The 55,670-nt window shown below is 72.1% G+C and carries 56 protein-coding genes (2 of these 56 cut by a window edge); 22 read left to right on the top strand and 34 right to left on the bottom strand.

Annotation, left to right across the window (positions count from 1 at the left end):
- Window positions 1-531, bottom strand: partial view of an ADP-ribosylglycohydrolase family protein gene (locus ACIP37_RS07570; protein WP_400805414.1) — the beginning only. It extends 729 nt beyond the left edge of the window; the window shows 531 of its 1,260 coding nt (coding positions 1-531); its start codon is at window positions 529-531; the stop codon falls past the left edge of the window.
- Between the two features lie 111 nt (window positions 532-642).
- Here ACIP37_RS07570 and ACIP37_RS07565 point away from each other — a divergent pair, with 111 nt between their 5' ends.
- A complete protein-coding gene (locus tag ACIP37_RS07565) occupies window positions 643-1,638 on the top strand; it encodes a hypothetical protein (RefSeq protein ID WP_400843514.1) in 996 nt (331 codons plus the stop codon).
- Window positions 1,639-1,668: 30 nt separating this feature from the next.
- Here the strand turns inward: ACIP37_RS07565 and ACIP37_RS07560 are convergent, their stop codons facing one another.
- The 6 genes from ACIP37_RS07560 to ACIP37_RS07535 form a co-directional block, all read right to left on the bottom strand.
- Entirely contained in the window at window positions 1,669-2,184 is a 516-nt protein-coding gene (locus ACIP37_RS07560; RefSeq protein WP_363586331.1) for a ribonuclease, read from the bottom strand.
- Window positions 2,185-2,437: 253 nt separating this feature from the next.
- Window positions 2,438-5,146, bottom strand: coding sequence for a pyruvate, phosphate dikinase (gene ppdK / locus ACIP37_RS07555; RefSeq protein ID WP_363586332.1), 2,709 nt, complete (start codon window positions 5,144-5,146; stop codon window positions 2,438-2,440).
- A gap of 563 nt (window positions 5,147-5,709) precedes the next feature.
- On the bottom strand, window positions 5,710-6,879 hold the full coding sequence (gene dusB / locus ACIP37_RS07550) for a tRNA dihydrouridine synthase DusB (RefSeq protein ID WP_363586333.1): 1,170 nt from the start codon (window positions 6,877-6,879) through the stop codon (window positions 5,710-5,712).
- A gap of 107 nt (window positions 6,880-6,986) precedes the next feature.
- Window positions 6,987-7,775: a DUF4097 family beta strand repeat-containing protein gene (locus ACIP37_RS07545; RefSeq protein ID WP_363620328.1), complete on the bottom strand. Its 789-nt coding sequence runs from the start codon at window positions 7,773-7,775 to the stop codon at window positions 6,987-6,989.
- A 2-nt stretch (window positions 7,776-7,777) separates the two neighbouring features.
- Window positions 7,778-8,422 carry a response regulator transcription factor gene (locus ACIP37_RS07540; protein ID WP_363620326.1) on the bottom strand — a complete coding sequence of 215 codons (645 nt, stop codon included), beginning with the start codon at window positions 8,420-8,422 and terminating at the stop codon, window positions 7,778-7,780.
- Window positions 8,410-9,636, bottom strand: a complete 1,227-nt coding sequence (locus ACIP37_RS07535; protein WP_363629240.1) for a sensor histidine kinase — start codon at window positions 9,634-9,636, stop codon at window positions 8,410-8,412. Before ACIP37_RS07535 ends, ACIP37_RS07540 begins: the two co-directional genes overlap by 13 nt.
- Before the next feature lie 135 nt (window positions 9,637-9,771).
- On the opposite strand from ACIP37_RS07535, the gene ACIP37_RS07530 reads away from it, so the two are divergent.
- Together ACIP37_RS07530 and ACIP37_RS07525 are read left to right on the top strand one after the other, a co-directional pair.
- Complete coding sequence (locus ACIP37_RS07530) at window positions 9,772-10,398, top strand: hypothetical protein (RefSeq protein WP_400805408.1); 627 nt, start codon at window positions 9,772-9,774, stop codon at window positions 10,396-10,398.
- Window positions 10,395-10,781, top strand: a complete 387-nt coding sequence (locus ACIP37_RS07525; RefSeq protein ID WP_363586338.1) for a hypothetical protein — start codon at window positions 10,395-10,397, stop codon at window positions 10,779-10,781. The genes ACIP37_RS07530 and ACIP37_RS07525 overlap by 4 nt, the downstream gene beginning before the upstream one ends.
- A gap of 16 nt (window positions 10,782-10,797) precedes the next feature.
- On the opposite strand, the gene ACIP37_RS07520 is transcribed toward ACIP37_RS07525, so the two are convergent.
- Window positions 10,798-11,709, bottom strand: coding sequence for a helix-turn-helix transcriptional regulator (locus ACIP37_RS07520; protein ID WP_363629236.1), 912 nt, complete (start codon window positions 11,707-11,709; stop codon window positions 10,798-10,800).
- A 102-nt stretch (window positions 11,710-11,811) separates the two neighbouring features.
- Between ACIP37_RS07520 and ACIP37_RS07515 the strand changes: the two genes are divergently transcribed.
- A complete protein-coding gene (locus ACIP37_RS07515; protein WP_400332398.1) occupies window positions 11,812-13,281 on the top strand; it encodes an MFS transporter in 1,470 nt (489 codons plus the stop codon).
- A 220-nt stretch (window positions 13,282-13,501) separates the two neighbouring features.
- On the opposite strand, the gene ACIP37_RS07510 is transcribed toward ACIP37_RS07515, so the two are convergent.
- Both ACIP37_RS07510 and ACIP37_RS07505 read right to left on the bottom strand, forming a co-directional pair.
- Window positions 13,502-14,092, bottom strand: coding sequence for an alpha/beta hydrolase (locus tag ACIP37_RS07510; protein ID WP_363586340.1), 591 nt, complete (start codon window positions 14,090-14,092; stop codon window positions 13,502-13,504).
- 38 nt (window positions 14,093-14,130) lie between these two features.
- A complete protein-coding gene (locus ACIP37_RS07505; protein ID WP_400805406.1) occupies window positions 14,131-15,060 on the bottom strand; it encodes a phosphatidylinositol-specific phospholipase C in 930 nt (309 codons plus the stop codon).
- A 206-nt stretch (window positions 15,061-15,266) separates the two neighbouring features.
- On the opposite strand from ACIP37_RS07505, the gene ACIP37_RS07500 reads away from it, so the two are divergent.
- Complete coding sequence (locus ACIP37_RS07500; RefSeq protein ID WP_363629230.1) at window positions 15,267-15,500, top strand: hypothetical protein; 234 nt, start codon at window positions 15,267-15,269, stop codon at window positions 15,498-15,500.
- A gap of 3 nt (window positions 15,501-15,503) precedes the next feature.
- Here ACIP37_RS07500 and ACIP37_RS07495 read toward each other — a convergent pair whose 3' ends face one another.
- Entirely contained in the window at window positions 15,504-15,971 is a 468-nt protein-coding gene (locus ACIP37_RS07495) for an NUDIX domain-containing protein (RefSeq protein WP_363620312.1), read from the bottom strand.
- Window positions 15,958-16,521: a DUF5919 domain-containing protein gene (locus ACIP37_RS07490; protein WP_400805404.1), complete on the bottom strand. Its 564-nt coding sequence runs from the start codon at window positions 16,519-16,521 to the stop codon at window positions 15,958-15,960. The genes ACIP37_RS07495 and ACIP37_RS07490 overlap by 14 nt, the downstream gene beginning before the upstream one ends.
- A gap of 397 nt (window positions 16,522-16,918) precedes the next feature.
- On the opposite strand from ACIP37_RS07490, the gene ACIP37_RS07485 reads away from it, so the two are divergent.
- The 6 genes from ACIP37_RS07485 to ACIP37_RS07460 all read left to right on the top strand — a co-directional run bounded on the left by ACIP37_RS07485 (window position 16,919) and on the right by ACIP37_RS07460 (window position 21,471).
- A complete protein-coding gene (locus ACIP37_RS07485) occupies window positions 16,919-17,296 on the top strand; it encodes a hypothetical protein (protein ID WP_400471018.1) in 378 nt (125 codons plus the stop codon).
- 172 nt (window positions 17,297-17,468) lie between these two features.
- Complete coding sequence (locus ACIP37_RS07480; RefSeq protein ID WP_400805403.1) at window positions 17,469-17,702, top strand: hypothetical protein; 234 nt, start codon at window positions 17,469-17,471, stop codon at window positions 17,700-17,702.
- A complete protein-coding gene (locus ACIP37_RS07475; RefSeq protein ID WP_400805401.1) occupies window positions 17,699-18,772 on the top strand; it encodes a methyltransferase in 1,074 nt (357 codons plus the stop codon). Before ACIP37_RS07480 ends, ACIP37_RS07475 begins: the two co-directional genes overlap by 4 nt.
- A gap of 107 nt (window positions 18,773-18,879) precedes the next feature.
- On the top strand, window positions 18,880-19,581 hold the full coding sequence (locus ACIP37_RS07470) for a hypothetical protein (protein WP_363620303.1): 702 nt from the start codon (window positions 18,880-18,882) through the stop codon (window positions 19,579-19,581).
- A 59-nt stretch (window positions 19,582-19,640) separates the two neighbouring features.
- Entirely contained in the window at window positions 19,641-20,219 is a 579-nt protein-coding gene (locus ACIP37_RS07465) for an NADAR family protein (protein WP_400805400.1), read from the top strand.
- 172 nt (window positions 20,220-20,391) lie between these two features.
- A complete protein-coding gene (locus ACIP37_RS07460; RefSeq protein ID WP_400805398.1) occupies window positions 20,392-21,471 on the top strand; it encodes a hypothetical protein in 1,080 nt (359 codons plus the stop codon).
- 104 nt (window positions 21,472-21,575) lie between these two features.
- On the opposite strand, the gene ACIP37_RS07455 is transcribed toward ACIP37_RS07460, so the two are convergent.
- On the bottom strand, window positions 21,576-22,958 hold the full coding sequence (locus ACIP37_RS07455; RefSeq protein ID WP_030233601.1) for a glycine--tRNA ligase: 1,383 nt from the start codon (window positions 22,956-22,958) through the stop codon (window positions 21,576-21,578).
- A 191-nt stretch (window positions 22,959-23,149) separates the two neighbouring features.
- On the opposite strand from ACIP37_RS07455, the gene ACIP37_RS07450 reads away from it, so the two are divergent.
- From ACIP37_RS07450 to ACIP37_RS07435, 4 genes are read left to right on the top strand one after another with little or no spacing between them, the layout of a single operon-like run.
- On the top strand, window positions 23,150-24,142 hold the full coding sequence (locus ACIP37_RS07450; protein ID WP_363629219.1) for a metal ABC transporter substrate-binding protein: 993 nt from the start codon (window positions 23,150-23,152) through the stop codon (window positions 24,140-24,142).
- 15 nt (window positions 24,143-24,157) lie between these two features.
- Window positions 24,158-24,922, top strand: a complete 765-nt coding sequence (locus ACIP37_RS07445) for a metal ABC transporter ATP-binding protein (RefSeq protein ID WP_350878204.1) — start codon at window positions 24,158-24,160, stop codon at window positions 24,920-24,922.
- Window positions 24,919-25,902, top strand: coding sequence for a metal ABC transporter permease (locus tag ACIP37_RS07440; protein ID WP_400805395.1), 984 nt, complete (start codon window positions 24,919-24,921; stop codon window positions 25,900-25,902). Before ACIP37_RS07445 ends, ACIP37_RS07440 begins: the two co-directional genes overlap by 4 nt.
- 35 nt (window positions 25,903-25,937) lie before the next feature.
- Window positions 25,938-26,348 carry a Fur family transcriptional regulator gene (locus ACIP37_RS07435; RefSeq protein ID WP_350878206.1) on the top strand — a complete coding sequence of 137 codons (411 nt, stop codon included), beginning with the start codon at window positions 25,938-25,940 and terminating at the stop codon, window positions 26,346-26,348.
- A gap of 78 nt (window positions 26,349-26,426) precedes the next feature.
- On the opposite strand, the gene ACIP37_RS07430 is transcribed toward ACIP37_RS07435, so the two are convergent.
- The 4 genes from ACIP37_RS07430 to leuA all read right to left on the bottom strand — a co-directional run bounded on the left by ACIP37_RS07430 (window position 26,427) and on the right by leuA (window position 30,959).
- Complete coding sequence (locus tag ACIP37_RS07430) at window positions 26,427-27,266, bottom strand: isoprenyl transferase (RefSeq protein WP_400805394.1); 840 nt, start codon at window positions 27,264-27,266, stop codon at window positions 26,427-26,429.
- Between the two features lie 4 nt (window positions 27,267-27,270).
- On the bottom strand, window positions 27,271-28,017 hold the full coding sequence (gene recO, locus ACIP37_RS07425) for a DNA repair protein RecO (RefSeq protein WP_063347510.1): 747 nt from the start codon (window positions 28,015-28,017) through the stop codon (window positions 27,271-27,273).
- A gap of 242 nt (window positions 28,018-28,259) precedes the next feature.
- A complete protein-coding gene (locus tag ACIP37_RS07420) occupies window positions 28,260-28,802 on the bottom strand; it encodes a TerB family tellurite resistance protein (RefSeq protein ID WP_350878207.1) in 543 nt (180 codons plus the stop codon).
- A 360-nt stretch (window positions 28,803-29,162) separates the two neighbouring features.
- Window positions 29,163-30,959 carry a 2-isopropylmalate synthase gene (gene leuA / locus ACIP37_RS07415; protein WP_350878208.1) on the bottom strand — a complete coding sequence of 599 codons (1,797 nt, stop codon included), beginning with the start codon at window positions 30,957-30,959 and terminating at the stop codon, window positions 29,163-29,165.
- Window positions 30,960-31,289: 330 nt separating this feature from the next.
- Between leuA and ACIP37_RS07410 the strand changes: the two genes are divergently transcribed.
- Entirely contained in the window at window positions 31,290-32,312 is a 1,023-nt protein-coding gene (locus ACIP37_RS07410) for a M4 family metallopeptidase (protein WP_363588239.1), read from the top strand.
- A 148-nt stretch (window positions 32,313-32,460) separates the two neighbouring features.
- Window positions 32,461-32,727, top strand: a complete 267-nt coding sequence (locus ACIP37_RS07405; RefSeq protein ID WP_063351090.1) for a protealysin inhibitor emfourin — start codon at window positions 32,461-32,463, stop codon at window positions 32,725-32,727.
- Window positions 32,728-32,802: 75 nt separating this feature from the next.
- On the opposite strand, the gene era is transcribed toward ACIP37_RS07405, so the two are convergent.
- The 14 genes from era to hrcA form a co-directional block, all read right to left on the bottom strand.
- A complete protein-coding gene (era, locus tag ACIP37_RS07400) occupies window positions 32,803-33,732 on the bottom strand; it encodes a GTPase Era (RefSeq protein ID WP_363588241.1) in 930 nt (309 codons plus the stop codon).
- Between the two features lie 59 nt (window positions 33,733-33,791).
- Window positions 33,792-33,950: a hypothetical protein gene (locus ACIP37_RS07395; RefSeq protein WP_159398424.1), complete on the bottom strand. Its 159-nt coding sequence runs from the start codon at window positions 33,948-33,950 to the stop codon at window positions 33,792-33,794.
- Between the two features lie 152 nt (window positions 33,951-34,102).
- Entirely contained in the window at window positions 34,103-34,456 is a 354-nt protein-coding gene (locus tag ACIP37_RS07390; RefSeq protein WP_063351091.1) for a hypothetical protein, read from the bottom strand.
- A 31-nt stretch (window positions 34,457-34,487) separates the two neighbouring features.
- Entirely contained in the window at window positions 34,488-35,033 is a 546-nt protein-coding gene (locus ACIP37_RS07385; RefSeq protein WP_400805392.1) for a DUF4383 domain-containing protein, read from the bottom strand.
- Window positions 35,034-35,077: 44 nt separating this feature from the next.
- On the bottom strand, window positions 35,078-35,314 hold the full coding sequence (locus ACIP37_RS07380) for a hypothetical protein (RefSeq protein ID WP_063351092.1): 237 nt from the start codon (window positions 35,312-35,314) through the stop codon (window positions 35,078-35,080).
- Between the two features lie 33 nt (window positions 35,315-35,347).
- Window positions 35,348-36,673 (bottom strand): hemolysin family protein, encoded by a 1,326-nt coding sequence (locus ACIP37_RS07375; protein ID WP_063347516.1) that lies wholly within the window; start codon window positions 36,671-36,673, stop codon window positions 35,348-35,350.
- Between the two features lie 19 nt (window positions 36,674-36,692).
- A complete protein-coding gene (gene ybeY, locus ACIP37_RS07370) occupies window positions 36,693-37,187 on the bottom strand; it encodes an rRNA maturation RNase YbeY (protein ID WP_063347517.1) in 495 nt (164 codons plus the stop codon).
- Window positions 37,188-37,201: 14 nt separating this feature from the next.
- The gene (locus ACIP37_RS07365) at window positions 37,202-38,320 is read right to left on the bottom strand and encodes a PhoH family protein (RefSeq protein ID WP_400805391.1); all 1,119 of its coding nucleotides are present in this window, start codon (window positions 38,318-38,320) and stop codon (window positions 37,202-37,204) included.
- A gap of 176 nt (window positions 38,321-38,496) precedes the next feature.
- Window positions 38,497-39,420 (bottom strand): ribonuclease Z, encoded by a 924-nt coding sequence (locus ACIP37_RS07360; protein ID WP_363588246.1) that lies wholly within the window; start codon window positions 39,418-39,420, stop codon window positions 38,497-38,499.
- A 5-nt stretch (window positions 39,421-39,425) separates the two neighbouring features.
- Window positions 39,426-39,779: a histidine triad nucleotide-binding protein gene (locus ACIP37_RS07355; RefSeq protein WP_363588248.1), complete on the bottom strand. Its 354-nt coding sequence runs from the start codon at window positions 39,777-39,779 to the stop codon at window positions 39,426-39,428.
- 119 nt (window positions 39,780-39,898) lie between these two features.
- A complete protein-coding gene (locus ACIP37_RS07350; protein ID WP_363629211.1) occupies window positions 39,899-43,135 on the bottom strand; it encodes a PDZ domain-containing protein in 3,237 nt (1,078 codons plus the stop codon).
- A gap of 72 nt (window positions 43,136-43,207) precedes the next feature.
- Window positions 43,208-43,957: a 16S rRNA (uracil(1498)-N(3))-methyltransferase gene (locus ACIP37_RS07345; protein ID WP_363588252.1), complete on the bottom strand. Its 750-nt coding sequence runs from the start codon at window positions 43,955-43,957 to the stop codon at window positions 43,208-43,210.
- 110 nt (window positions 43,958-44,067) lie between these two features.
- Window positions 44,068-45,207, bottom strand: coding sequence for a molecular chaperone DnaJ (gene dnaJ / locus ACIP37_RS07340; protein ID WP_350878218.1), 1,140 nt, complete (start codon window positions 45,205-45,207; stop codon window positions 44,068-44,070).
- Between the two features lie 76 nt (window positions 45,208-45,283).
- A complete protein-coding gene (hrcA, locus tag ACIP37_RS07335; RefSeq protein ID WP_063347523.1) occupies window positions 45,284-46,318 on the bottom strand; it encodes a heat-inducible transcriptional repressor HrcA in 1,035 nt (344 codons plus the stop codon).
- Window positions 46,319-46,581: 263 nt separating this feature from the next.
- On the opposite strand from hrcA, the gene htpX reads away from it, so the two are divergent.
- From htpX to ACIP37_RS07320, 3 genes are read left to right on the top strand one after another with little or no spacing between them, the layout of a single operon-like run.
- Entirely contained in the window at window positions 46,582-47,502 is a 921-nt protein-coding gene (gene htpX, locus ACIP37_RS07330; protein ID WP_363588254.1) for a zinc metalloprotease HtpX, read from the top strand.
- Between the two features lie 50 nt (window positions 47,503-47,552).
- On the top strand, window positions 47,553-48,137 hold the full coding sequence (locus ACIP37_RS07325) for a hypothetical protein (protein ID WP_363588256.1): 585 nt from the start codon (window positions 47,553-47,555) through the stop codon (window positions 48,135-48,137).
- A 24-nt stretch (window positions 48,138-48,161) separates the two neighbouring features.
- Complete coding sequence (locus tag ACIP37_RS07320) at window positions 48,162-48,989, top strand: DUF3097 domain-containing protein (RefSeq protein WP_363629209.1); 828 nt, start codon at window positions 48,162-48,164, stop codon at window positions 48,987-48,989.
- A gap of 6 nt (window positions 48,990-48,995) precedes the next feature.
- On the opposite strand, the gene ACIP37_RS07315 is transcribed toward ACIP37_RS07320, so the two are convergent.
- Genes ACIP37_RS07315 through ACIP37_RS07305 form a run of 3 tightly spaced genes read right to left on the bottom strand, consistent with a single transcriptional unit; the run spans window position 48,996 to window position 52,847 of the window.
- Complete coding sequence (locus ACIP37_RS07315) at window positions 48,996-49,553, bottom strand: Uma2 family endonuclease (protein WP_363588260.1); 558 nt, start codon at window positions 49,551-49,553, stop codon at window positions 48,996-48,998.
- 41 nt (window positions 49,554-49,594) lie between these two features.
- Window positions 49,595-50,824, bottom strand: coding sequence for a radical SAM family heme chaperone HemW (gene hemW / locus ACIP37_RS07310; protein WP_400805384.1), 1,230 nt, complete (start codon window positions 50,822-50,824; stop codon window positions 49,595-49,597).
- A 58-nt stretch (window positions 50,825-50,882) separates the two neighbouring features.
- Window positions 50,883-52,847: an AMP-dependent synthetase/ligase gene (locus tag ACIP37_RS07305; protein WP_400805382.1), complete on the bottom strand. Its 1,965-nt coding sequence runs from the start codon at window positions 52,845-52,847 to the stop codon at window positions 50,883-50,885.
- Window positions 52,848-53,205: 358 nt separating this feature from the next.
- Between ACIP37_RS07305 and ACIP37_RS07300 the strand changes: the two genes are divergently transcribed.
- Together ACIP37_RS07300 and ACIP37_RS07295 are read left to right on the top strand one after the other, a co-directional pair.
- Window positions 53,206-54,939 (top strand): ABC transporter ATP-binding protein, encoded by a 1,734-nt coding sequence (locus ACIP37_RS07300; RefSeq protein WP_363588266.1) that lies wholly within the window; start codon window positions 53,206-53,208, stop codon window positions 54,937-54,939.
- Window positions 54,940-55,133: 194 nt separating this feature from the next.
- A protein-coding gene (locus ACIP37_RS07295; protein ID WP_363588280.1) for an ABC transporter ATP-binding protein crosses the window boundary here: on the top strand, window positions 55,134-55,670 show its 5' end (the start). It continues 1,362 nt past the right edge of the window; 537 of the gene's 1,899 nt are visible here — the first part of the coding sequence; its start codon is at window positions 55,134-55,136; its stop codon lies beyond the right edge, outside the window.

The raw sequence follows: 55,670 nt of genomic DNA, 5'->3' as shown, positions 1-55,670 counted from the left end.
CCCGGTGCGCGCCCGCACCGCGTACGCGGTGGCCACCGCGACCGCGATGGCGCCGTCCACCGCCTGCGGGTGGGTGTGGGTGATCACGGCGGTGTCGGCGGCGGGCCGGACCGCGGCGGCCGGGTCCTCGGCGTACGCCGCCCCCAGCGGGGCGACCCGCATCGCGGCGCCGTTGCCGTACGAGCCCTGGCCGTCGAAGAGTTCGGCCGCCAGGGCCTTCGCGTCACCGCCCTCCCGGACCAGCCGCAGCATCCGGTTGGCGGCCGGACCGTACCCGCGGTCGAAGTCGTGGCGCCGGGCGAAGGCGTGGGTGAGGTCGAAGGTGTCGATCGTGCCGCGTTCGGTGTGCGCGGCGTACACCGAGCACGCCATCTCGGTGTCGTCGGTCCACGGCCAGGGGCCGGGCGGGTCGGTGCGGGCGGCGAAATGGGCGGCGGCGGTGGCCGGGACGAAGAGCTGTGCACCGTAGGCATCGCCTACCGAAAGGCCGTTGAGCGCGTCGAGCGCGGGGCCGGTGGGTGGAGTCGTCATATGGCCCTCAGCTCAGTGGTTCGACCGGCGCTCCGTCAACCTCATTCTCGTAGGCTCCCCCGACGAGCGATGTTTCGCATACATCCGATCATGGTGGGCAGCACCCGGGGCATGACCCGCGTGAACCCGCTCGACCCCGTCGTGCTGCTCGGCGCCGACCAGCAGCACATCGTCACCCGGGCGCAACTGCGCCGGCTCGGAGTGCCGTCCGGCACCATCGCCCACCGGCTGCGCCCCGACGGGCCCTGGCAACAGGTGCTGCCCCGGGTGATCTGCCTGCAGTCCGGCCGATTGACGGCGCATCAACGGCTGCGCGCCGCGCTGGCGTACGCGAGCCCCAAGGGGCGGGCGCCGCAGGCCGGGGAGGTGCTGCTGACCGGGGACGCGGTGCTGGCCGACGTGGGGCTGCCGAGCGCCGGACACCCGACCGACCTGGCCCGGATCGACGTCCTGATTCCCGCCCAACGCCGGGTCCGCGACCGCGAGTTCGTCCGGATCCACCGGTCGGTCGGGCCACTGCCGGGCGGCTTCGAGCGGGACGACGGGCTGTGGAGCACCACCGTCGCCCGGGCGCTGGCCGACCTCGCGCCGGGCGAGACCGGGCAGCACCGGTTCCGGGCGCTGTGCGCGGAGGCCGTCCAGCGGCGGCACTGCGAACTCGGCGAGCTGCTGGACCACTTGCTGGCCCGGCCGGGCGCGCTCGGACTGCCGCAGGTGGCCCGGGTGGTGGAGGACCTCACCGCCGGAGTGCGATCGGTGGTGGAGGGCGAGGCCCGCGAACTCCTCGCGCACGCGGGCCTGCCCGAGCCGCTGTGGAACCCGGTGCTCTTCCTGGACGGCCGCTTCCTCGCCGTCCCGGACGCCTACTGGCCGCACGCCTGCGTGGCGTTGGAGATCGACTCCCGCGCCTGGCACCTGCGCCCCGCCGACCACGAACGCGGCCTGGCCCGCGCCAACCGGCTGACCGCCGTCGGGCTCCCCGTGGTCCGCACCACCCCGGTCCAGCTCCGGCGCGACCCCGTCCCGGTGTTCCACGAGCTGACCGCCCTCCTCACCACCGGCCCGCACGGCCCCCACCGCCGGATCAGCTGGCGCCGGGCCCGGTGAGGGGTGCGGGGTGTCACGCGACTCGAGGTGTCAGCAGCGCGGGTCGATCTCCTGGAAGGTCCCGTAGTGGTCCGGCGACCAGTACTGCTCGCCGGAGCCGCCGGTGACCACGCGGCGGGTGCCGCGGTCGTTGGATCCCGGGGTGACCACGGTGAACTCGTGGTAGTAGCCGCCGGACTTCTTCGGCAGACGGCTCTCGCGGTTCTCGAAGACGATGCCGTCGCGGTTGTACGGGTACGGGCCGTTCTTGGCGATCAGGCCGAGGGTGTCCTGGGCCTGGCTGGGGAGCTTGCTGCGGCAGACGTCGGCGAGCGCCGGGTCGGCGGGCACCCAGGTGCCGCTCGGGGCGGGGGTGCCGCCGGCGGGCGGGGACGGCTTGGGGGCCGAGGACTTGGGGGCCGAGGCGCCCGCCGAGGTGGCGGTGGAGCTCGCGGCGGCCTTGGGGTGGCTGCTGCCGCCCTTGCCGGCGAGCAGGTACCCGATGCCGGCGACGAGGGCCAGGATCAGGACGGCCACGACGACGAGCGGGCTTTTACGTCTGGTCATGCGCCCCAGCTTGGCAGGCCCGCGGGCACCGCCCGGCCAGCTACACACGTGGCCGCCGCCACATCCGGCCGGCCGGGGACGGGCGGCCGGGCACAGACGGACGGCCGGGCGGGGACGGACGCCATTGTCCGTTCCCGCCCGGCCGTTGTTACGTACGCCGGTTCTCCTGCGCCGAGCTCCGGTGTACGCCCTCCCGACGGGGAGGGAAGCGGTCAGTCCGGCCCGCGGCCGAGGAGGGGATGCCTACCCTCTCTCAGCGCGGGTCGCTGCCCGCCGTCTCGATGGCGGCGCGGCCTGCCTCCAGGCGCGCCACCGGGATCCGGAAGGGGGAGCAGGAGACGTAGTCCAGCCCCACCTCGTGGAAGAAGTGGACCGAGTCCGGGTCGCCGCCGTGCTCGCCGCAGACGCCGAGCTTGAGGTCGGGGCGGGTGGCCCGGCCGGCCTCGACGGCGTGCTTGACGAGCGCGCCGACGCCGTCGCGGTCGATGGTCTCGAACGGGGAGACCCCGAAGATGCCCTTCTCCAGGTACGCGGTGAAGAACGAGGCCTCCACGTCGTCCCGGGAGAAGCCCCACACGGTCTGGGTGAGGTCGTTGGTGCCGAAGGAGAAGAACTCGGCGGCCTCGGCGATCTGACCGGCGGTGACCGCGGCGCGCGGCAGCTCGATCATGGTGCCGAGCTTGATGTCCAGCTGCACGCCGGTGGACTGGGCGACCTCGGCGAGCACGCGCTCGCACTCGTCGCGGACCAGCTCCAGCTCCTGGACGGTGCCGACCAGCGGGATCATCACCTCGGGGCGCGGGTCCCCGCCGGCCAGCCGGCGCTCGGCGGCGGCCTCGGCGATGGCGCGGACCTGCATGCCGAACAGGCCGGGGATGACCAGGCCGAGGCGGACGCCGCGCAGGCCCAGCATCGGGTTCTGCTCGTGCAGCTTGTGCACCGCCTGGAGCAGGCGCAGATCGTTCTCGTTCGGGTCCTTGCGGGCCTCGGCGAGGGCGACGCGCACCGACAGTTCGGTGATGTCCGGCAGGAACTCGTGCAGCGGCGGGTCGAGCAGCCGGACGGTGACGGGCAGGCCGTCCATGGCCTGGAAGAGCTCCAGGAAGTCGCCCTTCTGCAGCGGCAGCAGGGTGGAGAGGGCGAGTTCGCGGTCCTTGTCGTTGTCCGCCAGGATCAGGTGCTCGACCTCCTTGCGGCGCTCCTCGCCGAGGAACATGTGCTCGGTGCGGCACAGGCCGATGCCCTGGGCGCCGTAGCGGCGGGCGCGCCCGCCGTCCTCGGCGTTGTCGGCGTTGGCGCGCACGGCGAGCCGGCGGCGGACGTCGGCGTGCGCCATCAGCCGGTGGACGGCCTGGACGAGCCCGCCCTGGACGTCGGCGCCGGCGTGCAGGGTGCCCTCGAAGTACTCGACGACGGGGGACGGCAGGACGGGGACCTCGCCGAGGTAGACCTTGCCGGTGGCGCCGTCGATGGAGACGACGTCGCCCTCCTCCAGCACCAGGCCGCCGGCGGTGGTCATCCGGCGGCGCTTGGTGTCGACCTCCAGCTCCTCGGCGCCGCAGACGCAGGTCTTGCCCATGCCGCGGGCGACGACGGCGGCGTGCGAGGTCTTGCCGCCGCGTGAGGTGAGGATGCCCTCGGCGGCGATCATGCCGTCCAGGTCGTCCGGGTTGGTCTCGCGGCGGACCAGGATGACCTTCTCGCCGGAACGGGACCACTTGACGGCGGTGTAGGAGTCGAACACGATCTTGCCGATGGCGGCGCCGGGCGAGGCGGCGAGGCCCCAGGCGATCTGCTGGGACTCGGCGTTCGGGGCGAAGCGCGGGAACATCAGCTGCGAGAGCTGGCCGCCGGTGACCCGCATGAGGGCCTCGTCCAGGTCGATCAGGCCCTGGTCGACCAGCTGGACGGCGATCCGGAAGGCCGCGGCGGCGGTGCGCTTGCCGACGCGGGTCTGCAGCATCCAGAGCTTGCCGCGCTCGATGGTGAACTCGATGTCGCAGAGGTCGCGGTAGTGGTTCTCGAGCGTCTGCATGATCGTCATCAGCTCGTCGTACGACTTCTTGTCGAGCTTCTCCAGCTCGGCCAGCGGCAGGGTGTTGCGGATGCCGGCGACGACGTCCTCGCCCTGGGCGTTGGACAGGTAGTCGCCGTAGACGCCCTGGGCACCGGTGGAGGGGTCGCGGGTGAAGGCGACACCGGTGCCGGAGTCCTCGCCGAGGTTGCCGAAGACCATGCTGCAGACGTTGACCGCGGTGCCGAGGTCGTTCGGGATGCGCTCCTGCCGGCGGTACAGGCGGGCGCGGTCGCCGTTCCAGGAGTGGAAGACGGCGTGGATGGCGAGGTCCATCTGCGCGCGCGGGTCCTGCGGGAAGGCCCGGCCGGTCTCGCGCTCGACGATGCCCTTGAACACCTCGACGAGCGCCCGGAGGTCGGAAGCGTCCAGGTCCAGGTCGTTGGCGGTGCCCTTGGCGTGCTTGGCCTCGTCCAGGGCCTCCTCGAACAGCTCGCCGTCGACGCCCAGCACGGTCTTGCCGAACATCTGGACCAGGCGGCGGTAGGAGTCCCAGGCGAAGCGCTCGTTGCCGGACTGGGCGACGAGACCGACCACCGAGGCGTCCGAGAGGCCGATGTTCAGGACGGTGTCCATCATGCCGGGCATGGAGAACTTCGCGCCCGAGCGCACCGACACCAGCAGCGGGTTGTCGGGCTGGCCGAGCTTCTTGCCCATCTCCTGCTCGAGCGCGTCCAGGTGGGCGCTGATCTCCTGGTGCAGCGAGGCCGGCTCGCTGCCGGTCTCCAGGAAGACCTTGCAGGCCTCGGTGGTGATGGTGAACCCCGGAGGGACGGGGAGGCCAAGGTTGGTCATCTCGGCCAGGTTCGCGCCCTTGCCGCCGAGAAGGTCCTTGAGGTCCTTGTTTCCTTCAGTGAAGGAGTAAACAAACTTCTGCTGGGACGGCACGGGTCGGTCTCCTCGTACGCGGTTGCCCTGACGCCGGAGAACATACCCATTTCGAAGGTTCTTCTCTGCCCCGAATGGGCCGTACGAGGCCGGTACCCGGGGGTAACCCGATAGATCGAATGCACATAAAGGCGTTCACCTCTGTTGGTGAAATCGTCCGGATGACGCTAGCCAACCTTCAAGTCTTGAACGAATAGAACACGAAGATCGCATGATTCGGACGCTGGGTAGCGGTCGCGGGTCGCCCGCGTTGCCCCGGCTTGATTTCCTGCACTCGGATCGGCCGATCACCGGCCCACCGGCTTCGGGAAGCGATTCACAGTCGACCTGTCCATTTCGTCCACTGACCCGCCGCCAGGCGCCACCGCATGTGGCAAGCGTCACCAGCGCATCTCACCGGTCGAACGTAGTCCGCCTCCGCCGATCGTCGCACTCCGTCCAGAAACGTGCCCGTTCCGTGACATCGGATCGCCGAAAAGGAGCCCTCCTGTCCAGGTTGGACAAGAGGGCTGGGACCGAGTGGCGATGGGCCCCAGGGGGCCGATTTCGCCATTATGGACAGGTCATCCGCCAGAGGTGTCCGATTCGGCATCCGCCCCCGGTCGGGCGCAGTCGTACGGATCGTCCAACCAGCCCTCGGGCAGCACCACCCGGTTGTTGCCGGCGGTACGCCCGCGCGGCCCGTCCGCACCCGCCGGCCAGGCCTGGGACTGCTCCACCAGGGCGAGGGTTCCGGCCAGCTCGACCAGGGAGGAGGAGTTGGCGAGCTTCACCCGCAGCTCCGAGCCGACCGAGAAGCCCTTGGTGTACCAGGCGACGTGCTTGCGGAAGTCGATCACGCCGCGAGCCTCGTCCCCGATCCACTCGCCGAGCAGCTGCGCGTGCCGCACCATGGCCCGCGCCACGTAGCCGAAGTCCGGACGGGCGTAGTCGACCTCGCCCTCGAAGATCGAGACCAGGTCCCTGAACAGCCACGGCCGGCCCAGGCAGCCGCGGCCCACCACGACGCCGTCGCAGCCGGTCTCCCGCATCATCCGCAGCGCGTCGTCCGCCGACCAGATGTCCCCGTTGCCCAGCACCGGGACGTGCGCCGGAACGGACTCGCGCAGCCGGGCGATCGCCGACCAGTCGGCCGTCCCGCCGTAGTGCTGGGCGGCGGTGCGCCCGTGCAGGGCGATCGCGGCCACGCCCTCCTCGGCGCCGATCCGGCCGGCGTCCAGGTAGGTGAGGTGGTCGTCGTCGATGCCCTTGCGCATCTTCATGGTGACCGGCAGGTCGCCCGCGTTGGCCACGGCCTCGCGCAGGATCTCGCGCAGCAGGTTGCGCTTGTACGGCAGCGCCGAGCCGCCGCCCTTGCGGGTCACCTTGGGGACGGGGCAGCCGAAGTTGAGGTCGATGTGGTCGGCCAGGCCCTCGTCCGCGATCATCCGGGCGGCCTTGCCGACCGTCACCGGGTCCACGCCGTACAGCTGGATCGAGCGCGGCTTCTCGCTGGCGTCGAACTTGATCAGCTGCATGGTCTTGGCGTTGCGCTCGACCAGGGCCCGGGTGGTGATCATCTCGGAGACGTACAGGCCCTTGCCGCCGCTCTGCTCGCGGCAGAGCGTGCGGAACGGCGCGTTGGTGATGCCGGCCATCGGCGCCAGCACGACGGGCGGCCACACCCGGATCGGGCCGATGTCCAGCGGCGCGAACTCGGCGTCGGGCGCGGTGGGTGCGGGCGTGGCAGTCATGCGCGGCTGACCTCGGGGCAGGGGAACGGGACTCTCCATTGTCCCCCACTCGGGTCAGCCCCTGTTTCCGGGCCGCTCCGGGCCTCCCCAGGGCCCTCCGGGCCTCTCTAGGCCGGGTCGATCGTGATCGAGCCCGAGGTGACCGAGCCGTGGATCCGGTTCGGACTGGCCGGGTCCGCCAGGCTCGGGTCGATGTGGCGGCTGCCGCTGCCGACCTCGCCGCTGAAGGCGTAGTGGGAGTCCTGCGGCAGGGCCAGCTTCACCGAGCCCGACCCGCTCCTGGTGTCCACCGACCGCGGCGCCCTGGAGAAGGCCAGGTCGACCGCCCCCGAGGTGGTCTCCGCGTACACCTGCTCCGAGCTCAGGCCGGTGCCCTGCACCATCCCGGAGGTGGCGTGCGCGTACACCTGTCCGGACGTGCCGGTCAGTTTCAGCTCGCCCGAGGTGAGGTCCATCCGGACGCCGCCGCTCAGGCCGTCCACCTCGACGCTGCCCGAACTCACCTGCCCCGACACGTCGGTACCGGCCGGCACCTCCAGCTCGATCTGGGCACCGCAGCCGAAGTCGGCGAACGGCAGGAACTTCCGGCACTCCATGCCGACCGTGAGCACGTCACCGTCGAAGGTGGTCGACACCGACGGCTTGCGCACCATCCAGTCCAGGTTCTGCCGGACCACCACCCGGCCGTCGCGGCCCGCCCTGATCCGCACCGAGGCGCTGCCGGTGTCCAGCCGGAGCTTGTGGATGACGACGTTGTACGGCTGCGTCGAGGTCGTCTGCTGCTGCACCACCATCGCCCAGGTCTGCATCCCGGCGCCGATCATGACGACCGCGATCGCGAGCGTGCCGGTGGTCCGCCAGGCCTTCCGCCCCCACGCCTTCGTCGGTCCGCCCACGGCTACCCGACCTCCAGGAACCGCAGCACCGCCAGCACCCGGCGGTGGCTGTCGTCGGCCGGCGGCAGGTCGAGCTTGGTGAAGATCGAGTTGATGTGCTTGGCCACCGCGCTGTCGCTGACCACCAGGGCGGCCGCGATCGCGGCGTTGGAGCGGCCCTCCGCCATCAGGCCGAGCACGTCCCGCTCGCGCGGGGTCAGCTTCTCCAGCGGGTCCCGGTGGCGGCGCACCAGCAGCTGGGCCACCACCTCCGGGTCCAGCGCGGTGCCGCCCGCAGCGACCCGCTGCAGCGCCTCCACGAAGTCGTCCACGTTGGCCACCCGCTGCTTGAGCAGGTAGCCGACGCCGCTGGTGTTGGTGGCCAGCAGGTCGGCGGCGTAGCGCTCCTCCACGTACTGGGAGAGCAGCAGCACGGCGACCTCCGGCCACTGCCGGCGGATCATCAGCGCGGCCTTCACACCCTCGTCGGTGAAGCCCGGAGGCATCCGGACGTCCGCCACCACCACCTTCGGGCGGTGCTCCTCGACGGCCGCCAGCAACTCGGTGGCGTCCCCGACGGCGGCGGCGACCTCGAAGCCCACCGCCTCCAGGACCTTGACCAGGCCGACCCTCAGCAGGACCGAGTCCTCGGCGATCACAGCGCGCACGGCAACTCCACGGTGATGGTGGTGGGGCCCCCGAGGGGGCTGAGAACGGACAGTGTGCCGTCGACCGAGGCGGCGCGCTTGCGCAGGCCGGTCAGCCCGGTGCCGCGCGAGGCGTCCGCGCCGCCCACGCCGTCGTCGCTGATGACCAGGCGCAGCCGGCCGCCGACCGTCCGCACCGAGAGGTCGACCCGCTGGGCGCGGGCGTGCTTGGCCACGTTGGTCAGGGCCTCGGAGACGGTGAAGTAGGCGACCGCCTCGACGGTCGGGGCGACCGGCTCGGCGAGGTGGACGTCCAGGCGCACCGGCAGCGGGGCGCGGGCCGCGATGCCGGACAGCGCCGCGTCCAGGCCGCGGTCCTCCAGGACCGCCGGGTGCAGACCGCGGACCAGGTCGCGCAGCTCGTCGATGGCCGCCTGCGCCTCCTCGTGCGCGTCCACGATCACCTGCATGACCTCGGGCGGGACGTCCTTGAGGGTGCGCCGGGCCAGGCCCAGGTTCATCGCGAGGGAGGTCAGGCGCTGCTGGGCACCGTCGTGCAGGTCCCGCTCGATCCGGCGGCGCTCGGCGTCCACCACGTCGACCAGCCCGGCCCGGCTCTCGGCGATCTCCTCGACCCGCCGCTCCAGCGCCTCCGCCCGGTTGGGGCCGAGCAGCAACTGGGCCGTGCGCACCTCCAGCCAGGCCGCCAGCGCCGCCAGCCAGGGCATCACGGCCAGCAGCAGCACCCCGGCGACCGTGATCACCACGTCCAGCCCGGCCAGCTCCGAGCGCAGCGGGCTGCCGACGGGCATCAGCCAGACCCAGCCGTACACGCTCGCCATCACCACGCCGGCGCCCCAGGCGTACAGCACCACCAGCGCGCCCGCCGCCAGCAGCGGGCCGGCCAGCAGGTGGTGGACGCTCTGGCGCCAGGTCAGCCCCAGCAGCAGCCGGCCCGGCAGCCAGGCCCACGGCTCGCCCGGGCGCGGCGGCGACACCTCCACCCCGCGCAGGGCGCGCAGCCGGCCGCGCTGGGCGGCGGTGAGCGGGCGCGTGCAGATGAGGACCAGGGCCGTCATCGGGAAGAGCAGCTTGGACTCGGTGACGGCCAGCCAGACCGGCAGGGCCATCGGGAGGCCGGCGGCTATGAAGCGGGTGTCCCGCCAGGCCTCGGGCGACCACGGGTGGCGCCGAAGGCTCCTGACGAGCGCTCGGCGCAACGTGGTGGAGGGCATGACCGACAGCGTAGGGCGCGATGATCAACGGCCACCATGAAGGGGGGCTCACGGTCGGGGTGTATCTAGGTACACCCCGGATTCGGAGCACGGCACCACCGACAGCGGCCCATGATCGACGGGAAGCTGGACGGCATGACGAGCACCGCATCGCACTCCGCCACCCCGCCGCCCCGGCGGCCCGTCCCCGGGAGCCACGGGGGTGTTCCCGGGGACGCGCTCCGCCGGACGGCGGGGCCGGAGGGGACGCTGCCGGTCGGGGCCGGGCCCTGGTCGGTCCGCAGCCTGGTCGGCCGCCGCGGCCGGGCCGCGCTGGAGGTGTACCAGGACGGCGAGTTGGCCGATGTCCTGGTCGCCGCCCGGCTCACCCCACAGCTGCTGCGCGGTGCTCGGCGCAGCCCGGCGGGCGGGCGGGCGCACCACGTGCTCGCCTGGGGCCGGCTGGCGGCCGACGGGGGTGCGCCCGCGGTGGCGTTCACCGCCGGGCGGCTGGCCGGGCCGCTCCGGTCCGTGCGGTCGTTCCCGTCCGTGCGGTCGCTCGGGTCCGTGCGGTCGCTCTGGTCGGCCGGGCCGTTCCGGTTCGAGCGACCGGCCGTCGGCGCCGAGGTGGTCACGGTCGCCGGGCGGTTCTGGCTCGCCTGGGCCGAGGGCCCGTACACCGGGGTGCTGGTCCGGCACCCCGGCGGGGACACCACCGAGCGGCAGCCGCTGGAGCGGGTGCGGCGCCGGGGCGAGGCCGCAGTCGTCGGAGGGGCCGCATGAGCACCGCCGTCCTCGCCGGCCGCCCGGCCGCCGCCCTCGTCCTGCCCGCCCGCTTCGAGCGGGTGCCGGTCGTGGCCGCCGTCGCGCTGCTGCCCTGGCTCGCGGTCCTCGCCGCCTGCCACGAGACCCCGTGGGTGGTGCTCGACCTGCTGGAGTTCTCCGCGCTGCTCTCGCTCGACGCCCTGCTGCGCCGGCGCAGCGCCGCCGCCGGCTGGGCCGGCGGAGCGGTGGCCCTGCTGCTCGCGGGGGACGCGCTGGCCGACATCGCCTGCGCCGGCCCGGGCCACGCGGTGCTCGCCGCCCTGGTGATGGCGCTCGGCGTCGAACTGCCGCTCGCGGTGGTGTGCGTGCTGCTCGGGCGTGCCGTCCTCACCCCCCGCTAGAAGCCGTCGGGCAGGGCTAGAAGCTGCTGGGCAACCGGTTCATCAGCGCGCGGGTCTCCTCGTCCAACGGGGTGTACGTGATCATCCGCGTCCCGAGTCGGGGGCCGAGCCAGAAGCTGGTGTACTCGCAGCGCAGCAGCCCGACGCCCGGCACCTGGAACCGCTTGATCCCGTTGCTCGGCCCCATCACCTCGTGCCGCTGCCAGACCTCCGCGAAGTCCGGCGAGGTCTTGAGCAGCCGGGCCAGCAGTGCCTTCCAGGCGGGCTCCGCGCTGTGGTCGGCCATCGCGGCACGGAACCGGGCCACCATGCCGAGGCGTTCGGTCCGGTAGTCGATCAGCACCTCACGGAACCGCGAGGGGGTGAACGCCATCCACATCAAGTTGCGGTCCTCGGGCGGAAGTTCGTTGAGATCGCCGACGATCGCGGTGTACTGGGCGTTGTACGCGAGCACGTCGTAGCGGGGGTTGACGGCCACGGCCGGGTACGGCGCCATCTGCTCCAGCACCAGCCGCACGCTCTGGGTGACCGAGGGGCACTCCTTCACCGGCGCCGGATCCTCCGCGCCGGCCAGGGTGAACAGGTGCGCGCGCTCGCTCGGGTCCAGCAGCAGGGCGCGGGAGACCGCGTCCAGCACCTGGGTGGACACCTGGATGTCGCGCCCCTGCTCCAACCACGTGTACCAGGTCACCCCGACGGCGGCGAGCTGCGCGACCTCCTCGCGGCGCAGCCCCGGCGTGCGGCGGCGGCCGGTCGGGGGCAGGCCCACCTGGTCGGGCGCGATCCGCTCGCGGCGGCTGCGCAGGAAGGCCGCCAGGTCGTGCCGGCGGGCGTCGTCGGGGGTGGTCCGGGCTTGCGTCGCCGGGGTGGTCCGGGCTTGCGCGACCGAGGCGGACCGGGCTTGCGCGGCCGGGGTGGTGAGGCTCATGGTTCCTAGCATGCGCCAGCCCGGAGCCTGTTGCCAGGTACTTCTTATACCTGGATAACCACACTCTGGTACCAGGGTACGGCCAGGCGGATCGTAGGACCCGTGACCCAACAACTCGCCGTCGCCCCCGACCCGGTCCGCACCGCCACCACCCCCGGCGCCGCGACCGCGACCGCCGCCCGCACCGCTGCCCCCTCCCTCGGCACCGCCGGGCTGGTCACCGTCCTGCTCGGGGCCTTCCTGCCGATGCTCGACTTCTTCATCGTCAACGTCGCGCTCCCCACCATCGACCACGACCTGGCCGCCGGGCCCGCCGTCCTCGAACTCGTCGCCGCCGGCTACGGCATCGCCTTCGCCGTCCTGCTCGTCCTCGGCGGGCGCCTCGGCGACATCTTCGGCCGCCGCCGGCTCTTCGTCGTCGGCGCCGCCACCTTCGCCCTCACCTCGCTCGCCTGCGGCCTCGCCCCCGGCGCCTGGACGCTGGTCGCCGCCCGCGCCGCCCAGGGCGCCTCCGCCGCGCTGCTGATCCCGCAGGTCCTCGGCACCATCACCGCCGCCACCGACGGCGCCCGGCGCGGCCGCGCCCTCAGCATCTACGGCGCCGTCGGCGGCATCTCCGTGGTGATCGGGCAGGTGCTCGGCGGCATGCTCGTCGCCGCCGACCTGTTCGGCACCGGCTGGCGCTCCGTCTTCCTGCTCAACGTGCCGTTCGCGCTGCTCGCCCTGGTCCTCGCCGTCCGCTACGTCCCGGAGAGCCGGGCCACCCAGGCCGCCCGGGTCGACGTGCCCGGCACCGTCCTGCTCACCGCCTCGCTGCTCGCCCTGCTCGTCCCGCTGATGGAGGGCCGCGCCGCCGGCTGGCCGCTCTGGTCCTGGGTGCTGCTCGGGCTGTTCCCCGTCCTCGCCGCCGCCTTCGTCCTGGTCGAACGCCGGGCGGAGCGGCGCGGCGCCACCCCGCTGGTGCCGCCGTCCCTGCTGCGCATCCCCGAGATGCGGCGCGGCCTCGGCATCGCCCTGCCCTACTTCGCCGGCTTCGGCGGCTTCATGTTCGTCATCGCCGTCGCCCTCCAGCAGGGCCTGCACCTCGGTCCGGTCGCGGCCGGCTGGGCGCTCGTCCCGATGGCCGTCGGCTACTTCACCGCCTCGCTCTCCGGCCCCCGCCTGATCGGCCGCTACGGCAGCCGGGTACTGAGCGCGGGCGCCGTCATCCAGGCCGCCGGCCTGGCCACCCTCGCCGTCACCGTCCTCGCCGACTGGTCGCACTTCTCCCCGCTGCGGATGGCGCCCGGCGTCGCCCTCGCCGGCATCGGACAGGGCCTGATCGGCACCCCGCTGTTCCGCGTCGTCCTCGCCAAGGTGCCCGCCGCCCGGGCCGGCGTCGGCAGCGGCGTCCTGGCCACCGGCCAGCAGTCCAGCCTCGCCCTCGGCGTCGCCACCCTCGGTACCCTCTACCTGTCGCTCTCCCCCAGCCTCGGCATGGACCGCGCCCTCGCCCTCTGCCTGGGCCTCCAGCTCATCGGCTCCTTCGTCATCCTGTACCTGACCACCCGCCTCCCCCGCTCCATCGGCTGAGCCGACCGGCCCCACGGGCCACGGCGACGGCAGCGGCCCCGCGATCGACACCCGATCGCGGGGCCGCCGCCACGTCGCGCCAAGGTCCTGCACCGCCCGGACACCGGCGGACCCGCCCTCACCTGCGACACCCCGGCCAGCACCACCGACGCCGAAGAGCAACCCGCCGCCTGGGCCGCCCACCCCGGTTCGGCGTCCGCCGACCGGCTCCGGGCGCTCTCTAGACGTCGAGCGAGCCGACGAAGCGGTCCAGCCGCGAGACGACCTGCCGCAGCACCCCGGCCGACCCCACGGGATCATCCGCCAGCTCAAGAGAGTGATCCGCCGAGGGTACTTCCAGGACCTCGTGCCCCACCGACCCGGCGACCTGTCGATCCCACAGTTGGTCGGCGCTCCCGCCGACCAGGAGCGTCGGCGCTTCGGATCGGCGCAGCGAGCGGGCCACCTGGTCGAGGGTCAGGACGGGCGTCAGCCAGGCCGCCGCCATCCCCCGATCGGCTGCGATGCCACAGGCGAGCGAGCCCAAGGACTTGCCGACCAGGAGACCGCAGGCCCCCTCCTCCGCGGCGACGGCCCGGCCGACCTGCCGCTCGACCCATGCGATCCGGTCGTCCACGGTGAACCGGGAGAAGTCGCCCGGGACCTGCCACCACAACTCCTGCACCGTCCAGCCGTGTTGGAGGAGCACGGCGCGGGCGAAGTGGAGCAGCGGCCTGGCGGGCGAGTAACCGACTCCGGGAATGACGAGTGCGACACGGGCAGGGTCACCGTCGAAGCGATTCGGGACCGCGAAGGGTGAGGGATCAGGCATGCCGGCAGGCTACCCAGCGGTCGGGTCGGCGGCCCCGGTCAGCGGCCGATGAAGTTCTTGTCGATGAGCAGTTGCAGGACGTCGGTGTGGAAGTCGGGGAAGTCCATCGGGACGATGCCGAAGTGGGCGGCCTGTTGGCGGCGGGCGTTCAGGTAGTCGCGGACGGGGGGCATGATGGCGGCCGCGTTGACCTTGGGCCAGCCGCCGTTGGCGTAGCTCGTGAAGTTCACGTACATCCGCGGGGAGCCCTGGTCGAGGAAGGCATGGTCGAACCAGTCGACGACGGCCTGGGACTTGGCGGCGAGGCTGATGCCCTGGAAGGTGTCCTGGGTCGCGAACCAGGTGTTGGTGCCACTGGACCACTGGATGACCGACCACGGGTTGGCGAAGTCGGCGGCGAGGACGACGCGGCCGCGGGCCTGGCCGAGGGTGGGCCACGAGGGGTCGGTCCAGAACAGGCCCCGGTAGCCGAGGTCGTCCAGGTAGTGGTTGATCCGGCGCTGGAACTCGGTGTCGTCGAGCCGGTTCCCGCCCGCGTACTCGTTCCTGACCCGCATGACCAGGGCCTCGCGCGGGTTGGCGGCGAGGAAGGAGCGGCACTGGTCGAGGACGTCCTGGAGCCGGACGTACTGGTAGTTGTCGCTGTGGTAGATGCCGAGTTCGTCGGCCGTCCCCGCGAGTCCGTTGCAGCGGATGTCGAGGAAGCGGATGCCGCGCTGGAGTTGCTCGGGCAGGCCCCAGTTCTGGGTGTGGGACCACTCGGTGCCGTGCATCGGGTCGGTGCAGCAGGAGTCGTGGGTGCCGGGGATCGTCAGGGCGGTCAGCGGCGTGGCGTCGCCCAGGGCGCTCATCCAGGCGGACGGGATGACGGTGGCGGCGGCGGCAGACGGGCTGAACGCGGCGGCGGCCAGGAGGGCGCCACCGGCACCGGCTCCCCAGCGCAGGACGTCACGACGGGTGGGGCTCATGAGTGCTCCTCACATCGGCTTCCGGAAGGGGGAGTTGTCATGCCCCCTTCCCGATCTGCTCGATGGGACGGGCCCCGAAACCCGTGGCGCGCGGCACGAGAAGTCGACCTGGTCGACTTCTCGTGCGGCGGGTCAGGTGGAACTGACCCTTCCGTGGAGATGGTTCGTCATGGGACGATCCAGGACCGGGGGAAAGGTGAGACCTCATGACCTTCGTCATCGCGTTCCTGGTCTCACTCGTGACCGCCATCATCGGCACGACCGTCCTCCTGGGCCGCCGAGAGCGGGCCCGCAGCGGCCACTCGGACGACACCGAAGGGCTGCTGATCGAACACCAGCGAACCGCGCACGCCGCCCAACTGCGCGGGACCTACTCCAGCCAGGCCGTCCACCACGGCACCGGATTGATCAGCGACGACCTGCACAAGCACTACTCCTAGGCCTCAGCGCACGACGGGGGTGCGGCCGCTGCGCCAGTCGGCGAGGCGCTTGCGGATGCTCGGCACCATGGGCAGGCCGTCGGCATCGGCTGGGGAGAACCAGCCGACCTCGAACGACTCGCCGGAGACCCGGAGTTCGCCACCCAGCGGCTCACCGAGCAAGCAAATGGAGAACTCCTGCCGCACCTCGCCGTCGTCATAGGCGAAAACATGGCCAGGGTCGGTGTAGGTGCCCACAATGCCGGTGATGACGACGTCGATACCGGTCTCCTCACGGGTTTCGCGGACGCCGCAGTCCGCGAGGGACTCCCCGAGCTCCATCTTTCCGCCGGGCAAGGCCCACATGCCGTTGTCGGTACGACGCTGAAGGAGTACGCGGCCATCGCCGTCGACCACGACGACAGAGGCCGCCGGCACCAGGCTGTTTGCCTTCGGCGCATGCGGGTCGTTCTCGAAATCACGCCTGGCCATGCGCAGCCACCTCCCAGATGCTTCGACCTCGGCTCCACAACTCTTCGACATGATCCGCGAATCGGTCGAACATGCCATCCGACTGGGTGCGTCGAAGATGGAACATGGGCGAGTCGTGGCCGACCCTGCGGGCAAGGATCGGAGTCACCAGCATCTCGTCATCGAACCGGAAGACAGACAGGTTCACATGCCCGGTCTCGAACCGACCCTCGACGTTCGAGACATCTCGCAATCGCTCCAACTCGCTGATGGTCACAGCGATCCGTGTAGCCAGCGTGAGGGGAACGCCCTCCTCAAACTCACGGGCTCTCGTCACTGGACTGTCAGGATCACCGATGAGGAATCTCACACGACAGCCCCCCTGAGCCTTCCGCCGCAACGCACCGGCAAGGTTCGCCTGCTCAAGCCACAGGAAGTAGTTGGTGTAGCCGGCGAACGTCAACTCACGCTCGGCCTTGGTAATCAGCGATCGCCAGAGCGAGGACGGCGCCGCCGAGCGGTACGGAAATACCTGGACAACCTCTCGGTCAGGGCCAGTCCTAAGGGTCAAGCGGGCAGTAGTAGGCCACAAAGCGACTTCCTCCTCACCTAGCGCCCTACAAGCCGCCCATCGATGCCGAGCATGGGGAGTACGGCCGGGATCGGCGATCCATCGACTGACGGTCTTGGCGTCGACTCCACACGCCTCAGCCAGCTGCGCTTCCGTCATCTTGGCACTGGCCAAGGCGCGCCGAAGACCATGGTTCATATTCCATCTCCGCAGCACATCGGGGACGGGACGAACCATAGCCGCGAAGTGTCCCAAACGTCCCGCAAACACAGTAGGAACGGCCCACGCCAAGGTGGAGCATCGAATCGTGATCGAGTGATGACACAGCGCGATCATTGCCGGTCAGTCGATTGCCATATTTCCGGACAGTCTCGTCACGCAAGGAAATCCGAACGCCATGGCTTCCATGCTCAGAAAAATCACCGCCGAGGACCGCCGCGAGGCCGCCGACGCCCTCGACGACCTCAAGGCGACCCTCGCCTACGCCGGTACCCAACTCCCCTCCCCCGGAATCGACTGGGCGTGCGCCTCCGTCACCGGCATCGTCCTGATCGACCTCGGCGCCGCCCCGACCTCCGTAGTCGTCCAGATCGTCGACGTGCTCCGCGCCGGCGTCCGCGCCCGTCGCGAGCAGGCCGACCAGCAGCCGTGGCACCCCTCCGTCGGTGCGACCGTCACGCTCAACGCGGCGGGCGGCGTGCCCCTCGCCGCCAAAGTCGTGGGTGCGAACGGGAAGTTGGTCACCGTGCGGCTCGACAGCTGGCTCACCCCGTGACGGCCGCCACCCCCACCGCCCCCGACGCCGCTCTCGTCCACGACAGCCGCACCGGGCGACTCGGCGTCGTCATGGACCTCGTCGCCGGCCTCCTCCACCTCCGCCCTCCCCATGGCGGCGTCGAGTGGACGGCCCGACCCGAGGACATCGGCCCGCCGCCCCCGAAGAACTCGTGGCGCTACCGACCCGCCCCCACCCCGCCCTGGTCGCCGCCGCAGCGTTCTCCATCGCGACCGGGGCGGGCGCAGGGGCACTCGCCTCCCGCCCGCTTCGCCACAGCGACCCCGGCATGGCGAACCTCTTCTTCCTCCTCGTACTCTGCGTTGTCACCGTGCTGGTCAACTCCGCACTCAGCAAGGCGATCCAGCACAGACGTACACACCCGCCCCAGGAGGGAGAACCGTGACCCCGGACACCGCAGCCGCGCGCCGAACACTCGCCGACCGGCTTGAGGCGGACGGCGCCCTGACCAGCCCGGCACTGCGCGCCGCCGTGGAGGCCGTGCCCCGGGAGCCGTTCCTGCGGCCCGGGGTGTTCGTGTCCACCGGCAGGCGCCGCTGGCGGCCGGTGACCGAGCGCGGCGCCGATCCGGCGGAGTGGGTCGAACTCGCGCACAGCAATCGGTCGCTGGTCACCCAGCTCAACGGGCATCTGACCGCCGACCAGGTCTCCGCGCCCGTCCGGGGCTTCCCCACCGCCTCCACCACCGCCCCGGCCGCCACCGTCCGCATGATCGACGCCCTGGGCGCCGAGGACGGGCACACCGTGCTGGAGATCGGCGCCGGCACGGGCTACTCGACGGCCCTGCTCCGCCACCTCCTCGGCGAGCGCAACGTCACCACCGCCGAGGGCGACCCCGAGGTCACGCACGACCGGGTGATCGCCACCCACGCGGTGCGCCGCATCCCCCACACCTGGGTGCGGCAGACCAAACCCGGCGGCACGATCCTGGCCACGGTCGGCACCTGGCCCGAGGGCGCCGGCCTGGCCAAGGTCACCGTCCACGCGGACGGCACCGCCGACGGCCGGATCATCGGCCGCTCCGCCCTCCCTCCCGTCCGGCCCGATCGTCCGGTGCCCCCGGTCGGCAACCTCACGGCCCGGGCGGCAACCACCGAGCCGAAGCGACTGGCGCACGTCTCCCCCACCCTCCTCAACAACCCGGCGCCGGCCATTCTCGCCCAACTCTCCTTCCCAGAGTCCAAGTTCACCGTCTCAATCGGGGAGGATCTGGAGTCGATCTACTGCCTGTCCACCCCCGGATCCGTCGCCGAGGTCGCCGACGACACCTACGGCTGGACGGTCCACCAGAGCGGCCCGGTCGCCCTGTGGGACGAGGTCGAGCGCATCCTCACCGCCTGGCAGGAGGCCGGCCGCCCCGACCTCACCGCCGTCCGCCTGCGGATCACCGACCGGGCGACCCACTACTGGGTCGACGGCCACCCCGCCCTCCGCTGGGAGCACACCACTACCTGACGGCTCGACAGAACACTTCCGGGAATGGGGTGATCTCGGGACGGCAGGGCCAACCGATGGAATGCTGTGGCTCGGTCCGACCACCGCAACCACCCGGGGAGTCACCCATGCCACTGTTCGGCAGCCGCAAGAACCTTCCGAGGCCGCTGTGCGACGAGCACGGCCCGTGCCAGGCGCTCGCGACGATCTCGGTCTTCGAGGTCCGGGACCGGCTGCGGCTCCTGATCACCAGGAGCCGCGGCCTGGGGCCCGATCCGATGGCGCGGCAGATCGACGACGAGCTGTCGGTCGTCCTCTGCGTGGACGCCGGCAAGCGGGCCGGCAAGACCGAGGCCCTGTCGATAGCCGAACACGCCGCCGACCAGTGGAGCATCAGCCGGGCCGAGCTGTGGGAGCGGGCCTTCGCGAACCTGGCCACCGAGCAGCTCAACCGGCAGGTCTTCGACGCGTCCAACGGCGACACCATCCACACCGTCAACGGCATGGGGGCCTGGCCCGGAGCCGCCCACGCGCTGCGCCTGGAGAACGCTCTGGGAGGGGGCGTCGAGCTGCCCAACGGGGCCCTGGTCGCCCTGCCGACGAACAACGCGCTCTGCGCCGTGCCGATCCGCACCAGCCTGTCGCTGAACGCCATCCGCTTCCTGATCGACCTGTCGAAGGAGCTCGCGGCCGGCGATCCGGCCCCGCTGACCCCGTCGCTCTTCTGGTACCGGGACGGCTGGATCGAGAACCTCAACGTCGGCTCGGACGGCTTGATGCGCGTGTCGCCCCGCTTCCGGGACATGGCGAACGCCCTACCCGCCAACTGACCCGGCCGGCCACCGAAAACCCGCTGGCCCGACGGCTCCCTTTGCGTCAGAATGACGATATGAGCGAGATGCGCGTGGGGAGCCCTGCCGACGTCCGTAGCCGGGTGGAGCTGGCGGCACTGATGGCCACCGGGGTGCGGCCGAAGTGGCTGATGTTCTGGGGGCACACCGAGCGGAAGGGCGGGGGGACGCGGCAGGAGTGCCTGAGCCAGTGGTGGCCCGGGGAGTTCACCGTCGGCGGGGTGGCGTACGCGTCCGCCGAGCACTGGATGATGGCGGGGAAGGCCCGGATGTTCGGGGACGAGGCCATCGAGCAGCAGGTGCTGGCGGCCCGCACGCCGGCCGAGGCGAAGAAGCTGGGGCGGCTGGTCAAGGGGTTCGACGACGCGGCCTGGACGGCCGGCCGGTTCGAGCTGGTCGTCGAGGGGAACGTCGCGAAGTTCGGCCAGGACGAGGCGCTGCGCGCCTACCTGCTGGGCACCGGCGACCGCGTCCTGGTCGAGGCCAGCCCGGTGGACCGGATCTGGGGCATCGGGCTCGCGGCCGACGACATCCGCGCGGAACGGCCCGACGAGTGGCAGGGGTTGAACCTGCTCGGCTTCGCCCTGATGGAGGCGCGGGCACGACTGGCCGCATGAGGGCGGTCGGCCCGCCGCGGAGCGCGACCGGCGCACTTCCCGCAACGACCGCCGTCTGCGCGCTCCTTGACACCAGCCGCGCACGACTGGACGCGCTCCCTTAACTCCCCCGCCATATAGCGACGCCAGGATGTCCCGCAGTCAGGGGAGAGATGGACGGGGTGGGGCGATCATGCGCATGCGGCCGACGGCACAATCCGCGGGCCAGGACCCGGAGGGCGAGCAACAGGCCTACGAACTCCGGGCGGAGCTGGACGAGTTACTGCGCGCGAGCCGCTACGCGAGCCAGCGGGAGCGGCGGTTGAACGAGGCGATCCGGGCGGTGCCGGGCCGCCAGCGGCCGGACGGGGACCTGCTGCGGCAGCTGGCGCAGGCGCGCGCCCTGCGCGAGGGCCTGGGCGCCCGCTGCCTCCAACTGAGCGATCGGCTGGAGGCGTTGGAGAACCGGCTGCGGAGCCGACAGCCGGAGCCGCAACCGGCCCAGGCCCCGCCGCCCCAGGACCGACCCGCCCGACCCGACATCGGCGCCCTCGCCGAGCGGGTGGCGGCCCTGCACCGCGCCGGCGCCTTCGCCGAGGCGACGGAGCTGCTGTCCCGGGCGGCCACCGGCCTCGATCCGGCGGACGCCGCGCTGCTGGCCGGCATGCTCTCCCGGCGCGGCCCGACGGGCGCGTCCCTGCACCTGGCCAGGAGCGCCGCGCAGTGCGCCCCCGAGCAGGCGGTGGCGATGCTGGCGGAGTTGCGCGAGCTGGGGCTGGCGGAGGAGGCGGCGGAACTGTTCCACGCGTTCTGGGGCTATCCGGCGTCGGCCCTGCCCGCCCTGCTGGCCGCGCTGGAGCGGGCCGGGCAGGGCGCGGACGGCGCGACGCTGCTGTGGGAGTGGGGTTCGGCACCGACGCCGGAGCTGACGGCGCTGGCGACCGGCCTGCGCCGCACGGGCCGGCACGCCGACGTGCGGACGCTGCTGCGCCAGGCGGCCGGCCGGCCGACGGCGGAGCTGGCCGCGCTGGCGACGGAGCTGCCGGCCGAGCTCGCGACCGTCCTGCTGTACGAGCTGGCGGCGCTGCGCCCGCCGGTGGAGCTGGTCAAGCTGGCGGCCGCGTTGGACACCAGCCCGGAGCTGTACGGGCGGTTGCTCGCCGCGCTGCTCGCCGACGGCGCCCGGCACCGGACGACGCTGGCCGCCCTGCGCAGCGCCGGCCTGCCGACCGAACCGGCCGCGGCCCCCCGTTCCCGCTGGGGCAGACGGTAAGCGCAGACGGTGAGCAGAGGGCGGGAACGACGGGAACACGCGGGAGCCCCCGTCCGCCCCGGACGGACCGGGGCGAACGAGGGCTCCAGACGGGCGGAGCAGGCTCAGCAGCCGATCAGCCGCGCACCCAGGTACGCCTTGACCTGGTCGAGCGAGACGCGCTCCTGCGACATGGTGTCGCGGTCGCGGACGGTCACCGCGTTGTCCTCGAGGGTGTCGAAGTCGACGGTGACGCAGAACGGCGTGCCGATCTCGTCCTGGCGGCGGTAGCGCTTGCCGATGGCGCCGGCGTCGTCGAACTCGACGTTCCACGCGGTGCGCAGGTCGGCGGCGAGGCCGCGGGCCTTCGGGGAGAGGTCGGCGTTGCGCGACAGCGGCAGGACGGCGACCTTGACCGGGGCCAGGCGCGGGTCGAGCCGCATGCCGACGCGCTTCTCCATGACGCCCTTGGCGTTGGGCGCCTCGTCCTCGAAGTAGGCGTCGATCAGGAAGGCCAGCATGGCGCGGTTGAGGCCGGCCGCCGGCTCGATGACGTACGGGAAGTACCGCTCGCCGCTCTCCTGGTCGAAGTACTTGAGGTCCTGGCCGGACGCCTCGCTGTGCACCCGCAGGTCGTAGTCGGTGCGGTTGGCGACGCCCTCCAGCTCCGAGAACTCGCTGCCGCCGAAGTTGAAGCGGTACTCGATGTCCACCGTGCGCTTGGCGTAGTGGGAGAGCTTCTCCTTCGGGTGCTCGAAGAAGCGCATGTTCTCGGTGCGCAGGCCCAGGCCGACGTACCAGTCCCAGCGCTGCTGGAGCCAGTACTCGTGCCACTGCTCGTCCTCGCCCGGCTTGACGAAGAACTCCATCTCCATCTGCTCGAACTCGCGAGTGCGGAAGATGAAGTTGCCGGGGGTGATCTCGTTGCGGAAGCTCTTGCCGGTCTGGGCGATGCCGAACGGCGGCTTCTTGCGCGACGTGGTCTGGACGGCCTTGAAGTTGGTGAAGATGCCCTGGGCGGTCTCGGGCCGCAGGAAGGCCAGGCCGCTGGCCTCCTCGGTGACGCCGAGGTGGGTCTTCAGCATGCCCGAGAAGTCCTTGGGCTCGGTGAACTGGCCCTTGGTGCCGCAGTCGGGGCAGTTGACGTCCTTGAGGCCGTTCGGCGGCGGGAAGCCGTGCTTGGCCTCGTACTTCTCCTCCAGGTGGTCGGCCCGGTGGCGCTTGTGGCAGGAGAGGCACTCGGTCAGCGGGTCGTTGAAGGTGGCGACGTGGCCGGAGGCCTCCCACACCTCGCGCGCGAGGATCACCGACGAGTCGAGTCCCACGACGTCCTCACGGGCCTGGACCATCGCGCGCCACCACTGGCGCTTGATGTTCTCCTTGAGTTCGACGCCCAGCGGCCCGTAGTCCCAGGCGGCACGCGTGCCGCCGTAGATCTCGCTGCAGGGGTAGACGAAGCCACGGCGCTTGCTCAGGCTGACGATCGTGTCGATCTTGTCGGCGGCCACAGTGCTCTCTTCAGTACGTACGGCACGGTCAGGGCACGGCTGGTTGCGCGTACCCGAATACCTCAGGTTACCGGCCATATGGGTACGGGGTTCAAATCGGTATCGTCCGGCCCCTCCCAGCCACGGCCACCTGCCGTTCACCCGTCCGAGTGAGTTGACAATCATTTCCAGATAAGATGAGAATGATTGTCATGATGATCGGACGACGTACCCGCAGCTCCATAGCCATCGCCGCCACCGCCCTCACCGCCTCCCTCGTCCTGACCGCCTGCGGTGGCAGCAGCAGCGCCCAGAGCGCCGACGGCAAGCTGAAGGTCGTCGCCTCCTTCTACCCGATGGAGTACCTGGCCCAGCAGATCGGCAAGGAGCACGTCGCGGTCACCGACCTCACCGCGGCCGGCGTCGAGCCGCACGACCTGGAGCTCACCGCCAAGCAGGTCGCCACCGTCCAGAAGTCCGACGCGATCATCTACCTCAAGGGCCTGCAGCCCACCGTCGACCAGGCCGTCGGCCAGTCCTCGGCCAAGTACAAGATCGACGCCACCGCCGCCAGCCCGCTGGTCGACCACCACCTCGACGAGGGCACCGAGGCCGACGGCCACCAGCACGACGGCCCGGCCGGCGACCCGCACATCTGGCTCGACCCGACCCGCTACGCGGCGATCGCCAAGAGCGTCGGCGACGGGTTCGCCAAGGCCGACCCGGCCCACGCCGACGACTACCGCAAGAACACCGACGACCTGGTCGGCCGGCTGACGGCGCTGGACCAGGAGTTCCGGGACGGCCTGAAGGACGCCAAGTCCAAGACCTTCGTCACCAGCCACGCCGCCTTCGGCTACCTCGCCGACCACTACGGCCTCACCCAGGTCGCCATCAACGGCGTCGACCCCGAGTCCGAGCCCACCCCGGCCCGCCTCGCCGAGGTGCAGAAGGCCGCCAAGGACAACGGCGTCACCACGATCTTCTTCGAGACCCTGGTCAGCCCCAAGCTCGCCGACACCGTCGCCAAGGACCTCGGCCTCAAGACCGCCGTACTGGACCCGCTGGAGGGCGTCAAGGACCCGGGCAAGGAGGACTACCTCTCGGTCATGAAGCAGAACCTGGCCAACCTCCAGGCCGCCCTCGGCGCCACCCCCGCCGCGACCGGCACCACTCCCACCACGACCGGCACCCCCACCAGCTGACGGGACGACAGCACCATGACCCACCCGATACCCCCGGCCGTCCGCCTCCGCGACGCCGTCGCCTCGCGCGGCGGTCGGCCGGTGCTGCGCGGCGTCGACCTCACCGTCCAGCCCGGCGAGGTGGTCGCCCTGCTCGGCGCCAACGGCTCCGGCAAGTCCACCACCGTCAAGGCCGTGATCGGCTCCGTCCCGCTGGGGCAGGGCACGCTGGAGCTGTTCGGCATCCCGTACGCCGGCTTCCGCGCCTGGCACCGGATCGGGTACGTCCCGCAGCGCACCACCGCCGCCTCCGGCGTGCCGGCCACCGTGCGCGAAGTGGTCTCCACCGGGCGGCTGCCGCAGCACCGGCTGCTGCCGTTCCGCCGCCGGGACCGCGCGGCGGTGGACCGCGCGCTGGCCGCCGTCGGCATGCTGGAGCGGGCCGGGGACGGCGTCGCCGACCTGTCCGGCGGCCAGCAGCAGCGGGTGCTGATCGCCCGCGCCCTGGTCGGCACCCCCGACCTGCTGATCATGGACGAGCCGATGGCCGGCGTGGACGCCGCCAGCCAGCAGGTGCTCGCCGACACCCTGCGCGCCGAGGTCGCCCGCGGCGCCGCCGTCCTCCTCGTGCTGCACGAACTCGGGCCGCTGGAACCGCTGATCGACCGCGCCGTGGTGCTGCGGGACGGCTGCGTCGCGCACGACGGCCCGCCCGTGCCCAACACCGGCCTGCACGCGCTGCCCGGCCACGACCACGTCCACCCGCACGCCGACCACACCCCGCCGAGGCTGCTGGCATGACCGAGATGCTCTCCTACGACTTCATGCAGCGCGCCCTGCTCGCCGCCGTCCTGGTCGGGATCACCGCACCGGCCGTCGGCATCTACCTGGTGCAGCGCCGGCAGGCCCTGATGGGCGACGGCATGGGACACGTCGCGATGACCGGCGTCGGCCTCGGCTTCATCTTCCAGACCAGCCCGGTCTGGATGGCCGTGCTGGTCTGCGTGCTCGGCGCCGTCACGATGGAACTGGTCCGCTCGCGCGGCAACCAGCGCGGCGACATCGCCCTGGCGATGCTCTTCTACGGCGGCATGGCCTGCGGCAAGCTGCTCGTCTCGCTCTCCGCCCAGGCCGGCGCCGGCTCGCTGGAGAGCTACCTGTGGGGCTCCATCCTCACCGTCGCCCCGACCGACCTGATCACCATCGCGGTGCTCGGCGCGGTGGTCGTCGCGGTCACCGTCGGCCTGCGCCGACAGCTCTTCGCGATCTGCCAGGACGAGGACTTCGCCCGGGTCACCGGCCTGCCGGTGCGCACGCTCAACCTGCTGCTCGCGGTGATGGCCGCCGTCACCGTCACCGTCGCGATGCGGGTGGTCGGGCTGCTGCTGGTCAGTGCCCTGATGGTGGTCCCGGTGGTCGCCGCCCAGCAGCTCACCCGGTCGTTCGCCGCCACCCAGGCGGCCTCGATCGCGCTCGGCGTGGTGGTCTCGCTGGCCGGCGTCACCGGCTCCTACCACCTCAACGTGCCCTCCGGCCCGGCCATCGTGCTGCTCGCCATCGCGGTCTTCGCGGTGTTCAGCCTGCTCGCCGCGCCGCTCGCCCGGCGGCGCCACCGCAGGGGCGTCGCGGACCCCGGACCGAAGGTCTGCAACGTCGCCCTGCCGGAACAATTCCCGGGTCAACTCCCCGAAGAATTCCCGGGGCAGATCCCGGGGCAACTCCCGGGCCGCGGTTCCTCCGACGCGATCACTCCGGAGCGGGGGGCGGGGCTGGCACAATGAGGTGCGAGACGCCCACCACCCCAGGAGGACCCACGGTGACCACCGCAGGCCCGTCGCCGCGCGCCCGCTCGACCCGGCAACGTGCCGCCGTCTCGGCGGCCCTGGACGAGATCGAGGACTTCCGCAGCGCGCAGGAGCTCCACGACATGCTCAAGCACCGCGGGGACTCCGTCGGTCTGACCACGGTCTACCGCACCCTGCAGTCGCTCGCCGACGCAGGCGAGGTGGACGTGCTGCGCACCGCCGACGGCGAGGCCGTCTACCGCCGGTGCAGCAGCGGACACCACCACCACCTGGTGTGCCGGCACTGCGGCGCGACCGTCGAGGTGGAGGGCCCAGCGGTGGAACGCTGGGCCAACGCGGTCGCCGCGGAGCACGGGTTCAGCGACATCGCGCACACCCTGGAGATCTTCGGCACCTGCGCGGAGTGCGCCAAGAAGGCCTGAGCAGCGGAGCGGCGGTACGGCGAAGGGCCCGTGGGAGCGATTCCCACGGGCCCTTCGCCGTACCGCCGCCGTACCGCGTCAGCGCTGGGTGGGCAGGTCCAGCGGCTCGGGCACCTCGTTCGGGATCGCCCCGCCGAAGCGGCGGTCGCGCCTCGCGTACTGCTCGCAGGCACGCCACAGGTCGCGGCGGTCGAAGTCCGGCCAGAGCACGTCCTGGAACACGAACTCGGCGTACGCGGACTGCCAGAGCAGGAAGTTGGAGGTGCGCTGCTCGCCGCTGGGGCGCAGGAACAGGTCCACGTCCGGCATGTCCGGGTGGTACATGTACTTGGCGAGGGTCTTCTCGTTGACCTTCTTCGGGTCCAGCTTCCCGGTGGCGACGTCGGCCGCGAGGGCCGCCGCGGCGTCCGCGAGCTCGGCCCGGCCACCGTAGTTGACGCACATGTAGAGCGTGACGGCGTCGTTGTCCTTGGTCTGCTCCTCGGCGACCTGGAGCTCCTGGACGACGCTCTTCCACAGCTTCGGCATCCGGCCCGCCCAGCGGACCCGCACGCCCATCGCGTCCATCTCGTCGCGGCGGCGGTGGATGACGTCCCGGTTGAAGTTCATCAGGAACTTCACCTCGTCGGGCGAGCGCTTCCAGTTCTCGGTGGAGAACGCGTACAGCGAGATGTTCTTCACGCCGAGCTCGATCGCGCCCTTGAGGACGTCCAGCACGACCGACTCGCCGACCTTGTGGCCCTCGGTGCGGGGCAGCCCGCGCTCCTTGGCCCAGCGGCCGTTGCCGTCCATCACGATGGCGACGTGGCTGGGGACCAGCTCGCCGGGAATCTTCGGGGGCTGTGCGCCACTGGGGTGCGGGGTCGGGGGGAGGTACTCCCTCTGTTTGCCGCCGCCGAAGAGCCGTCGCGCTGCCATGTGCTCACTTCTCCACGTATCTCATCGAGCGGATGCCCCGCTCCAAATGCCACTGCAGATAGGCCGCGACCAGGCCGCTGCCCTCCCGCCAGTACCTCGGCTCGCAGGAATCGGCCGTCTGCCAGTCCCCTGACAGCAGCGCCCCGAGCAGTACCAGTGTCTCAGGGGAGGGTACGGCACATCCGGGCACTCGGCAGTCCGGGCAGAGGACCCCGCCCGCGGGAAGGGAGAAGAAACGGTTCGGCCCCTCCAGCCCGCATTTGGCGCAGTCCGTGAAGCTCGCGCCGTACCCGTTCACCGCGAGCGAGCGCAGCAGGAATGCGTCCATCACCAGGTGCGACTCGTGCAGCCCGGCCGCCAGCGTGCGCAGGGCGCCCACCAGCAGCAGGTACTGCTGGACGGCCGGTTCGCCCTCGTTCTCGGCGAACCGCTCGGCCGTCTCCAGCATCGCCGTCCCGGCGGTGTAGCGGCCGTAGTCGGTGACGATCGAACCGCCGTACGGCGCGATCGTCTCCACCTGGGTGCACAGCGGCAACCCGCGGCCGATCAGCTCACTCCCCCGGCTGAAAAACTGCACGTCCACGTGCGAGAACGGCTCCAGACGGGCGCCGAACTTGGACTTGGTCTTGCGCACCCCGCGCGCCACCGCCCGCACCTTGCCGTGGTGCCGGGTCAACAGGGTGATGATCCGATCGGCCTCGCCGAGCTTCTGCGCCCGCAGCACGACGCCGTCGTCCCGGAAAAGACTCATGGGAGCCATTCTCCCCCACGGCACGCCCCGGCCGCCGACAGCCGTGTTGCCCGCACCGAGTCCGTGGGGGAGGACCGAGCGGTGCGGGTCACGGCGGGCCCGGAGGGGGATTTCGGGCCCGTTTTGTGGGGGATCGGAGATGGCTCGGGGGTTGCGCGGCGGGCCCGGCACTGCGGAGCGGGCCCGGTACTGCGGAGGACGTCCCGTCCTGCGGAGGACGTCCGGGTTACTGCGGAGAAGGTCTAGTACGGAGCCCGGGTCGCCGCCTCCAGCAGCGCCCCGACCCGCGACTGCGGTAGATCCAGACAGCGCCCGACCGCGGCCAGCGCCTCGCGCTCCTGCGGCAGGTAGCGCCCGTCGGACAGGGCGATCGCCGCGCCCTGCAGCAGCAGCCGCTCCCGGCCCTGGTGGGCCAGGTGCGGGGCGAGCGGTTCGAGCACCGCGTGCAGTTCCACGGCCAGGCCGCCGGCCATCCCGTGGGCGTCGTAGAGTTCGCCGCCGAGCCCGGACAGCGCGGCGAGCGCGGCCAGCACCTGGGCCTCGCCGCAGTCCTCGAACCCGGCCTCGCGCACCGCCGTGCAGGCCGCCTCGCGGGCCGCGCGGTGCGCGGTGCCGCCGGCCGCGAGCAGGGCGAGCGCGATGGTGTACTGCGCGTCCCGCAGCATCGCGCCGAGCCGTACGGAGGTGGGCTGTTCCAGGCTCTCGACGCCGTAGCGACCGTGGCAGCTGGTGCACTGCACGCTGCCGATCACCGGACCGAGCGGGGCCACCGGGGTCCCCAGCAACCGCAGCCACCGCCGACCGTGCTGCCGGCGGTAGTTGCGGTCCCCGCCACAGCCCGGACAGAAGAAGTCACCGAGAACGTCAGTCCGCCACCGCGGGCGAACACCCCACAACCTGGTCACGGCGCCACTCCCCAGACATGGCAGACGGCCTGCACAACAATGGGCAGGTCACGCGACCGGACACCGAGGCCGTCCCACCGACCCGGCTTTCCGGTGGATCGATGTTGCCATGGTTACCGGCACGTGTCAGTACCTCGAACGGCTTCCGACCCGAAAAAATGTGGCGCAGGACACAACTGGCCCCAGGCGCGGCGAAGGGCCGCCCCGGAGGACGGCCCCGCCACATCTCACTCGTACGAACTACCCGCGCTGCGCCCGGTTGACGGCGCTGATGATCGCCTTCAGCGAGGCCAGCACGGTGTTGCCGTCGATGCCGACGCCCCACAGCACCTTGCCGTCCACCGCGCACTCGACGTACGCGGCGGCCTGGGCGTCGCCGCCCTCGCTCAGCGCGTGCTCGGCGTAGTCCAGGACGCGGACGTCCAGGCCGATCCGGGCCAGCGCGTCCGTGAAGGCGGAGACCGGGCCGTTGCCGACACCGGTCAGGGTCACCGGTACCGAGTCCACCAGCGCGCCGGCGATCAGCGCGTCCCGGCCGTCCTCGGTGGTCAGGGTGCGCGAACCGCTCAGCGAGATCCGGCCCCACGGGTTGTCCGGGGTCGGCAGGTACTCGTCCTCGAAGACCCGCCAGATCTCGGCCGGGGTGACCTCGCCGCCCTCGGCGTCGGTCTTGGCCTGGATGATCCGGGAGAACTCGATCTGCATCCGGCGCGGCAGGTCCAGCTTGTGGTCGTTCTTCAGGACGTACGCCACACCGCCCTTGCCGGACTGGCTGTTGACCCGGATGACCGCCTCGTAGGTGCGGCCGACGTCCTTCGGGTCGATCGGCAGGTACGGCACGCCCCAGGTGTGCTCCCCCACCGGGACGCCCGCCGCCGCGGCGTCCGCCTCCAGGGCGTCGAAGCCCTTCTTGATGGCGTCCTGGTGCGAGCCGGAGAAGGAGGTGTACACCAGGTCGCCGGCGTACGGGTGGCGCGGGTGCACCTCCATCTGGTTGCAGTACTCGGCGGTGCGGCGCACCTCGTCGATGTCGGAGAAGTCGATCTGCGGGTCGATGCCCTGCGAGAACAGGTTCATGCCCAGGGTCACCAGGTCGACGTTGCCCGTCCGCTCGCCCTGGCCGAACAGGCAGCCCTCGATGCGGTCCGCGCCCGCCATGTAGGCCAGTTCGGCGGAGGCGACGGCGGTGCCGCGGTCGTTGTGCGGGTGCACCGACAGGCAGACGAACTCGCGGCGCGACAGGTTGCGCGACATCCACTCGAACTGGTCGGCCTGCACATTCGGGGTGGCCCGCTCGATGGTGGCCGGCAGGTTCAGGATGATCTCGCGGCCCTCGCCCGGCTGCCAGACGTCCATGACCGCCTCGCAGACCTCCAGCGCGAAGTCCAGCTCGGTGTCCACGAAGATCTCCGGCGAGTACTGGTAGCCGAAGACGGTCTCCTCGCCCAGCAGCTTCTCGGCGTACTCCATCACCAGCCGGGTGCCGTCGGTGGCGATCGCCTTGGTCGCGGCCCGGTCGTTGCGGAACACCACCCGGCGGAACAGCGGCGCCGTCGCGTTGTACAGGTGGACCGTCGCGCGCGGGGCGCCGACCAGCGACTCGACGGTCTTCTCGATCAGCTCCTCGCGGGCCTGCGTCAGCACCGAGATGGTGACGTCCTCGGGGATCGCCCCCTCCTCGATCAGCGACCGCACGAAGGCGTGGTCGGTGGCGCCGGAGGACGGGAAGCCGACCTCGATCTCCTTGTAGCCCATCGCGACCAGCAGGTCGAACATCTTGCGCTTGCGGGCCGGGGACATCGGGTCGATCAGCGCCTGGTTGCCGTCCCGCAGGTCGGTGGAGAGCCAGCGCGGCGCCTTGGTGATCACCTTGCTCGGCCAGGTGCGGTCCGGCAGGTCGACGGTGTCGAACGGCAGGTAGCGCCCGTACCGCATGCCGGAGGGCAGCTGGCGCACGGACGCGGCGGTGATCGGGGTGGGGCGGTCGACGAAGGCGCGACCGGCGGGGATGGGCGCGGCGGAGCTCTGCTCGGTCATGGAATGACTCTCGGCTTCCTGTGATGCGTGGTGCGGGGGCGGGTCGGGGTGGTCAACACCGACTGGCCGGCAGCTGCCGCTCGCGACCCTCCGTTGGATCGCCGGATGACGCGCACAGCTCGATCCCCGCGGCGAGGGAGCCGGCCCTGTGGACTACAGGCCCTCGACGCGGCAGCTAAGAAGAAGCAGCCCGTTGCGCATGATGGCCCCAGCGTAACCCAGGGCCGCGCGCCCCCGAAGTGATCCGGGCCACCGTTCCACCCCTTGAGACACCGACCGGTCACGCCAAGAGTGGTGACAACCGGTCATCGAGGCCTCACCCTGGGCCACATGACTGCAGCAGTTCCGATCTGCGCGATCGTCCCGCCGTACGTCCTGGACCGCCTCGCCGAGGCCGGTCACGAGCCCGCCGTCCGCTCCCTCCTGCTCGACACCGCGCACCGCGCGGCCCGCCTCGCCCCTCCCCCGCCCGTCAGCACCGGCCCGACCCCCAGCCGGCTGATCGCCGACACCGCCCACAGCCAGCGGCTGCCCGGCCGGACCGTCCGCACCGAGGGCCAGGCCCCGGTCGCCGACCAGTCCGTCAACCACGCCTACGACGGCCTCGGCGACACCTTCGCCCTGTACGCCACCGTCTTCGGCCGCCGCTCGATCGACAACCGGGGGCTGCGCCTGGACGCCACCGTGCACTACGGCCAGGACTACGACAACGCCTTCTGGAACGGCCACCAGATGGTCTTCGGCGACGGCGACGGCGAGATCTTCGGCGACTTCACCGCCTGCGTCGACGTCATCGGCCACGAACTCACCCACGGCGTCACCCAGTTCACCGCCGGCCTGCAGTACCAGGACCAGCCCGGCGCGCTCAACGAGTCGGTCTCCGACGTCTTCGGCTCGCTGGTCAAGCAGCACTCGCTGGGCCAGGACGCCGCCCACGCCGACTGGCTGATCGGCGCCGGTCTGCTCGCCCCCGGCATCCAGGGCGTGGCGCTGCGCTCGATGAAGGCCCCCGGCACCGCCTACGACGACCCCCGGCTCGGCAAGGACCCGCAGCCCGCGCACATGCGGGACTACGTGGACACCACCGACGACAACGGCGGCGTGCACATCAACTCCGGCATCCCCAACCACGCGTTCTACCTGCTGGCCACCGCCCTCGGCGGCCAGGCCTGGGACCGCGCCGGGCGGATCTGGTACGACGCCCTGACCGGCGGCCGGCTGGCCGCCGACGCCGACTTCACCGCCTTCGCCCGAGCCACCGTGGCCGCCGCCAAGGCCCGCTACCCCGACCAGTCCTCGGTGGCGGACACCGTGACGGCCTCCTGGGCGCAGGTGGGCGTCAGCCCCGGCTGAACCCCTCAGGCGGAACCCCTCAGGCCTCGGCGGCGGCCCCGACGACGGCCCCGACCGAGGACCGGTTGAGACCGGGTTGAGCCGCGCTTAAGGTCACGGTCCGGGAAAAGACCGGCAAACTCCCTCCCCTGGTAGCACCATGGACACCATGCGTATCCAGGTGACCCGGACCGGCGGCTTCGCGGGGATCGTCCGCCATGCGGAACTCGACACCGTCGACCGCACGGACGCCCCGCACGTCCACGCGCTCGCCCGCGAGGCCGTCGCGGGCGGGCTGCGGGCGCCCTCGTACGGGGTGCCGGACGGCTTCCACTACGAGATCACCGTCGACGGCCGGACGGTCTACTGCGCCGACCCGAAGCTCACCGACTCGCAGCGCGAGCTGGTGTCGCTGGTCCTGCGCGAGGGCGCGTAGCCCCACCGGCCCCCGGACCCGCCGAAGGCCCGCCCGATCGACGGATCCGGGCGGGCCTTCGCTGGGAACCGGGGCTCAGAAGCCGAGCTTGCGCAGCTGCTTCGGGTCGCGCTGCCAGTCCTTGGCCACCTTGACGTGCAGGTCCAGGTAGACCGGCGTGCCGAGCAGCGCCTCGATGTGCTTGCGGGCGGTGGTGCCGACGTGCTTGAGCCGCGCGCCCTTGGCGCCGATGACGATCGCCTTCTGGCTCTGCCGCTCGATGTAGACGTTGGCGTGGATGTCCAGCAGCGGGCGGTCCGCCGGGCGGCCCTCGCGCGGGAGCATCTCCTCGACCACGACGGCCAGCGAGTGCGGCAGCTCGTCCCGGACGCCCTCCAGGGCGGCCTCGCGGATCAGCTCCGCGACCATGATCTGCTCGGGCTCGTCGGTGAGGTCGCCGTCCGGGTAGAGCGGCATGCCCTCCGGCAGCAGCTTGGTGATCAGGTCGCCGACCAGTTCCACCTGCTTGTCGCCGACGGCCGAGACCGGGATGATCTCGGCCCACTCGATGCCCAGTTCCTCACCGAGCTGGTGGATGGCGATCAGCTGCTCGGCGAGCCGCTTGGAGTCGACCAGGTCGGTCTTGGTGACGATGGCGACCTTGGGGGTCTTCTTGACCTCGGCGAGTTCCTTGGCGATGAACTTGTCGCCGGGGCCGAGCTTCTGGTCGGCGGGCAGGCAGAAGCCGATCACGTCGACCTCGGCCCAGGTGCTGCGGACCAGGTCGTTGAGGCGCTCGCCGAGCAGGGTGCGCGGCTTGTGCAGGCCGGGGGTGTCGACCAGGACGAGCTGGGAGTCCGGGCGGTGCACGATGCCGCGCACGGTGTGCCGGGTGGTCTGCGGGCGGTCGGAGGTGATCGCGACCTTCGTCCCCACCAGAGCGTTGGTCAGGGTCGACTTGCCCGCGTTGGGTCGGCCGACGAAGCACGCGAAGCCGGAGCGGTACGAGGAGGAAGGGGCACTCATGTGCTCCATTCTCCCTGATCACCGGAGTCGCGCTGTCCGGGCCCGCCCGCACCGCCCGATCAGCCCTTGCGGCCACCCCGCGAGACCACCGACATCACCACCAGCAGCACCAGGAAGGCGACCGAACCCCAGAGCCAGTACGGCGAGCCGGTCTCCTGCCACTTGCCCATCCCCATCACGAACAGCAGCAGCCCGGCGAAGAACGCCACCGCCCCCATGTGCCCAGCCCCCTCACCGAGTTCACTCCCCCGGTGAGACTATCGGCTCGGTTCGGGCAGGTGTTCGCCAGGCCGCCGCCATCGCCCGCCGCAGCGGGCCCCAGCAGACCCGCTGCGGGCCGCGGCATCAGGCCGGCGGGCCCCAGCCGCCCTCAGCGGGCCTCGGCCGCCACCCGCAGCGTCCCGTCCACACCGGCCAGCAGCACGGGCGTCCCGGCCCCGCCGAGGTCCCGGACGGCCGCCAGGTCGGCCTCGGCCGGCTGCTCCGCCTCGCTCACCACGGCCGCCGCCTCCAGCGACTTCGCACCGCTGGCCACCGCCATCGCCACCGCCGTCTGCAGCGCGCTCAGCCGGAGCGACTCCAGCGCGACCGTCCCGGCCACGTACGTCCGGCCGGTCTCGTCACGCACCGCGGCCCCCTCGGCGACGCCGTTGCGGGCGCGGGCCGAGCGGGCCAGGGTGATGATCTTCTTGTCTTCGGGGTCGAGCTCGACGATGTCACTCATGCCGCCGAGCATAGGCGGCCCCCGCGGGCACTCAGTGGCCGACCGGGTGGGTCGGACCGGGGTTCGGATTGAGGACCTTGACGAAGGTCTTCGGCCCGGACGGCCTCGCCGTCTCGTGCTCCGCGCGCTCGCGCCAGAACGGGTTGTCGTGCGGCAGGTGGCTGCTCACCCGGCCGTACATCCCGAAGGTCGTCAGGATCACCCCGAAGATGAAGGCGAACAGCACGTTCGACATCCGGAAGTTCAGGATGTTGGCGTCCGGCCGCCCGAGCACCGCCAGGCCGTAGAAGCCGGACAGGACGAACAGCACGCCGACCACCATGTTCAGGTTGGACGCGAAGTTGCCGCCGACCACCGCCCCCGCCACCAGGATCGCGCCCGCCACGATGGACAGGATGCTCAGCGCCCCGTTGGTCGACAGCCCGGCGATCCGGTCACCGTGGGTGGCCAGGAAGCCCGGGTGATCGGCCAGCCCCAGGCACCCGAACACGATCAGGAAGATCCCCCCGAGCCCCGCCCCGATCCGCCACACCGTGGCGAGCCGGCTGTTCACGGGCAGTTCGTCTTGCAGCTTCATGGTGACCTCCACCATGGCCTGGCCGGCCTGCCGGCCACGCCGGCCTAGCTGTAGGGATGGCTCCCCTGCATGTGCGGCACCTCGTGCATGTAGAGCGAACCGCACTGCTGGCAGCAGCGCAGCCCGGTGCCCCACTCCTGCTCGGGCCGCGTCTCGGCGTCGTCGGCCAGGCTGCGGCCGCAGAGCGCCGTCGCGGGGTCGCCGTCGCGCACCACGTGCCAGACCTTGACCCCGCCGGTCGCACCCTGCGGGCCGTACTCCGCGCGAAGTTGATGCGTCATGCTGTCCATGGTCGCTCCGCCGGGGCGCGACCGCTACTCGCCGGGCTCCGCCCCGGCCTCCGCGGCCTTGCGGACCGGAGTCGCGACCATCGAGCCGATCCGGTTGCGGCGCCCGGCCGAGGACTCGGCGGTCAGCAGGATGCCGGTCAGCCCGGTGCCGGCGGGCTCGGGCAGCGGGATCTCGCAGGCCGAGCCGGGGATCGGCACCCGGCCGAGGTGCTTGGCCAGCAGGCCGCCGACGGTCTCGACGTCCTCGTCCTCCAGCTCGATGCCGAAGAGCTCGCCCAGGTCCTCCACCAGCAGCCGGGCGGTGATCCGGTACGAGCCGTCACCGAGGTCCTCCACCGGCGCGATCTCCCGGTCGTACTCGTCGGTGATCTCGCCGACGATCTCCTCCAGGACGTCCTCGATGGTGACCAGGCCGGCCGTGCCGCCGTACTCGTCGATCACGATCGCCACGTGCGAGCGGCGCTGCTGCATCTCGCGCAGCAGGTCGCCGGCCGGCTTGGAGTCCGGTACGAAGACGGCCGGGCGCATCACCGCGCCGACCTCCTCGGACTCCGCCTCCCGGTTGATGTGGGTGCGCCGGACCAGGTCCTTCAGGTAGACGATGCCGACCACGTCGTCCTCGCTGTCCCCGACCACGGGGATCCGCGAGAAGCCCGAGCGCAGCGCCAGGGTGAGCGCCTGCCGGACGGTCTTGTGCCGCTCGATCATCACCAGGTCGGTGCGCGGCACCATCACCTCGCGGACGATGGTGTCGCCCAGCTCGAAGACGGAGTGCACCATCCGGCGCTCCTCGTCCTCGATCAGGTCGTCCTTCTCGGCGAGGTCGACCAGCGCCCGCAGCTCGGCCTCGGAGGCGAACGGCCCCTCCCGGTAGCCCTTGCCCGGGGTCAGCGCGTTGCCGAGCAGGATCAGCAGCCGCGGGATCGGGCCGAGCACCGCGGCCAGCGGCAGCAGCACGAAGGAGGCGGCGGTCGCGGTGGTGAGCGGGTGCTGGCGCCCGATCGTGCGCGGCGAGACCCCCACCGCGACGAAGGACACCAGCACCATCACGCCGAACGCCAGCAGCACGGCCTGCCAGATCGGCTCCACGTTGCGCACGCACACCACGGTGACCAGGACGGCCGCCGCCATCTCGCTGGCCACCCGGATCAGGGTCGCCAGGTTGAGGTAGCGGATCGGGTCGGAGGCGACGGTCAGCAGCCGGGCCGAGCCGCGCCGCCCGGCCCGCACGGCCTCCTCCGCCCGGAACCGGGAGACCCGGGAGATGCCCGCCTCGGCGCACGCGGCCAGCCAGCCGAGGACGACGAGGAGCACGGCACCGAGGATGAAGCTCGTACTTTCACCACTCACAGGGGTTCGGGCTCCGCGCTCAGTGGGTGGTGGGGGCCGGGGAGAGACCACCGAGGCCCCGGCCCGCCCGCCAGTCGTCCAGGATGCGCTTCTGGAGGGCGAACATCTCCTCCTCCTCCTCGGGCTCCTCGTGGTCGTACCCGAGGACGTGCAGCACCCCGTGGACGGTGAGCAGTTGGAGCTCCTCGTCCATCGAGTGCTTGGAGGGGGCCGCCTTGCCCTGCTGCTCGGCGACCTCCGGGCAGAGCACGATGTCGCCGAGCAGGCCCTGCGGCAGTTCCTCGCCCTCCTTGCCGGGGCGAAGCTCGTCCATCGGGAAGGACATCACGTCGGTGGGGCCGGGGAGGTCCATCCACTGGATGTGCAGCTCCTCCATCGCCGCTCCGTCCACCAGGATCACGGACAGTTCGGACTGCGGGTGGATCCGCATCTTGTCCAGGGCGAAGCGGGCGACGTCGAGGATGGCTTCCTCATCGGCGTCCCAACCGGACTCGTTGGCGATGTCGATCGACATGACGGGCTGCGTACTCAGCTTTCGGTGCGATGGGACTGACGGGGTGCGCGGGAGCCGCGCCGCTGGGCCGGCTTGCGGGCGGGCGAGGAGTTCTCCTCGGCCTCCTGCTTGGCGTCCCAGCGTTCGTAGGCGTCCACGATCCGGCCGACCAGCTTGTGGCGGACCACGTCGGTGCTGGTGAGGACGGAGAAGTGGATGTCGGGCACGTCGGCCAGGATGTCCTGGACGACCTTGAGGCCGCTGCGGGTGCCGCCCGGGAGGTCGATCTGGCTGGTGTCGCCGGTGACCACCACCCGGGAGTTGAAACCGAGGCGGGTGAGGAACATCTTCATCTGCTCGGGCGAGGTGTTCTGGGCCTCGTCCAGGATGATGAAGGCGTCGTTGAGGGTGCGGCCGCGCATGTACGCCAGCGGCGCGACCTCGATGGTGCCGGCCGCCATCAGGCGCGGGATGGAGTCCGGGTCCATCATGTCGTGCAGCGCGTCGTACAGCGGGCGCAGGTACGGGTCGATCTTCTCGTAGAGGGTGCCGGGCAGGAAGCCCAGCCGCTCCCCCGCCTCGACGGCCGGGCGGGTCAGGATGATCCGGTTGACCTCCTTGGCCTGGAGGGCCTGGACGGCCTTGGCCATCGCGAGGTAGGTCTTGCCGGTGCCGGCCGGGCCGAGGCCGAAGACGATCGTGTGCTTGTCGATCGCGTCGACGTAGCGCTGCTGGTTGAGGGTCTTGGGGCGGATCGTGCGGCCCCGGTTGGACAGGATGTTCGCGGTGAACACCTGGGACGGCGCCGGGCTGTCCGGGTCCTCCGCGGCACCGCGGAGCATGGCGATGGAGCGCTCCACGGAATCCTCCGTCAAGGGCTGGCCGGTGCGCAGCACCAGCATCATCTCGGTGAAGAGCCGCTGCACGAGGGCGACCTCGGCGCGCGCTCCGGTGGCGGTCACCTCGTTGCCGCGGACGTGGATGTCGGCGGCGGGGAAGCCCTGCTCGATCACGCGCAGCAGCGAGTCCGCCGTGCCGAGCAGGGTGACCATCGGGTGCTTCTCGGGGATGACGATCCGGGCGCTGACGCGACCGTCGTCGGCCGGTTCGGGGCGCGACTGTCCGTTCGTACGGGTCTGCGATGTGTCACTCATAGGTCGGCGCTGGGCCTGCCTCATCCCATCCGTGGTGTCGTGTGCCGATCGGTCTCTCCGGGGCACCAGGGTACGCCGCGCACGTGGTCGCCGCGGCGGGCGGCGGGGCCGCACCCGACGATGCTGCGGCAGATCGGGGGGCGGCGCGAGCGCTTTTCACGGGGTGCGGGCCGGGTTCACGGCTGGCGCCGGACGGGGACGGGCACCCGGGTGAGGTCGGCGGCGATCACCAGCTCGCCGTCGAAGTGTTTGCGGGCGTCGGCCAGGTGCTGGCCGAGGTCCGGGTAGCGCTGGGAGAAGTGGGTCAGCACCAGGGTGCGCACACCGGCCTCGGCGGCGGCCTTGGCGGCCTGCCCGGCGGTGAGGTGGCCGTGTTCCTCGGCGAGCCGGGCGTCGGCGTCGGCGAAGGTCGACTCGGCGACCAACAGGTCGGCGCCCTCGGCGAGTTCGTACACGCCGTCGCAGAGCCGGGTGTCCATCACGAAGGCGAAGCGCTGGCCCGGCCGGGGCTCGCTGACCTCCTCCAGGGTGACCCGCCGGCCGTCCGCCTCGATCGCCCCCTCGTGCTGGAGGCGGCCGACCGCGGGGCCGAAGACGCCCAGCGCGGCGAGGCGTTCGGGCACCAGGCGGCGGCCGTCCGGCTCGGACAGCCGGTAGCCGAAGGACTCCACGGGGTGCGACAGCCGCACGGCGTCCAGCGCGAAGCGGGCACCGGGCGCGGGCAGCGGGCCCGGCTCGTCGATCGGCCGGGGCCGCAGGACGGCCGTCTCGTGGTAGGCGGTGGCGTGCCGCAGCCGCTCGAAGTAGACCTCGCCGGAGGCCGGGAAGTAGACGTCCACCGGGTGGGGGACGCGGTCCAGGTTGATCCGCTGGATCACCCCGGCGAGGCCCAGGCAGTGGTCGCCGTGGAAGTGCGTCACGGCGATCCGGGTGATCTGGGTGGCCGAGACGCCGGCCAGCAGCATCTGCCGCTGGGTGCCCTCGCCGGGGTCGAACAGCAGGCCCTCGCCGTCCCAGCGGAGCAGGTAGCCGTTGTGGTTGCGGTGCCGGGTGGGCACCTGGCTGGCGGTGCCGAGGACGACGAGTTCGCGCTGTGACACGTAGGTCAGACCATGTTCTCGGTCATCGGCTTGCCGCCGAGCACGTGGACGTGGGCGTGGAAGATCGTCTGGCCGGCGCCGGCGCCGGTGTTGAAGATCAGCCGGTAGTCCTCGATGCCCTCGTCCCTGGCCACCGCGCCCGCCTCGGCGAGGAGTTCACCGGCGATCTCCGGCTCGGCGGCGGCCAGCGCGGCGGCGTTCGGGTAGTGGACGTGCGGGATGACCAGGACGTGCAGCGGCGCCTTGGGGGCGATGTCGCGGAAGGCGAGGACGCGCTCGGTCTTGCGCACCACGGTCGCCGGGATCTCGCCCGCAACGATCTTGCAGAACAGGCAGTCGGGTTGCGGCTCGCCGGCCATCGGCTTCTCCTCGGTTCGTGTCTGGTCTGGGGCCGTACGGGCGCAGCCTAGCGGGAAGTCGGCCGGGCCGACCTCCCGTTCGGCTGCTCTCCCGCCCGCCGGGGCGGCGGGGGCGCGCCCTACGCCCAGGGCATCGGCGGGGCCGTGCGGGGCGGGGCCGCGGCGAGCGCGGCGAGGGCGATCCGGACGCCCTCGGCCAGCTGCGGGTCCTCGCCGGCGGCCCACTGGTGCGGGGCCATCGGCACCTCGACGTCCGGGTCGACGCCGTGGTTCTCCACGCCCCAGCCGTAGTTCTCCAGCCAGTACGCGTACTTGGGCTGGGTGACCAGGGTGCCGTCGACCAGGTGGTAGCGGCTGTCGATGCCGATCACCCCGCCCCAGGTGCGGGTGCCGACCACCGGGCCGATGCCGAGCGTCTGGATGACGGCGTTGACGACGTCGCCGTCCGAGCCGGAGAACTCGTTGGCGAGCGCGACGACCGGCCCGCGCGGGGCGTCGAGGGGGTAGGGCACCGGGTGGTCGGTGTCCCGGATGGCGTTCCAGCCGACGATCCGGCGGGCGAGCTTCTCGATCACCAGCTGCGAGGTGTGGCCGCCGCGGTTCTCCCGGACGTCGACGATCACGCCGTCCCTGGCCAGTTCCACGGCCAGGTCGCGGTGGATCTGGGCCCAGCCGGCCGACTGCATGTCGGGGATGTGCAGGTAGCCGAGCCGGCCGCCGGACAGCTCGCGCACCGCGGCCCGCCGCCCGGCCACCCAGTCGTGGTAGCGCAGCGGCTCCTCGTCGGCGATCGGGACGACCACCGGGTGGCGCCGGTCGGTGCCGTCCTTGCCGGCCACGGTCAGCTCGACCGGCTGCCCGGCGGTGCCGGCCAGCAGCGGGGCCGGGCCGGTGACCGGGTCCACCGGGCGGCCGTTGACGGCGAGGACCGCGTCGCCCGGGCGGATCGCGGCGCCGGGCGCGGCCAGCGGCGAGCGGGCCCGGGGGTCGGAGGACTCGCCGGGCAGGATGCGGGCGATCCGCCACCGGTCGCCGTCCTTGGCGAGGTCCGCGCCGAGCAGGCCCTGGCGCCGGGCCGGCTCGGTGTACCGGCCGTACGGGATGACGTAGGCGTGCGAGGTGCCGAGCTCGCCGTGCACCTCCCAGAGCAGGTCGACCAGGTCGTCGTGCGAGCCGAGGCGTTCCACGAGCGGCCGGTAGCGGTCCAGCACGCCGGCCCAGTCGACGCCGCCGAGGTCGGGGCGCCAGAAGTTGTCGCGCATCAGGCGGCCGTTCTCGGCGTACATCTGCCGCCACTCGGCGGCCGGGTCGACGGTGACCCGCAGCCGGGCCAGGTCGACGCCCACCTCGTCGTCCTCACCACCCGCCTTGTGCTCGGCCGGGACGATCCGCAGCTCGCCCCCGTCCAGCACGGCCACCCGGGTGCCGTCCCCGCTGACCGCGAAGCCGTCCACGCCGTGCACCAGTTGCTCGACGCGGCGCTTCTTCAGGTCGAAGCGCTCCAGCACCGGCCGGGGCCGCTCGTCCTCGGGCGAGGCCGCCTCGTCGCCGAGTTCGCCGAGCAGCGGGGCGCGGGTCCACAGCACGCCGTCCTTGGCCGCCCTGAGCGCGTCGAACCGGCCGCCCTCGACCGGGAACGGGACGATCCGGTCCGCAATGCCGTCCAGGTCGACCCTGGTCACCGGCGCGGCGTCGCCGGCGGCCTCCTCGCCGTCCGCCCTCCTGCCGCGCAGCTCGTCCTCCTCCCCGCCGAGCGGGCGCCCGGCCCGCTGCGGCCCGAACGGGGACGGCGTGTCGGCGGCCAGCGTGATCAGGTACGGGCGGCAGCCGTTGGGGAACGACAGGTCGAAGACGTGCGAGTCGTAGACCGGGTCGAGGTTGCGCACCGACAGGAACGCCAGGTAGCGGCCGTCCGCGGTGAAGGCCGGCGAGGTGTCGATGAAGCGCTCCTGGGTGACCTCGCCGACCGTCCGGGCCACCAGGTCGGCCAGCACGATCTGGCGCAGCGAGTACGGGCCCAGCCGGTGCACCGGCCGCGACCAGGCCAGCCAGGCCGAGTCCGGGCTGAAGGCCAGCCCACTGACCTCGCCGTCGGCGCTGCGGTCCAGCTCGTGCACGGTGCCGTCGGCGAGCGCGACCAGCAGGACCCGGCCGTCGTGCACGCCGAGCGCGGCCTGCTTGCCGTCCGGGGACACCGCCAGGGAGTTGACCCGGCCGATCCGCCCGGCGGCCAGCCGGCGGCGCTCGGCGCCCTGCGCGTCGGGGGCGAACTCCAGGGCGTCCTCGCCCTCGGCGTCGGACACCCACAGCACGCCCTGGGCGCCGTCCTCGCCCGGCACCACCCGGGCCAGCCGCCCGCGCACCCCCGGGGTCTCGTCCAGCACCCGGGCCGGGCCCTCGCGGTGGGTCAGCCAGTGCACGTCGCCGCGCACCACCACGGCGCCGGCCCGGCCGGTGCGGTCGGGGGCGGCGGACTCCAGCCAGTGCGCGGCGTGCACCGGGCGGGGGCGACGGCCGCTGCGCGGGCCGGCCAGCCGGATGTCGAGGCGGCGGGGCGCGGCTCCCGCCAGGTCGTCCAGCAGCCAGACGTCGCCGGCCCGGTGGAACACCGTCCGGGTGCCGTCGGTGCCGGCGTTGCGGGCGTAGAAGCCGTCCGGGTCGGTGGTGTGGCGGCGCAGGTCGGAGCCGTCCGGGAGGCTGGAGTAGAGCTCGCCGACGCCCTCGTGGTCGGAGAGGAAGGCGATCCGGTCCCCCACCCACAGCGGCGAGTCGAGCTGGCCGTCCAACTCCTCGTGGACGCGGACGAATGCGTCCCGCCCGATCCACAACTTGCCCGCCCGGCCGCCCCGGTAGCGCTTCCACCAGGCCGGCTCGCGGTTGTTGACGGTGCCCAGCAGCACGCGGTCGCCGCCCGGCTCGAAGGCGAGCCCGCCGACCGGCCCGTACGGCAGCCGCACCGACTCGCCGCCGTCCAGCGGCACGGCGTGCGCCCAGCTGCGGCGCAGGGTCGCCTCGCCGGCGGTGGTGAGGGCGATCGGGCGCCCGTCGGCCGTCCAGCCCCGCACCTCGGTCTGCTCGCTGCCCCAGTGGGTGAGCCGCCGGGACGGCCCGCCGTCCACCGGCACCACGTGCACCTCGGGCGCGCCGTCCCGGGTGGAGGTGAAGGCGATGTGCCGCCCGTCGGGGGCGAACCGGGGGTGCCGGACGGGCACGTGATCGGCCGTCAGCCGCCAGGCCCGGCCACCGTCCAGCGGGGCCAGCCAGACGTCGTCCTCGGCGACGAAGGTGACCAGGTCACCGTGCAGATGGGGGTGGCGCAGGTAGGCGCCCGCGGAGGTGCTCAGGGGTTCCGTCACGCGGTCAGCGTAGGCACGTGCGCGCACGGCGCGGGCCGGTTCGGGCAGACTCCGACCGCACGGGCGGGCCGGCTACGACCAGCGGCCGGTGCGCCCCAGCAGCAGGGCGCCGGCGGCCACCCCGGCGGTGGAGGTGCGCAGCACCGAGGGGCCCAGCCGGTACGGCCCGGCACCCGCCTCGGCGAACGCGGCCAGCTCCTCCGGGGAGACCCCGCCCTCCGGGCCGACCACCAGCACCACGTCCCCGGCCGCGGGCAGCGCGGCCAGCGCCAGCGGCTCGGCGCCCTCCTCGTGCAGCACGGCGGCGAACGCGGCCCCGGCCAGCAGCGGCGCCAGCTGCCGGGTGGTCGCCGGCTCGCGCACCTCGGGGAAGCGCAGCCGGCGGGACTGCTTGCCGGCCTCCCGGGCGGTGGCCCGCCACTTGGCGAGTGCCTTGGCGCCCCGGTCGCCCTTCCACTGCGTGATGCAGCGCGAGGCGGCCCACGGGACGATCACGTCCACGCCGACCTCGGTCATGGTCTCCACCGCGAGCTCGCCGCGGTCGCCCTTGGGCAGCGCCTGGACGACGACGATCCGCGGCGCCGGCTCGGGCTCCCGGCGGACGGCGGCCACCGTGACGTCGATCGCGTCCTTGCCGAGCACCGCGGCGACCGTCCCGTCCACCCCGAGGCCCAGCCCGTCGGCGAGGGTCACCGCCTCGCCCGCCGCCAGCCGCCTCACCGCGGCCGCGTGCCGCCCCTCCGGCCCGTCGAGGCGCACCACGGAGCCGGGCGCGGCGGCGGCGATCCGCTCGGTCTCGACGACGAAGACGGGGGCGGTCATGCGGGGAACCTCCGGGGGTGGGGCGGATCGGGAACGCGAAAGGGGCGCCGGGCAGAACCCGGCACCCCCGCGCGGACGGCCAGGGCCCAGTAGCGGCCCCGGCCTAGGGCCTAGCGGCCGTTGAACGCGTCCTTGAGGCGCGAGAACAGGCCCTGCTGGCCCGGCGCGAACTGGCCGGACGGCCGCTCCTCGCCGCGCAGCACCGCGAGCCGGCGCAGCAGCTCCTCCTGCTCGGGGTCGAGCTTGGTGGGCGTCTGCACCTCGACATGCACTATCAGGTCGCCCCGGCCGCCGCCGCGCAGGTGCGTGATGCCGCGGCCGTGCAGCGGGATCGACTGGCCGGACTGGGTGCCGGGCCGGATGTCGACCTCCTCCAGCCCGTCCAGGGTCTGCAGCGGCACCTGGGTGCCGAGGGACGCGGCCGTCATCGGGATGGTGACGGTGCAGTGCAGGTCGTCCCCGCGCCGCTGGAAGACGGTGTGGGTGGTCTCGGCGATCTCGACGTACAGGTCGCCGGCCGGGCCGCCGCCGGGGCCGACCTCGCCCTCGCCGGCCAGCTGGATCCGGGTGCCGTTGTCGACACCGGCCGGGATCTTGACGGTCAGGGTGCGCCGGGCGCGGACCCTGCCGTCGCCGGCGCACTCCGGGCACGGGGTCGGCACGACGGTGCCGAAGCCCTGGCACTGCGGGCAGGGACGGGAGGTCATGACCTGGCCCAGGAACGACCGGGTGACCTGGGAGACCTCGCCCCTGCCGCGACACATGTCGCAGGTCTGCGCGGAGGTGCCGGGGGCCGCGCCCTCGCCGCTGCACGTGGTGCAGGTGACGGCGGTGTCGACCTGGAGTTCCTTGGTGGTGCCGAAGGCGGCCTCCTCCAGGGTGATCTCCAGCCGGATCATGGCGTCCTGGCCGCGGCGGGTGCGCGAGCGCGGGCCGCGCTGGCCGGCCGCGGCGCCGAAGAAGGCGTCCATGATGTCGGAGAAGCCGAAGCCGGCCGCCCCCGCGCCGAAGCCGCCCGCGCCCCCGCCGCCCGGCGAGAGCGGGTCACCTCCGAGGTCGTAGACCTGGCGCTTCTGCGGGTCGGAGAGCACCTCGTAAGCGGCGTTGATCTCCTTGAACCGCTCCTGCGTCTTCGGGTCCGGGTTGACGTCCGGGTGCAGTTCGCGTGCCAGGCGCCGGAAGGCCTTCTTGATCTCGTCCTGCCCCGCATCCCGTCGGACGCCGAGTACCGCGTAGTAGTCCGTGGCCACCAAATGCTCCGCTTGTTCCGCCTGTAGTAGTGCTGCGACTGGACACCGCCGTCAGAGGTTCCGACGGCGGCCTGTGCTACGACTCGGCCAGGATCTGGCCCACGTACCGCGCCACCGCACGCACCGCCCCCATTGTGCCCGGATAGTCCATCCGGGTCGGACCGATCACACCCAGTTTGGCCACGCTCTCGTCGCCCGAACCGTAACCGACCGACACCACCGAGGTGGAATTCAGCCCCTCGTAGGCGATCTCCCGCCCGATCCGGACCGTCATCGCGGCGTCCGCCGTCTCACCCAGGAGGCGGAGCAGGACGACCTGCTCCTCCAGGGCTTCCAGCACCGGCTGGATGGTCAGGGGGAAGTCGTGCCCGAAGCGGGTCAGGTTGGCCGTGCCGGCCAGCATGATCCGCTCCTCGTTCTGCTCGGCGAGCGCTTCGAACAGCGTCGCCAGGACCGTGCTGACGGTCGGGCGGTCCGGCGGCTCGAAACCCGCCGGGAGCTCCTCCAGGAACCCCGGCACGTCCGGCAGCCGCTGGCCGACGGCCCGCGCGTTGATCCGGGCCCGCAGGTCTGCCAGGACCGTCTCGCCGACCGGGCCCGGGCAGTCGACCATCCGCTGCTCGACCCGGCCGGTGTTGGTGATCAGGACCAGCATCACCTTGGTCGGGGCCAGCGCCACCAGCTCGATGTGCCGGACGGTGGACCGCGACAGCGAGGGGTACTGCACCACCGCGACCTGCCGGGTGAGCTGGGCGAGCAGCCGCACCGTCCGCATGACCACGTCGTCCAGGTCGACGGCGCCGTCCAGGAAGTGCCGGATCGCCCGGCGCTCGGGGGCGCTCATCGGCTTGACCTCGGCGAGCTTGTCGACGAACAGGCGGTACCCCTTGTCGGTGGGGATGCGCCCGGCGCTGGTGTGCGGCTGGTGGATGTAGCCCTCCTCCTCCAGCGCCGCCATGTCGTTGCGGACGGTCGCCGGGGAGACTCCGAGGTTGTGCCGCTCCACCAGGGCCTTGGAGCCGACCGGCTCCTCGGTGCCCACGTAGTCCTGGACGATCGCGCGGAGCACGGCGAGCTTGCGGTCGTCCAGCTGGCGAACCTCACCGGCCATGGGGCACACACCTCCGTCTTCGCACGTTGTCCGTTCGTGTCACGCATGCTGCTGCCCGCTCCGGGAGGATCCCGGCTCCGGCACCCGCTTTGGCACTCTGAACCTGCGAGTGCCAAAACCGTACCTGCCAGTGTAAGGCCCGGGCCCAACGGCAGGAACGGCCCGGCCGGAGTGATCCTGCCCGCAGTTCCCGGCGCGGGGGTGGTGCCGCGGGGCCGTCCGGGTGGCAGCATCGAAGACGACGGCGAATGGAGGAGCAAGCAATGTCGAGCTCGGGCCAGCACACCCGTTTCGCGCCCGACCGCGGTCTGACCGGCCGCATGGTCGTGACGATGTTCGTGATCGGGCTGCTGTACGTCGGTTTCACCGGTCTGCTGATCGTGCTGCTGCGCGGCGCCTGGCCACTGATCGTCCTGATCTCCGGCGGGCTGTTCGTGGCCCAGTTCTGGTTCAGCGACAAGATCACCGAACGGGCGATGGGCGCCCACCAGGTGACCCCTGAGCAGTACCCGCAACTGCACGGCACCATCGACCGGCTCTGCGCGCTGGCCGACATGCCCAAACCCCGGGTGGCGGTCGCCGACAACGACATGCCGAACGCCTTCGCCACCGGCCGCAACCCGCAGAACGCCGTGGTGTGCGTCACCACCGGCCTGCTGCGACGGCTGGAGCCCGAGGAACTGGAGGGCGTCCTCGCCCACGAGCTGTCCCACGTCGCCCACCGGGACGTCGCGGTGATGACCATCGCCGGCTTCCTCGGCGTCCTCGCCGGGGCCATGACCCGGATCGCCATGTACGGCGGGTTCATGGGCGGCAACCGCAACAACAACGACCAGAACGCGGCCATCGTCGCCCTGATCATCCCGCTGGTGTCGATGGTCGTCTACGCCATCAGCTTCCTGCTCACCCGGCTCCTGTCCCGCTACCGGGAACTCGCCGCCGACCGCGCCGCCGCCCAGCTCACCGGCCGGCCCAGCGCCCTCGCCTCCGCGCTCACCAAGGTCACCGGCCAGATCGCCGCCATCCCCAGCAAGGACCTGCGCCAGGCGCAGCCCTACAACGCCTTCTACTTCGCCCCCGCGCTGAGCGCCCGGGAGACCGCCTCCCAGCTGTTCTCCACCCACCCGACGCTGGAGAAGCGCCTGGAGCAGCTGGCGAAGATCTCCGAGCAGCTCGGCCGCTGAGGCCCCGCCCCCCTGCCGCCCTCCCGACTCCCTCCTCCGAAAGGACCGCCGTGGGAATCCTGGACACCCTGTTCGGGCGCACCAAGCCCGTCAAGCCCGACCTCGACCAGCTGTTCGGCGTCCCGTCCGCCGCCCTCACCCTGGAGGCCGGGGCCGGGTTCACCCCCACCGGGCTCGGCTCGGTCTGCTTCGCCGCCGTCGAGGGCGCGGCCTTCGGTCAGGTCGAACAGCAGGTGCGGGCGCTGCTCGACGCCGACACCGAGCGCGGCGGCGTCCCGGTGGAGGCCTCCAAGGACGGCTACGGCTACTCCTGGCTGCTCGCCCGGCACACCCCCGAGGAACTGCCGGACCTGGTCAACGACCTGCACGCGGTCAACAGCGAGCTGGAGGCGAACGGCTTCGGGCCGCAGCTGCTCTGCTCGCTGGTCGGCTTCCGCAACCCGGACGGGCAGTCGCTGGCCCTGGTCTACCTCTACAAGCGCGGCACCTTCTACCCCTTCGCCCCGATGCCCGGCGGCGGGGAGCGGCGCAACAGCCCGCTGGAGCTTCAGGTCAACGCGATGCTCGGGAACGACCTGCGGCTGGAGAAGGACCTCAGCCGCTGGTTCCCGGTCTGGGGCGCGCCGGGCCTCTGACGGTCCGTCCGTATAGTCGCTTTCATGCGCAGCCGCCAGTACGGACCCGACCTGACCCCGCCGTGGAAGAAGCAGCAACCCGCCCCGGAGGTGACCGCCGAACGGGACCTGGTGGTGGAGGAGGCCGCCACCGGCTTCTGCGGCGCGGTGGTGCGCTGCGAGAAGACCGCCGAGGGCTTCACCGTCACCCTGGAGGACCGCTTCGGCAAGCTCCGGGTGTTCCCGCTGGTGCCGCGCGGCTTCCTGCTGGAGGGCCGGACGGTCACCCTGGTGCGCCCGGCCGGCCCCGCCCCCTCCCGTACGCCGGGCCGCACCGCCTCCGGCTCCGTCGCCGTCCCCGGCGCCCGGGCCCGGGTCGCCCGCGAGTCGCGGATCTACGTCGAGGGCCGGCACGACGCCGAACTGGTCGAGCGGGTCTGGGGCGACGACCTGCGGATCGAGGGCGTGGTCGTCGAGTACCTGGAGGGCGTGGACGACCTGCCCGCGATCGTCGCCGACTTCGCCCCCGGCCCGGGGCGGCGCCTCGGCGTCCTGGTCGACCACCTGCTCCCCGGCACCAAGGAGCAGCGCATCGCCGCCCAGGTCACCGGCGACGCCGTCCTGGTCGTCGGCCACCCCTACATCGACATCTGGCAGGCCGTGAAGCCCGCCTCCGTCGGCATCGCCGGCTGGCCCGCCGTCCCGCGCGGCGAGGAGTGGAAGGAGGGCGTCTGCCGCCGCCTCGGCTGGCCGGTGAACACCCCCGCCGCCTGGAAGCGGATCCTCTCCACGGTGGACAGCTACAAGGACCTGGAGCCGGAACTGCTGGGCAAGGTCGAGGAGTTGATCGACTTCGTGACGGTTCCGGAGTGAGGCCGATCAGACGTACTGCTGAAAGTCCGTGGTGTCCAGATCGATCTCAAGCAGGCTGACGGGGACGGGCTCGCCGAACTTGCTGGTCCGCTCGGACATGTACCTCGGGAGGCCGGACCCGGGATCCCTACCCAACTCGGTCAGCAGCACGCAGACCCCCTTGATCGGGTCCACGATCAGGTACGCGGGGACGGAGCCCTCGGCGTAGAGCTCCCGCTTGGTCCGGTAATCACGATCGACACTGGTCTTCGACACCACCTCGACCACCAGGGTGACGGCGGGCGACGGCAGCAGTCGTCCGTGCTCCTGGACCGCCCCGCGTTCGAAGACGACCAGGTCGGGCTGGGGTTCGCTCGCCTGGCCGGGGATCCCCAGGTCCTGGGTCGTGAGTGGACGCCACCGACCGTACGGAAGCTGGTGCTGAATCGCCAGGACGATGAGATTGTGGACCATGTCAGGCCCCGCCATCATCACGATTTCCCCCCTGATGAGTTCGGCCTTGATGCCCTCCGGCACCTCCAGGTTCTCGAAGATCCCGGTCATCCGATCATCGATGGCGGTCATCGCACGCTCCCTCCGACGGCTGACACCCACGTTAACGAATGTCAGTCCACCAGGTCACGTACGACCGCGTCGGCGAGCAGCCGGCCCTGGAGGGTGAGGACCGCGCGGCCCCCGGCGTACGGCTCGGCGGCGAGGAGGCCGTCGGCGAGGTGGCGGGCGGCGGCGTGGCGGCCGGTGTCGGTGAGGAGGGTGAGCGGGATGCCCTCGGCGAGGCGCAGTTCCAGCAGGATGCGCTCGACCCGGCGGTCCTCCTCGGCGAGCACCTCGCGGCCCAGGGCGGGGGTGCGGCCCTCGGCGAGGGCCTGGGCGTAGGCGGCGGGGTGCTTGGCGTTCCACCAGCGGACGCCGCCGACGTGGCTGTGCGCGCCCGGGCCGGCGCCCCACCAGTCGGCGCCGGTCCAGTACAGCTCGTTGTGGCGGCAGCGGCCCTCCGGGGTGGTGGCCCAGTTGGAGACCTCGTACCAGGTGTAGCCGGCGGCGCTGAGGGCCTGTTCGGCGATGAGGTAGCGGTCGGCGTGCACGTCGTCGTCGATCATCGGCAGTTCGCCGCGCTTGACCCGGGCGGCGAGCTTGGTGCCGTCCTCGACGATCAGGGAGTACGCCGAGACGTGGTCGGGCCCGGCGCCGATGGCGGCGTCCAGGGAGGCGCGCCAGTCGTCGTCGGACTCGCCGGGGGTGCCGTAGATGAGGTCCAGGTTGACGTGGTCGAAGCCGGCGGCGCGGGCCTCGGCGACGCAGGCCTCGGGGCGGCCCGGGGTGTGGTGGCGGTCGAGCAGCTTCAGGACGTGCGGGCGGGCGCTCTGCATGCCGAAGGAGACCCGGTTGTAGCCGCCCTCGCGCAGTTCGGCCAGGTAGGCCGGGTCGACGGACTCCGGGTTGGCCTCGGTGGTGACCTCGGCGCCCTCGGCGAGCCCGAACTCCTCGCGCAGCGCGGCGAGCATCTTCACCAGGTCGCGGGCGGGCAGCAGGGTGGGGGTGCCGCCGCCGAGGAAGACGGTCTGCACCGGCAGGTCGACCTGGCCGAGGACCTGGCGGGCCAGCCGGATCTCGGCGACCACGTTGTCCGCGTAGGTCTCCTGGGAGGCGACCGCCCCGGAGGAGCGCAGCTCGGTGGCGGTGTAGGTGTTGAAGTCGCAGTAGCCGCAGCGGCTGGCGCAGTAGGGCACGTGCAGGTAGAAGCCGAACGGCCGCTGCCCGAGACCGGTGCGGGCGGATGCGGGCAGGGAACCGTCGGACGGCACCGGTTCACCGTCGGGGAGTGCGGAGGGCATGACCCCATTGTCCCGTACGGCTCACCCGAACCGGTGAGCCGTACGGGGTCGGGGCCGATCAGGCCTCGTTGGCGCCCGCGTACATCGCGGTGACGGCGTCCGCGTAGGTCCGCTCGACCACCGGGCGCTTGATCTTCAGGCTCGGGGTGAGCTCGCCGTGCTCGATGTCGAGGTCGCGCGGCAGCAGGTGGAACTTCTTGATCGTCTGCCAGCGCTGGAGGTCGGCGTTGAGCCGCTTGACGAAGCCCTCGATCAGCTGGTGCACCTGCGGGTCGGCGACCACCTCGGCGTAGGACTTGTCCTTCAGCCCGTGCGCGGCGGCCCACGGCATGATGACCGCCTCGTCCAGGCCGATCAGCGCGGTGCAGAAGTTGCGGCCGTTGCCGATCACGAGGATGTTGCTGACGAACGGGCAGACCGCCTTGAACCTGCCCTCGACCTCGCTGGGCGCGACGTACTTGCCGCCGGAGGTCTTGAACAGGTCCTTCTTGCGGTCGGTGATCCGCAGGAAGCCGTCGGGGCCGAGCTCGCCGATGTCCTCGGTGTGGAACCAGCCGTCGGCCTCCAGCACCTCGGCGGTCTTCTCGGGCAGGTCGTGGTAGCCGCGCATGACGCCGGGGCCGCGCAGCAGGATCTCGCCGTCCTCGGCGATCCGGACCTCGGTGCCGGGCAGCGGGCGGCCCACGGTGCCGATCCGGACGTCCTCCTCACGGTTGACGCAGGAGCCGGCACTGGTCTCGCTGAGGCCGTAGCCCTCCAGGATCGGCACGCCGGCGCCGAGGAAGAAGTAGCCGATCTCGGGCGCGAGCGCGGCGCTGCCGGAGACGGCGCCGCGCAGCCGGCCGCCGAAGGCCGCGCGGATCTTGGCGTAGACCAGCTTGTCGGCCAGGCCGTGCTGGAGCCTGAGGCCCAGCGGGGCGGTGCCGGCGCCGGTGGCGATCCGGCTCTCCTGGACGGCGCGGGCGTGCTCGCGGGCGACCTTGGCGGCCCACCGGAAGATCTTGTACTTGGCGCCGCCCTCGGCCCGGGCCCGGCCGGCGATGCCGTTGTAGACCTTCTCGAAGATGCGCGGCGCCGAGGCCATCACGGTCGGCCGGATGACCGGCAGGTTGTGGATGATCCGGTCGACCCGGCCGTCCACGGCCATCACGTGGCCGGTGGCGATCTGGCCGGAGATCAGCGTCTTGCCGAACACGTGCGACAGCGGCAGCCACATGAACTGGACGTCGTCGGAGCGCAGCAGTCCGCTGGCCTCCTGGGCCCGGGCCTCGTACGCCCAGCAGTCGTGCACCAGGCGCACGCCCTTGGGGCGGCCGGTGGTGCCGGAGGTGTAGATGAGGGTGGCCAGCTGTTCCTTGTCGAGCGCGGCGACGGCCTTCTCGACCGCGTCCGGGTGCTGCTCCAGGTACTCGGCGCCGCGCTGCTCCAGCTCGGCGAGGGTGAGCACCGTGAGGGCGTTCAGGCCGTCGGCCCCGGGGGTACTGGCCTGTGGGGCGTCGGTCTCGGGGGCGTCGGCCTCGGGGGCGTCGAAGAGGATGACGGTCCGCAGCTCGGGCAGCTGTCCGAGCTGGCCGACGGCCTTGGCGAGTTGGGCGGAGTTCTCCGCGAACAGCGCCCTGGAACCGGAGTTGGAGAGGATGAACGCGGTCTCATCGGCGTTGGTACTGGGATAGACGGTCGTCGTGGCGGCACCCGCGCACATGTTCCCGAGGTCGGCGATGATCCATTCGAGCCGGGTGGAGGAGGCGAGGGCCACCCGGTCCTCCGGCTGGATGCCGAGCGCCATCAGGCCGGCGGCCACCGCCTTGACCCGGGCCGCGGTCTGCGCCCAGGTGAGCGAGCGCCACTGCTCGGCGCCGGGGGCGCTGTCCGCGGCGTGCTCGTCGACCGGGGCCGGGTAGCGGTAGGCCTCGGCGTTCGGGGTGGCGGCGACCCGCTCCAGGAAGAGGTGGGCGACGGAGGCGGGACGCCCGGCGACCAAGTCGGCACTGCCGGAGTCGATCAGGGACTGCGCGGAACTCAACGAGGACCTCCGGGGGCGGGTGGCCGTCTGAGGGATGGTCTCGGCGCCCGTGGGGGGCGGCCGCCGGGCCCCCGGTCAACCCGGGCGATACCGGCGAGTAACAAGGGGGCAATCAGCAGCCTAGGGGGAAACCGGTCATTCCGTAAGAGGGCGGGGCCCGGCCGGCACACCGCCGCGCCGCCGGTGCCCGACGACGACTCCGCCCGCGCCCCGGTGAACCCGTGCAATCGGGCCCGCCGTACGGTTCGGCAAAGGACTGGGCAAACCTGCGATCCACAACTCGTGAATCGCCTGTACGAGTCCACCAAAGAACGAGAATCGGGATGCGAATCCACCCGTCGACGACAAGAGTGTGCCAGTGCTGATCAGACTTCTCAGGGCGTACCTGCGCCCGTACTCCCGACCGATCGCGCTGCTCGTGGGGCTCCAACTGGTGTCCACCCTGGCGGCGCTCTACCTGCCGACGCTCAACGCCGACATCATCGACGACGGCGTGGTCAAGGGCGACACCGGCTACATCCTGCAGGTGGGCGGGGTGATGATCGGCATCACCCTGGTCCAGGCGCTCTGCTCGATCGGCGCCGTCTACTACGGCTCCAAGACCGCCATGGCCTTCGGCCGGGACGTCCGCGCCGCCGTCTTCGACCAGGTGCAGAGCTTCTCCGCCCGCGAGGTCGGCCAGTTCGGCGCCCCCTCGCTGATCACCCGCACCACCAACGACGTCCAACAGGTCCAGATGCTGGCCCTGATGAGCTTCACGCTCATGGTGGCCGCCCCCATCATGTGCGTCGGCGGCATCATCATGGCCCTCAACCAGGACGTGCCGCTGTCCGGCCTGCTGCTCGCGGTCATCCCGCTGCTCGGCGCCGTCGTCGTCCTCCTCGTCCGCTCGCTGCGCCCCAAGTTCCGCAGCATGCAGACCCGGATCGACACGGTGAACCGGGTCCTGCGCGAGCAGATTACCGGCATCCGGGTCATCCGCGCCTTCGTCAAGGACGACCACGAGCAGGCCCGCTTCGCCAAGGCCAACGGGGACCTCACCGACACCGCCCTCCAGGTCGGCCGGCTGATGTCGTTCATGTTCCCGGCCGTGATGCTGGTCGTGAACGTCTCCAGCGTCGCCGTGCTCTGGTTCGGCGCCCACCGGATCGACAACGGCGGCATGCAGATCGGCGCGCTCACCGCCTTCCTCTCCTACCTGATGCAGATCCTCATGAGCGTCATGATGGCCACCTTCATGTTCATGATGGTGCCGCGCGCCGAGGTCTGCGCCGAGCGCATCGAGGAGGTCCTCGGCACCTCCTCCAGCGTCGTCCCGCCCGCCGCGCCGATCACCGAGGTGCTGCGCCGCGGCAACCTGGAACTGCGCGACGTCGACTTCCGCTACCCCGGCGCCGAGGCCTCGGTGCTGCGCGGCATCGCCATCACCGCCCGCCCCGGCGAGACCACCGCCGTCATCGGCTCCACCGGCAGCGGCAAGTCCACCCTGCTCGGGCTCGTGCCCCGGCTGTTCGACGCCACCTCCGGCCAGGTCCTGCTCGACGGCGTCGACGTGCGCGAACTCGCCCCCGAGGCGATCGCCGAGAGCGTCGGCCTCGTCCCGCAGAAGCCCTACCTGTTCTCCGGCACCGTCGCCAGCAACCTCCGCTACGGCCGGCCCGACGCCACCGACGAGGAACTCTGGCACGCCCTGGAGATCGCCCAGGCCAAGGACTTCGTCGCGGAACTGGCCGAAGGCCTGGACGCCCCGATCGCCCAGGGCGGCGGCAACGTCTCCGGCGGCCAGCGCCAGCGCCTGGCCATCGCCCGGGCCCTGGTCCGCCAGCCCGACGTCTACCTGTTCGACGACTCCTTCTCGGCGCTCGACTACGCCACCGACGCCAGGCTGCGCAAGGCCCTCGCCCGCGAGACCTCCGACGCCACCGTGCTGATCGTCGCCCAGCGCGTCTCCACCATCCGCGACGCCGACCGGATCATCGTCCTCGACGAAGGCGCGGTCGTCGGCACCGGCACCCACCACGAACTGATGGCCGACAACCCGACATACCGGGAGATCGTGCTCTCCCAGCTCACCGAGCAGGAGGCGGCGTGACCACCCCCGGCAAGCCCGACGCGGACACCAGGACCGCGGACACCGAGACCACGGACACCAGAACCGTGGACCCCGAGGCCGCTGACCCCGCAAAGCCCGACCCGGACACCAAGGCCGCGGACCCCGCCGACGAACTGCCCAGCGACTCGCAGGCCGCCGCCGCCCGCCGCGGCCCCGCCGGACCGGGCCGCTTCATGGGCGGCCAGGGCACCGAGAAGTCCATGGACTTCAAGGGCTCCGGCAAGCGACTGCTCGCCCTGCTGCGCCCCGAACGCAACCTGATCTCCGGCGTGCTGGCCCTCGGCGTGCTCAGCATCGGCTGCGCCGTCACCGGCCCCAAGGTCCTCGGCAACGCCACCGACCTGATCTTCGCCGGCGTCGTCGGCGCCCGCTTCGAACCCGGCACCTCCAAGGCGCAGATCGTCGAGGGGCTGCGCGCCCACGGCGAGGGCGGCGTCGCCGGCCTGCTCTCCTCGGTGGACTTCACCCCCGGCCAGGGCATGGACTTCGGCGCCATCGGCACCGTGCTGCTCTGGGTGCTGGTCATCTACCTCGCCTCCGCCCTGTTCGGCATCGTCCAGGGCCGGCTGGCCACCGCGGCGATCCAGCGGGCCGGCTACCGGCTGCGCCAGGACGTCGAGGCCAAACTCGCCCGGCTGCCGCTCAGTTACTTCGACAAGCAGCCGCGCGGCGAGGTGCTCAGCCGGGTCACCAACGACATCGACAACATC

It is taken from the genome of Kitasatospora sp. NPDC088861, assembly GCF_044750105.1.
Lineage (GTDB): Bacteria > Actinomycetota > Actinomycetes > Streptomycetales > Streptomycetaceae > Kitasatospora.
This window is presented reverse-complemented; position numbering and strand designations above follow the sequence as displayed.

Excerpts from the sequence above, each read along its gene's own strand:
- ACIP37_RS07565 (WP_400843514.1), top strand. The coding sequence starts at position 643 with ATGACCCGCGTGAACCCGCTCGACCCCGTCGTGCTGCTCGGCGCCGAC.
- ACIP37_RS07560 (WP_363586331.1), bottom strand. The coding sequence starts at position 2,184 with ATGACCAGACGTAAAAGCCCGCTCGTCGTCGTGGCCGTCCTGATCCTG.
- dusB (WP_363586333.1), bottom strand. The coding sequence starts at position 6,879 with ATGACTGCCACGCCCGCACCCACCGCGCCCGACGCCGAGTTCGCGCCG.
- ACIP37_RS07535 (WP_363629240.1), bottom strand. The coding sequence starts at position 9,636 with ATGCCCTCCACCACGTTGCGCCGAGCGCTCGTCAGGAGCCTTCGGCGC.
- ACIP37_RS07530 (WP_400805408.1), top strand. The coding sequence starts at position 9,772 with ATGACGAGCACCGCATCGCACTCCGCCACCCCGCCGCCCCGGCGGCCC.
- ACIP37_RS07525 (WP_363586338.1), top strand. The coding sequence starts at position 10,395 with ATGAGCACCGCCGTCCTCGCCGGCCGCCCGGCCGCCGCCCTCGTCCTG.
- ACIP37_RS07520 (WP_363629236.1), bottom strand. The coding sequence starts at position 11,709 with ATGAGCCTCACCACCCCGGCCGCGCAAGCCCGGTCCGCCTCGGTCGCG.
- ACIP37_RS07510 (WP_363586340.1), bottom strand. The coding sequence starts at position 14,092 with ATGCCTGATCCCTCACCCTTCGCGGTCCCGAATCGCTTCGACGGTGAC.
- ACIP37_RS07505 (WP_400805406.1), bottom strand. The coding sequence starts at position 15,060 with ATGAGCCCCACCCGTCGTGACGTCCTGCGCTGGGGAGCCGGTGCCGGT.
- ACIP37_RS07500 (WP_363629230.1), top strand. The coding sequence starts at position 15,267 with ATGACCTTCGTCATCGCGTTCCTGGTCTCACTCGTGACCGCCATCATC.
- ACIP37_RS07495 (WP_363620312.1), bottom strand. The coding sequence starts at position 15,971 with ATGGCCAGGCGTGATTTCGAGAACGACCCGCATGCGCCGAAGGCAAAC.
- ACIP37_RS07485 (WP_400471018.1), top strand. The coding sequence starts at position 16,919 with ATGGCTTCCATGCTCAGAAAAATCACCGCCGAGGACCGCCGCGAGGCC.
- ACIP37_RS07470 (WP_363620303.1), top strand. The coding sequence starts at position 18,880 with ATGCCACTGTTCGGCAGCCGCAAGAACCTTCCGAGGCCGCTGTGCGAC.
- ACIP37_RS07465 (WP_400805400.1), top strand. The coding sequence starts at position 19,641 with ATGAGCGAGATGCGCGTGGGGAGCCCTGCCGACGTCCGTAGCCGGGTG.
- ACIP37_RS07460 (WP_400805398.1), top strand. The coding sequence starts at position 20,392 with ATGCGCATGCGGCCGACGGCACAATCCGCGGGCCAGGACCCGGAGGGC.
- ACIP37_RS07450 (WP_363629219.1), top strand. The coding sequence starts at position 23,150 with ATGATGATCGGACGACGTACCCGCAGCTCCATAGCCATCGCCGCCACC.
- ACIP37_RS07445 (WP_350878204.1), top strand. The coding sequence starts at position 24,158 with ATGACCCACCCGATACCCCCGGCCGTCCGCCTCCGCGACGCCGTCGCC.
- ACIP37_RS07440 (WP_400805395.1), top strand. The coding sequence starts at position 24,919 with ATGACCGAGATGCTCTCCTACGACTTCATGCAGCGCGCCCTGCTCGCC.
- ACIP37_RS07430 (WP_400805394.1), bottom strand. The coding sequence starts at position 27,266 with ATGGCAGCGCGACGGCTCTTCGGCGGCGGCAAACAGAGGGAGTACCTC.
- recO (WP_063347510.1), bottom strand. The coding sequence starts at position 28,017 with ATGAGTCTTTTCCGGGACGACGGCGTCGTGCTGCGGGCGCAGAAGCTC.
- leuA (WP_350878208.1), bottom strand. The coding sequence starts at position 30,959 with ATGACCGAGCAGAGCTCCGCCGCGCCCATCCCCGCCGGTCGCGCCTTC.
- ACIP37_RS07410 (WP_363588239.1), top strand. The coding sequence starts at position 31,290 with ATGACTGCAGCAGTTCCGATCTGCGCGATCGTCCCGCCGTACGTCCTG.
- ACIP37_RS07405 (WP_063351090.1), top strand. The coding sequence starts at position 32,461 with ATGCGTATCCAGGTGACCCGGACCGGCGGCTTCGCGGGGATCGTCCGC.
- era (WP_363588241.1), bottom strand. The coding sequence starts at position 33,732 with ATGAGTGCCCCTTCCTCCTCGTACCGCTCCGGCTTCGCGTGCTTCGTC.
- ACIP37_RS07395 (WP_159398424.1), bottom strand. The coding sequence starts at position 33,950 with ATGGGGGCGGTGGCGTTCTTCGCCGGGCTGCTGCTGTTCGTGATGGGG.
- ACIP37_RS07390 (WP_063351091.1), bottom strand. The coding sequence starts at position 34,456 with ATGAGTGACATCGTCGAGCTCGACCCCGAAGACAAGAAGATCATCACC.
- ACIP37_RS07385 (WP_400805392.1), bottom strand. The coding sequence starts at position 35,033 with ATGAAGCTGCAAGACGAACTGCCCGTGAACAGCCGGCTCGCCACGGTG.
- ACIP37_RS07380 (WP_063351092.1), bottom strand. The coding sequence starts at position 35,314 with ATGACGCATCAACTTCGCGCGGAGTACGGCCCGCAGGGTGCGACCGGC.
- ybeY (WP_063347517.1), bottom strand. The coding sequence starts at position 37,187 with ATGTCGATCGACATCGCCAACGAGTCCGGTTGGGACGCCGATGAGGAA.
- ACIP37_RS07365 (WP_400805391.1), bottom strand. The coding sequence starts at position 38,320 with ATGAGTGACACATCGCAGACCCGTACGAACGGACAGTCGCGCCCCGAA.
- ACIP37_RS07355 (WP_363588248.1), bottom strand. The coding sequence starts at position 39,779 with ATGGCCGGCGAGCCGCAACCCGACTGCCTGTTCTGCAAGATCGTTGCG.
- ACIP37_RS07345 (WP_363588252.1), bottom strand. The coding sequence starts at position 43,957 with ATGACCGCCCCCGTCTTCGTCGTCGAGACCGAGCGGATCGCCGCCGCC.
- hrcA (WP_063347523.1), bottom strand. The coding sequence starts at position 46,318 with ATGGCCGGTGAGGTTCGCCAGCTGGACGACCGCAAGCTCGCCGTGCTC.
- htpX (WP_363588254.1), top strand. The coding sequence starts at position 46,582 with ATGTCGAGCTCGGGCCAGCACACCCGTTTCGCGCCCGACCGCGGTCTG.
- ACIP37_RS07320 (WP_363629209.1), top strand. The coding sequence starts at position 48,162 with ATGCGCAGCCGCCAGTACGGACCCGACCTGACCCCGCCGTGGAAGAAG.
- ACIP37_RS07315 (WP_363588260.1), bottom strand. The coding sequence starts at position 49,553 with ATGACCGCCATCGATGATCGGATGACCGGGATCTTCGAGAACCTGGAG.
- hemW (WP_400805384.1), bottom strand. The coding sequence starts at position 50,824 with ATGCCCTCCGCACTCCCCGACGGTGAACCGGTGCCGTCCGACGGTTCC.